Here is a 57,671-nt window from a genome sequence, read left to right as displayed (position 1 = left end):
CCTTAACAGAGTCTTACGCCATGTATCCCGGCGCGGCGGTGAGTGGTTTTTACTTTTCTCATCCCGAGTCGAAATACTTCGGCCTCGGCAAGATCGAGAAAGACCAGGTGACAGATTATGCGAAGCGCAAAGGTATGAGCGTTGAAGCGATAGAACGATGGCTGGCGCCGAACTTATCTTACGATATTTAAACCACAAAGGGATGACATCCTTCAAAAGGATGTCATCCCTGTAAAAGACCCAACTAAGCGAAACGGCAAATGAAAGTTACAGAGCATTTAAAGAACGCCAACGGAAAGACATTATTCACCATCGAGATCCTTCCCCCGCTGAAGGGTGAGAACATCAAAGTGCTTTTTGACAACATCGATCCCCTCATGGAGTTCAAACCGCCCTTCATTGATGTGACCTACCATCGTGAGGAGTATGTGTACAAGAAGAAAGAGAACGGGTTGCTGGAAAAGCGGTCTACACGCAAACGTCCCGGCACCGTAGGCATCTGCGCGGCCATCCAGAATAAATACAAGGTCGACACCGTTCCCCATATCATCTGCGGCGGATTTACGAGGGAAGAAACGGAGAATGCGCTGATCGATCTTCACTTCCTGGGCATCGATAATGTGCTGGTATTGCAGGGGGATGCGATCAAGAGCGAATCGAGGTTTGTGCCGGAGCCCGATGGCCACCGTTACGCTTCGGACCTGTTGCAGCAGGTGGTGAGCATGAACAAGGGACTCTACCTGGATGAAGACATGCAGAGCGCCACACCCACTAATTTTTGTGTGGGCGTTGCCGGCTATCCTGAAAAACACTTCTCAGCGCCTAACCTGAAGAACGACCTGAAATACCTCAAGCTGAAAGTTGACCTTGGCGCCGAATACATTGTGACGCAGATGTTCTTCAACAACGAGCGATACTTCGAGTTCGTGGACAAATGCCGTGAAGCGGGCATCAATGTACCGATCATTCCGGGCATCAAACCCGTTACAGCCAAAGCCCAGAACACCATCCTGCCAAAAACCTTCCACATCGATATTCCGGAAGAGCTTTCGGAAGCCGTGGAAAATTGTAAGGACAATGCCGCAGTGAAAGAGGTCGGCATCGAGTGGACCATCCAGCAATCCAAAGAGCTGATCAAACGGGGGGTGCCTACGCTGCACTTCTACTCCATGGGTAAATCCGATCCGATCTACCGCATCGCTAAAGAGCTGTTTTAACTTGAAATTGGCAAACCGCCCACAAGGCCCAAAGGCTTTTTTGGCACGTCTATCAAAGGTTAGAATTGTGCAGGCTAACCTTTGATTGGCGTAATCAAAGGTTAGAATGAAGCGATCGAACCTTTGATCGAAGTAATCAAACCCTTGAATGGAGCAATCGAACCTTTGAATGGGATGATCAAACCTTTGAATGAAGTAATCGAACCCTTGAATGGAGCAATCGAACCTTTGAATGGAATGATCAAACCTTTGAATGAAGTAATCGAACCTTATAATGAAGTAATCAAAGGTTAGAATTCTACTTCTGGTTCTTTTTAACTGTTCGCACGCGGACGTTGATGTTCATTCAGGTACATACGAATGCCCTTTTCACGCAGATTCTGAGGGATTTTACGGTCAATTGCACGTATTTTTTCGTGGCACTGTCATTGTAATCGGCTGTCCGGTTCGTCGTAAACCCGAATCTCTCGTCCCTTCAAACGCGTGAATGCCTATGTTTAAGAACTACCTCATCACCACTTTCAGGAACATTTCCAGGAGGAAAGGTTTTTCGATACTCAATGTGCTGGGCCTTTCCATCGGGCTGGCCGCCAGTATCCTCATTCTCCAGTACGTGAAGGATGAATTGAGCTTTGATGATTTTCATAAGAATGCAGCGCGGATCCACCGGGTGAGGTTCGATGCCTACCGCGGTGGTGAGCAGATCTTCAAGTGCGCTACGGCGTTCCCGAAAGTGGCACCCATGCTCAAGGCCGACTTCCCCGAAGTGGAGGATGCTACCAGGCTTTACCTGCGTTATGGCGGAGGCGTGGTGCGGTATGAGGATGTTGCCATCAAGGAAGACAACCTCTTCCAGGCCGAGCAGAATTTCTTTTCCATTTTTTCATATCCTCTCATCGAAGGAACAGCGCGGCTCAATGAACCGAACACCGCCATTGTAGAAAAAGAGACGGCGCGCAAATATTTCGGAGAGGCGAATCCCATCGGCAAACGTGTCAAGTTCGGCGACCGCGAGGAATACGAGATCACCGGTATCATGGAGTCGCCGGCAAACTCACACCTGAAGTTCACATTCCTGTTCTCTTATCCCACGTTGGTTACGCTCTGGGGCAAACAGTTTGACGAAGCCTGGGGATGGTATGATTTCTATAATTACGTTTTATTAAAACCGGGCGCCGACCCCCAGGCACTCGAGGCAAAGTTTCCTGCTTTTATCGACAAGTATGGCAACGGAGAGAAAGAAAGTGAGCGCACCAAATTTGTGCTGCAGCCCCTCGAAGACATTCATTTATATTCAGACCTCATCCAGGAGGCGAGCGTCAATGGCAACGGCGATGCGGTTTACTTTCTCATGGTGATCGCGCTGTTCATCCTGGTGATCGCCTGGGTGAACTATATCAACCTGGCTACCGCGCGCGCTATTGAACGCGCCAAGGAAGTGGGCATCCGCAAATCGATCGGCGCCCACAAGGGACAACTGATCTGGCAGTTCATCGCTGAAGCGGTGGTGATCAACTTTGCCGCGGCCGCTTTCGGACTGGCGATGGTCTACGCGGCCATCCCGCTCTTCAACGAGATGGCAGACAAACATCTTAGCCACAGCATCTTTTACGACAGCAACCTCTGGCTTTCGTTGGCAGTTCTGTTCATGATCGGGTCTTTCCTGTCTGGACTTTATCCCGCATTTGTACTGTCATCTTATCAGCCTGCCAAAGTGCTGAAGGGTGCCATGAAGGGTTCGCGTGAAGGAATGTTCTTACGCAAGGCGCTGGTGGTAGGGCAGTTTGCCGCATCGGTTTTGTTGATCACCGGCACCATCATTGTGTACCGCCAGCTGCAGTTCATGCAGAATCGCGACCTCGGTATCGACATCGATCAAACCCTGGTGATCAATGCCCCGGGTTTCCTCGCCATCGATTCACTTTACGGCAATTACCTGCAGGGCTACCGCAATTCCCTCGAGAACCATCCCGATATCAAAAACTTTACAGCAACCACCGAGGTTCCCGGTAACCTCGTCTTCTGGACCAACGGTGCAAAACGTGTGGGTGACGATGATTCACAGCGGAACATGATGTACCTGATCGGCATCGACCACGAATTCTTTGCCACCTTCGGCAATGAGTTCCTGGCGGGACGCGGATATTCAAAAGAATTCACGGGCGACAACAAGAGCGTGATCGTCAACCGTAAGGCGGTGGAGATCTTCAACCTCAAGTCTCCCGAGCAGGCTGTGGGCCAGCAGATACAGATCGGACGCGATACCCTGAACGTTGTGGGTGTGGTGGAGAATTATCACCAGGAAGGACTGAAGCAGGATTTCCGGCCAACGGCATTCCGGCTGCAAAGCGATGCGCGAAGTTATTTCTGCGTGAAGCTCAATACCAGGAACCTGCCGCAGACCATGGCGTTCCTGAAAGAGAAGTACGCCGCGGTGTTCCCCAACAACCCGTTCGATTATTTCTTCCTCGATACTTTCTTCAACCGCCAGTATAAGAACGAAAGACAGTTCGGAAGTGTGTTCGGCTTTTTTGCGGGGCTGGCTATTTTCGTGGCATGCCTGGGCTTGTTCGGGCTGGCCTCTTTCACGGCCGTGCAACGCACCAAAGAGATCGGCATCCGCAAAGTAATGGGCTCATCGGTGCCCAATATTTTCCTGCTGCTCTCGAAAGATTTCCTGAAGCTTGTGCTCATCGCCAACCTGATCGCCATCCCCCTCATCTGGCTGGTGATGGACCGCTGGTGGCTGAATGCATTTGTGTTCAGGATCGACATCGGCGTTTCGGTTTTTGTGATCGCGGCGCTGCTTACAACGCTGATAGCTTTGATCACCGTCAGTTATCAATCGCTCACGGCTGCAATGGCGAATCCGGTGAAATCATTGCGGTATGAATAGTTGCCAGTTGCCGGTTACCAGTTGCCAGTTTCGTTCGGTGTTATCAACCAAACTGATTAACGACTCGAGTGTACGAAGCTCGCAAATGATACGAACACGATCCCAACCGGGAACCGGCAACTGGCAACCGGCAAACAATTACACAGAACGTTTTGACCATACTTAAACTTCGCCAACCATGTTCAAAAACCATCTTCGTGTAGCTTTCCGGAACATTCTCCGGCAAAAAGTATACAACCTGCTGAATGCGGCGGGCCTTGCCACGGGCATCGCCTGCGGTCTTGTGATAGCACTGCACATCCGCGAGGAGCTGAGCTATGAAAAGGATTTCGACGATTACGAAAAGATCTACCGCGTGCATGAAGATGGCTGGGCGAAGAGCTCTCCCCCGATGGCGCTGGAGATGTCTGCAACCCTTCCGCAGATCCAGGCCATCACCCGGTTTGCCGCGCATGGCACACACGTTGTCAACACAGACGAAAACAATCCCGGTGAAGCGCACGGTTACTTTGCCGACTCCACGGTGTTCGATGTTTTCAGCTACCGGATCGTGGATGGTGACCGCAAGCAGGCCCTCCGAGGTGTCAATACAGTAGTGATCACTGAAAGTATGGCCAGGCGATATTTTGGCGACCAAAGTGCTGTTGGAAAGACCCTCAAGTTCGATAACCGTTCGGAGTTTCCCGTGATTGCAGTGATTCAGGATCCTCCCGTGAACTCTCACATCCGGTTCGACTATCTCATGTCCATGCCTACGTTCTACAAAGAAGTTTCTCCGGACTGGGTCAACAACCGTGGCTGGATGGTGACGTACACGTATGTGAAGTTCAGGAACGAAGCTGACCACAAGGCTGTGCTCGACCTGTGGCCGCAGTTCATCAGAAAATTTTATGAGGGCTACGACAACCTCGACCAAATGGTGGCCAACCAGGTACTGAAATTCACGCCGCTGGCAGACATTCACCTCCGCTCGAACCTCGAACAGGAGATGGGCGCCAACAGCAGCATCCTTTACATCTATATTTTCATCGCGGTGGAGATCCTGATCCTTGTTATAGCCTGCGCCAATTTCACCAGCCTCTTCACCACCCAGGCTATCAAACGTATGAAAGAGGTTGGCATGCGCAAGATCATGGGTGCGAAGCCGCGACAGCTTATGGCGCAGTTCTTCACTGAAGTACTGTTGCTGACCATGGTGGCGCTGGTGCTGGCGATCATCTTTTACCAGGTACTGCTTCCGTTTTACAACACACTGTCAGGAAAGTCGCTGAGCGAATGGCAGATCTTTGAGAAGAAAAACCTCGTGGTGATCGGCAGTATCCTTTTGTTCATTGTGATCGTGTCGGGCGTGTACCCCGCGTTTTTTATCGCCCGTTTCAGGGCCGGCTCATTCCTGAAAGACGACAAGCTTCCGAACTCGATGTCAAGCCGGGTACGTTCGGGGTTGGTGGTATTCCAGTTCATTGTATCCACTTCCCTGATCGCGGCTACCGTACTGGTACAACAGCAAATGGACCTGATGAAGAACAAGGACCTCGGCTTTGACAAAGACCAGGTGATCAATGTCAGGCTCAACGGCTCAACCTTTGCTGAAAGGACTGTTGTAAAGAATGAGCTGCTGAAGAGCGCCGGCATCCTGGCGGTGGGAAGAACGGGAAACATGATCGGCGATAATTTAAGTGTTGAGAGTGTTGTGCCTGAAGGAAAAGAGCAGGAACGGAACGACATTTCGTCGGTACGTGTGATGCGGATCGATGAAGACTACCTCGACGCGATGAACATCAAGCTGGCGGCAGGACGCAATTTCTCTACGGAGTTCAACGACTCGTCTTCGTATATCCTGAACGAAAATGCCGTGAAGGTGCTGGGTCTCACCAACCCTGTAGGACAACGCGTGAACAACGTGACCATGAATCGCCCGGGATATGTTGTCGGCGTGGTGAAAGATTATCACTTTGCTTCGCTTCATAATGTGATCGAGCCTCTGGTGCTGGAGTATAAACCCGAATGGACCGGACTGCTTACGGTGAAGCTGCGCGCCGGCACTACGGAAGAATCGATTGCGTACATGAAGGCAACCGTCGATCGCGTAGCACCGGATGCACTGTTTTCATATGAGTTCCTGGATGAAAGATTAAATATACTTTACAAGTCTGAAGACAATATGGGCAAAGTGTTCAGCTTCTTTTCGTTGCTGGCCATTGTCATTGCCTGCATGGGATTGCTCGGACTTTCGGCGTACACTGTAGAAAGCAGGACCAAAGAGATCGGTATCCGGAAAGTGCTGGGTGCCACGGTTTCGGGCATCATCGCCATGGTGTCATCACAATTCTTCAGGCTTGTGGCCATTGGCTTTATTGTGGCGGTGCCGTTAACGTGGTATGTCATGCATCAGTGGCTGCAGAACTTTGCTTACCACATGGAGATTCAATGGTGGGTGTTTGCCCTTACGGGATTGATGATCTTTATCATTACCCTGGGGGTGATCAGTTTCCATACCGTGGCTGCCGCGGTGAGAAACCCGGTGAAAGCGCTGAGATATGAATAGTCCACGGTCCACTGTCTGTAGACCATGGCCGGGCAGCGCTATGATCCATGCACGGTGCGTTGAGACAGCACAAGTATGCCATGGACCATCGACTATGGACCATGGACTTTAAAGAGAACAAGAATTTCAAATACTAATATGATTTCAAACTACATCAAAATCGCTATCCGTTCACTGCTGAAATTCAAGGGATACGCATCTATAAACCTGATAGGGCTTGCGTTGGGGCTTACGGCTGGCATTATGATCATGCTGTATGTGATGGACGAGCTGTCGTACGATGATTTTCACAGCAAAAGTGACCGCATCTACAGGGTTGAATCGCAATTCATCAGCAGCGATGCCGGGAGCGGCCCGGGAGGGATGGAGACCAACGCCTGGGGTGTGGGCAACGTGTTACGAAAAGATTATCCGGAAGTGGAGGCCGTGCTTTACACGCAGCGTGCAACATCTTTGCTGGTAAGTTATGAAGGAAGAAGGATCCGGGAACAGATCCACTTCGCCAGCCCTGAGTTCTTTGATATTTTCACTTTCCCCCTGAAGCGGGGCAATGCACAAAAAGCATTGAACGAGCCTTATTCCATCGTGATCACCGAGAACATGGAGAAGAAATATTTCAAGGGCGAGGATGCGCTGAACAAAACGCTGGTGCTGGGCGATACCATGCAGTTTGTGGTTACCGGGGTGATGGAGAACCTGCCATCGAACTCACATATTCAGATCGACATGCTCATTTCGTTTTCCACGTTCACCAACGTATTGGTTCCTCAATTCAATTATGAAGATGGGTGGGGAAACATCAACATGCGCAATTATGTATTGCTGAAAGAGGGCACTGATGCGGAAGCCTTTAAAGAGAAAGCGAAAGGCATCTATACAGAACGTGCCGCGGGCATGCTCAGAGATTGGGGCGTGCGTGCCAATGTTGTGTTCATGCCGCTGAACAAGCTTTACCTTACCGCTGCGTCGAATGGCCTCGGCCCCCTGGGAAGTATAGACAGGGTTTACCTGGTCTCGGGCATTGCCGTGTTCGTGATCCTGCTGGCCTGCATCAATTTCATCAACCTGACCACAGCCCGTTCGGTATACCGTGCCAAGGAGGTGGGGTTGCGCAAGGTGGTAGGCTCAACGCGCGAGAGCCTGATCAGGCAGTTCCTCAGCGAGTCGTTTGTGCTTACGCTGATGGCGCTGATCATTGCCATCGCTTTCGCCGGCTTGCTGCTGCCGTTGTTCAATCAGCTGCTGGCCAAGAATTATGTAGTGACGTCGCTGATGCAACCTTCCGTAGCGCTGGGTATTGTTGGGCTGATCCTGGTGGTAACGCTTCTTTCGGGTTATTATCCCGCGCTGGTGATGTCAGGCATGCGCCCTGCCGAAGTATTGAAAGGAAAAATGCAGGCAAGTGCCCGCGGTGGGCAGCTCCGCAGGGTACTCGTGATCTTCCAGTTTGTGATTTCGGTGAGTCTGGTGCTGGGCACACTGATCGTACTGGACCAGCTCAGCTACATGCAACAACAGGAGCTTGGTTTTGCCAAGGATGAGATCTTTGTGGTGAATGCCGCGCGTGCAAAAGCAGCGAACCCCGAGAGCCGGGAAACGTTCGAGGAACAGCTCAAGTCGCTCGCCGTCGTGGAGGATGTTACCTTCACCAACTCGGTGCCAGGCAACCCCGGCTGGGTAGGGCAGGTGGCGTACCCTGAAGGGCGCTCCGGGGAAGAAGCCGTCAGCGTGGAGTACATGGCCATTGACGATCATTATATGAAAACCCTGGGCCTGCAGCTTGTAGCCGGACGTGGCTTCGACGCGCAACGTGAAGCGGAGCTCAAAGACGGACTGGTGCTGAACGAGACTGCCGTATCGATGTTCGGCTGGGCTTCACCTGAAGAGGCGATCGGTAAAAAGATCACATCACCCTCGGGCTATCCGGAAGGAGAGGTGATCGGCGTGGTGAAAGATTATCACCAGCTGGGACTGCAGCAGAAGATCGGCCCCATGGCCATGGACTATGCGCCACGGAACAGCTACCTGTATGCTGTTCGTTATAAGGCGGCCAACACGCAGCAGCTCATTTCGCAGGTGAGCGACCTCTGGCAAAAACATTTCCCGGGCAACGACTTCAACTATTTTTTTCTTGACCAGGATTTCGAAAGGCAATATCAGTCCGAACAAAGGCTTGCGCGTGTATTCGGGCTCTTTGCCACCATTACCATCGTGATCGCAGTGATCGGTTTGCTGGGACTGGTGTCGTTCATGGTGTCATCGCGCACCAAAGAGATCGGTGTGCGGAAAGTTTTGGGTGCTGATGTATTACACATCACCTCCCTGCTCTCGAAGGAGTTTCTCATTTTGGTGGTGGTAGCGAACGTGATCGCTTTTCCGCTGGCCTGGTATTTCGCCGATCAGTGGCTGCAGCATTTTGCCAACAGGGTAGACGTTGACCCGCTGGTATTCGCTGTCACCCTGTTCATCGCTGTCACCATCACGCTGATCACCATCAGCTTCCAGACGGTAAAAGCCGCGATGGCTGATCCGGTGAAGTCGTTGCGGTATGAGTAGTCCACGGTCCACAGTCGACAGTCCACAGCCGGCGATCAACCCTTTGAGAGCTATTCAGGTGGCACGCAAGTCAACCTAGGATGCCACCTCATGAAAAACTCTCAAAGGGTTTTGTCGAGTCTGCTGCCGTCGACTGTGGACGGAACCGCAACCACTTCGTGAACTGAACTTATAATAAAAAACCCATACTGATTCCATGCTACTGAACTATCTCAACATCGCTGTCCGCAACCTGCTCAAGAGCAAGCTGCATACGGCAATCAACGTCCTGGGACTTTCGCTGGGTATTGCCAGTGTGTTCCTGATCACGCTTTATATACGGCATGAGCTGAGCTATGACCGGTTTCACGCGGGCGCGGAAAACCTGTACCGCATCGCGTGGGTCAATAACAATCCACAGACCCGCACACCACACCCGATGGCGCAGGCGCTGGTAAGCGATTTTCCCGAAGTAGAGAGCGCGGTGAGCCTTACACCGCTGTGGGCAGCTGGCCTTACCCGTGCAACGCATGCCTTCCGGAATCCACAACGGGCAGAACGTTACGATGAGCGCAATATCCTGGCCGTTGACACCACGTTCTTCGATGTATTTGATTTTCCACTCGTCAGGGGCGATGCGAAAACCGCCCTCAAGTCGATCAACGGGCTGCTGATCTCCGAATCGATGGCTAAAAAATATTTCGGTGATGAAGACCCCATGGGCAAGCAACTGATGGTGGATTCGGATACATACATGGTGGAAGTAGTGGGTGTCTTTAAGGATGTTCCTGAAAACGCTCATTTCCATTTCGACTTCCTCGTATCATACCTCCGGGAGAAGTCGCTCGACGAGGATAACGAATATTATTCGTGGGCCGATTTCGGTCATTTTAATTACCTGAAGCTCAGGCCAGGCACCGACGCCAAAGCGCTCGAGGCCCGGCTGATGGCGTGGAGTAAAAAATATATCGACTGGTCGGAAGAATCCCTCCGGTACTATGCCACCAACAACCTCGGCTTCAAGCTGCAGCCTGTTACTGACATACACCTGCACTCCCGGCTCAGGTGGGAGCTTGAACCAAACGGAAATATCGAGTATGTCTACATTCTGGCCATCGCTGCGCTGCTCACACTGGTGATTGCGTGCGTCAACTTTATGAACCTGAGCACAGCAAGGTCGGCCGAACGTGCAAAAGAGATCGGTGTGCGCAAGACACTGGGTGCATACAAGGGACAGCTCTCCGTGCAGTTCCTCGCCGAATCGGTTGTGCTGGCGCTGATCGCCATCGCTGTGTCTGTGTTATTCATTGAGGTGTCGCTTCCATTCTTCAACCACACTACGGGATTATCTTTTCAACTTCAATACGGAAAGCATCTCATCGTGCTTGTAGCTTTGGGCACTGGCATCGGTATAGTGGCGGGAGTTTATCCTGCCCTTTATTTATCCGGAATCAGACCTTCACTGGTGCTGAAAGGCAGACAGGCGCAGAGTCCCGCGGGCGCCGGCATGAGAAAGACCCTGGTTGTGTTCCAATTCTCCATTTCCATGGTGCTGATCTCGTCTGCCGTGATCATTTTTAACCAGCTCGAATTTCTCCGGAACAAGAATCTTGGATTCGGGAAGGAGGAAGCGATCGTCATCCCGCTGAAGAATGAGAACAACACCGGTGACTTTCAGACGCTGCAGACCGAGCTGCTGAAGATCAACGGAGTTTCAGCGGTCTCCGGAACTACCAACATTCCCGGCATGCAGTTCAACCAGAACAGCATCTCGGCGGTAGACAGGCCGGAGGATGACATCGATGTATCTGAGGCATATGTCGACTACGATTTTCTTCAGGCACTTGATATAAAACTTGCACAAGGGCGTTTCTTCCTGCGCGAAAATCCTTCTGACAAGTCGGGTGCTTTCGTTCTCAACGAGACGGCAGCACGTCAGCTTTACCCTGAAGGTTCGCCCCTCGGCAGAGAGCTGGTCTGGGACCGCGACGGACATGTCAGCAGGGGTACCATTATCGGCATTGTGCAGGACTTCCATTTTCAGTCACTCCATGAGCCGATCCGGCCATTGCTGCTGTCACTCGGCCGAAAGAATTTCAACTTTGTGGTGATCCGAACCAGCCTGCAAGACCTCGATGCGAAGCTGGCCGCCGTTGAAAAAGCTTACCGCCAATACGAGCCGATGTTTGCTTTCGAGTTCTCGTTCCTGGAAGATCACCTCAACAGGCAATATGCTTCCGAGATCAGAACCGGAAACATCATGGCTGCATTTTCGGTCATCGCCATCTTTATTGCATGCATCGGATTGTTCGGCATGTCTATGCTCACGTTCCAGCACAGGGTAAAAGAAGTGAGTGTGCGCAAGGTGCTGGGCGCTACAGCGCTCAACCTGCTGGTGCTGCTGCTGGGCAACTTTACGAGGCTGATCGTGATCGCCGTTGTTGTGGCCACACCTTTTGCCTGGTGGACGATGGACCGTTGGCTGGATAATTTCAGCTACCAGGTTAGCATCAGCCCCCTGGTATTTCTGATCGCTGGCCTTGCGCTGGTAGTCATTTCGTGGATCACCCTGAGCTATTTCACCGTGCGGGCTTCGAAACTGAATCCCGCGGAGACACTTAAGAATGAGTAAAAAGGAGTAAGGAGGGACGCCGTGAACCGTCATTCTGAACGATGCATGTGGGCCAGGCTGAGGGAGTGAAGAATCCCCTGATGACGGAGTGGTCACGGCAAGGCGTACGCTCGAATTAAATTCGCAGTAAGGTTCCGGGGGATCCTTCGCTCGCACAAAACCATCGCTCTTTCACCGCTCTGGATGACGGTCTCCGAATGGAATTGTCGACCTTGGACTGAACCTAAAACTTTAAACTTTAAACTTTAAACTTTAAACTGTAACCATTCACCTGATCCCAAGTACTACTTATCACCATACTTCCATCTATGATCAAGAACTATCTTACCTCAGTATTCCGTTACATTTCGCGGAACAAGGCGTTTACGGCGATCAATATTTCAGGACTCGCCATTGGCATGATGGCTTGCATGCTCATCACCCAGTTTGTGCTCCATGAGTTCAGCTATGACGACTATCATGAAAAGAAGGACCGCATTTTCAGGGTACAGCTGGACCGTTATAACAAAGGCGAGATAGAAACGCGGTGGGCCGCCGGATGCCTGGGCATCGGTCCTGACCTCAAAGCAAATTTCCCCGAGGTTGAGAAGATTGTGCGCATGTACAAAAGGAATACGGTGATGTCGTACGGAGATGTGTTCTTCAAGGAAGAGGGTGTATACTATGCTTCGGAAGATTTTTTCGAGGTGTTTACGGTTCCCCTGATAGAAGGACGTGATTCTTCGGCACTCCGCGGACCCAACAAGGCTGTGCTATCGAGATCGATGGCTAAAAAATATTTCGGTGCTGAAAATCCGGTGGGCAAAACCATCCGTGACAACGGCAGAAGAGAATACGAAGTGACGGGCATATTCGAAGACCTTCCTACCAACACCCACATGAAAGTGGATGCGCTCTTCTCGTTCGATACCTGGATCGCCAACCAGAATCCCCAGGGGCTTACCTCATGGCAGTGGGATGGCTTTTTTACCTACCTGCTGCTCACCGAGAACGCTGATGCCAAAGCACTGGAAGCCAAGTTACCTGCTTATGTCGAAAAACGGGAAGGTGAGAACCTGAAGCAATGGAACGCGGGTATGGTCTTTCATCTGCAGCCGCTCACAGACATCCACCTGGATTCGGATTTTATGGGCGAGTTCAAACCGAATGGCGACAGACGGTCAGCTTACTTTCTCTCCATCGTAGCAGTGCTCATCCTGGTGATCGCCTGGATCAACTATATCAACCTCTCCACCGCAAAATCGATCGAGCGCGCCAGGGAGGTAGGGGTCAGGAAAGTGATGGGCAGCTTCCGCACACAACTGGTGCAGCAGTTCCTGTTCGAGTCACTGCTGCTGAACACGGTGGCGGTGTTTGTGGCCATCGCGTTTGTTGTCATGCTCACGCCATGGTTCAGCGAGCTTACCGGCCGCGAGCTGGGCTACCTGCTTTTCAAACAAAAGATGTTCTGGGTCTGGATGGGCCTCCTGATCGCCGGCGGTGCCCTGCTCTCAGGATTGTACCCGGCATTTGTGCTTTCAGGATACAAGCCTGTGGAAGTGCTGAAGGGAAGATTCAAGAATACCGGCCAAGGTGTGCTGTTCCGCAAGGGAATGGTGGTGACACAGTTCGTGGCCTCCATCACATTGATCGTGGGTACGTTCACGGTTTACCGCCAGATCCGTTACATGCAGGAGCAGGCCCTGGGTGTGAACCTCGACCAGACGCTGGTGGTCTATTCCCCCAACGTTGTTGACTCAACGTATCAAAAGAAGTTTCTCATTCTCAAAGAGAAGATCAAACAGTATCCTGAAGTGGCGAACATGACCGCTTCATCGGCTATTCCCGGAGCACAACCAGGATGGAACGCGGGAGGCATCCGCAGGCTCAGCCAGCGCGAAGACGAAGCCAACCAGTACCGCGTGATCATGATGGATCATGACTTTGTTCCCTTGTTCGGATTGAACGTTCTGGCCGGCAGAGGTTTTTCAGACGAACCCAACGAGTATAAAAATGTTCTGCTGAACGAAGCTGCGTGCCGCCAGATGGGTTTTGAAAAAGCAGAGGATGCCATCAATGACGAGATCTTTTTCTGGGGCGATACCTTTCGCATCGTAGGTGTATTGAAGAATTACCACCAGGAGTCGCTGAAGAAATCACATGAGCCGCTCGTTTTCCGTTACTCCTCATCACCTGGCGGATATTATTCCATCCGGTTCAATACGGCTAATGTGAAGGAGTCCATGAGTCGTTTTGAAGAGCAATGGAAAGCCCTGTTCCCGGGCAATCCCTTTATTTCGTTCTTCCTCGACGATCACTACAACAAGCAGTACCAGGCCGATCAGCAGTTCGGAAAAGTGTTCGGCATATTTTCCACCATTGCCATCTTCATTGCCTGTCTCGGCTTGTTCGGACTTTCTTCGCTCACTGCCATCCAACGCACCAAAGAGATCGGCGTACGCAAGGTGCTCGGCGCCTCCATTACCAGCATCCTGACGCTGATCAGCCGCGATTACCTGGTGCTGATGCTGGCTGCCATCACGGTGGCGGTTCCGCTGGCATGGTGGGTGATGAGCGCGTGGCTCGAAGCTTTCGCAAACCGCATCCCGCTGTCGTGGTGGATCTTTGCCATCCCCAGCCTGCTGGTGATCACGATCGCGCTGCTCACGGTATCCGTCCATACCTTGAAAGCCGCGAGGACGAATCCGACGAAGTCGTTGAGATACGAATAGTTACCGGTTGCCAGTTGCCAGTTACCGGTTCGAGCGAGTTTCAGCTTTCAAGTACCGGGTACTGAAACTTTGTAAATAGACGAGACTCGAATGTCACACCAGTCTGAACCGGCAACTGGCAACCGATGACGTACAAGATTTCGAAATGAAACTCGTATCCGTATTCATACTCTGCATCGCGTTCATCGCTCCCGCCCAGGGACCGACCATTTCTGCGTTTACTCCCAAAAGACCAGACGCATCGCAGAAGTATCTGTTCTATCTGCATGGTGGCATTGTGCAGGAGCAGGGTATCAATGCAGTGAGCCCGCGGTTCGGTGCTTATGAATACCTGAAGATCCTGGATACGTTAAGGAGTCATGGCTTTCATGTGATCAGCGAAGCAAGGCCCAAAGGCACGGAAGATCTGGATTATGCCGTCAAGGTCTCGAAGCAGATCGATACGTTGATGAGCCGGGGAGTGTCACCCGAGAATATCATTGTTGTAGGAGCATCGCAGGGTGCCTATATCGCCATAGACGTGGCGCGCCGTATGAAGAACAGCCGCATCAGCTATGCCATCCTGGCGCTGTGCAGCGAATATGCGCTGGACTATTTTTTAAAAGACTCCGTTGCGCTGTGCGGCAATTTCCTTTCCATCTACGAAACCTCCGATTCCAAAGGCTCGTGCAACAAGCTTCTCAGCGACAAGCTTTGCAAGACAGGATACACGGAGATCGGCCTGCGCATGGGCAACGGCCATGGTTTCATTTATAAGCCTTACCGGGAGTGGGTGCTGCCATTGGTGCAATGGGCCGGAGGCAGTCTGCGCTGATTTTTTTTATACAGGATTAAATCCGATAATTGCAGATAAGCAATTAACGAAGTAATCCCATGATGCAAAAGATCTATCTCAGCGATGCCGGTCCGAAAGTTTCTCCCGCGGTGTATGGCTTTTACCGGTGGGAAGCGGAAAACAACGCTTCGGCAACGATGGAAAAGATCGTTAACCTGTGTATGGAGCTGGGCATCAATACCTTCGACCATGCAGACATCTATGGTAACTCCCAATGCGAGGAGCTGTTCGGTAAAGTGATCAGCAAACGGTCTTTCAAACGTGAAGACCTGGTGTTGTTCACCAAGTGCGGGCTGCGCATGCCGAACCAGGGTCAGCCCGACGTTCGCGTACAGCACTATGACACTTCCGCTGCGCACATCACCCGGAGCGTGGAGAGCTCGCTGAAAAAACTGAATACCGATTATATCGATATCTTTCTGCTCGACCACCTCGATCCGATCTCGAACCTGGAAGAAACTGCCATGGCGCTGGAGAAGCTGAAAAAATCAGGCAAGATCAACAACATCGGCGTGGCCAATTTCTCGGTGTTCCAGCATCAGCTGCTGGCTTCGTATCTGCAGACACCCATTGTAACACACCACCTCGAGCTCAACCTGCTCAATACGTCGGCGCTGGACAATGGCCAGATCGATTACATCAAGCAGCGATACATGCGGCCGCTTGTATCGGCCCCGGTAGCCAGCGGCAGAATTGCTTCAGGCAACGACGTCACCGCGTCGCGTGTACGCAAAAAGCTCCAGGAAATCAGTCCAAAATACAATGTTGATATTGAATCCGTTGCCGTAGCCTGGCTGATCAAGCTCGGTGCGCTTCCCCTCATCGGCACCAGAGACGAGCAACGTATCCGCAACATCGCCAATGCCTTCAACATCCAGCTCGATCACCAGGACTGGTATGAGCTGTATACGGCTTCGAAAGGGGAGATTTAGATCCGTTACCGGTTGCCAGTTGCAGGTTGCCGGTTTCGCGTGTGCACGCCTACACTTTTTGAACTTCGATTCACGCTGAGATTTTGCGTCACGATTGCCTTCAGTTTTGAGAGAAGCCTTGTTCCATAACCCGGTCTTCGTGTACACACCACATGAACAGGCAACCTGGCAACCGGGTAACCGGCAACGATAACCATTCACCCCCCAATCGGAAACATTTGATGACCATCGCCTTTTTGAAAGCGTTGTAGATTTCAGTGTTTAAAACGATTGCGCGAGGTGAAAATTAAAATTATGATTGCCAGGAGTTTACATTTTTTTGCAGCGTGGTGTATTTCGATACCCCTGTTTTCGCAGGTAGCCGTGGAGGTAGATGTTTCAGGGACCGCACATGCGGTATCGCCTTACCTGTATGGAAGGAATAATTCCTTGTCTGACGACCCTTCCAGGCCATTGAGCGCTGCAGAATGGCAGAAGCTGAAAGATGCCGGGGTCACATTCCTGCGCGAAAGCGGTGGCAACAATTGTACTAAATACAATTGGCGCCGCAAGCTGTCGAGCCACCCCGACTGGTACAACAATGTTTATCCACACGACTGGGATTTCGCAGCCACTTCGCTTCAGCAACACCTGCCGGCAGCGCAGGGAATGTGGTCGTTCCAGCTTGCCGGAAAAGCAGCACGCACTTCTGCCGCCAATTTCAACGACTGGGGCTACAATCAATCGAAGTGGTGGGATGGCGTGAACCAGAACCTCGCCGGTGGGGGCGTACCACAAACGTCGGGTGGCAGCAAGGCCCTGCAGGAAGGAGACCCAACGCAATACCTCGAAAACTGGACTCCCGACTCAACAGTGAACATCCTGGATCACTGGTTCGGCACGGGAGGCATCGGTCTCGATAAGAGCAAGGTGCGCTATTGGAACATGGACAACGAGATCGAGATCTGGTCAGGCACCCACGATGACATTTTACCTGCTCAGCCCGAGGCGGAAGCTTTTATGCAGCAGTACTTCGCTGTGGCAAAAAAAGCCAGGGCTGCATTTCCTGCGATCAGGCTTGTTGGCCCCGTTACAGCCAATGAGTGGCAATGGTACAACTGGTCTAACGGACCTGTTACGGAGAATGGCGTCAAGTATGCATGGCTGAAATTTTTTATCAAACGGGTTGCCGAAGAACAGCAGGCCAGCGGTGTGCGACTGCTCGATGTGCTCGATATTCATTTTTATCCTTCCAGCACGGTGGTGAGCAACGTGGTTCAGTATCATCGTGTGTTCTTCGACAAGCAGTACGTTTTCCCCGAAGCCAACGGCGTGAAGAATGTGAATGGCAATTGGGACAACAATCAGAACAAAGAATATATCCTTCAGCGATGCCGCGAATGGCTGGAGCAGTACATGGGGCCGGGGCATGGTGTGACATTCGGTGTTACTGAAGTGGGCATTCCCGATGTCGGCGCCAATGCTATCGCTGCGTGGTACGCGGGAACCCTGGGTGAGTTCATGCGGCAGCCCGATATGGAAGTGTTTTCGCCATGGCACTGGTACCCGGCCATGTGGGAAGTGCTGCACCTGTTCAGCAGGTACAACAAAACTCAATACGTTGGCTCCACGTCATCGGAGGAAGAGCTTGTGTCCGCATATCCTACCATCAATGCAGCAGGAGATTCCGTTACCGTGGCGCTCGTGAACCGCGCAACAATATCCAAGACCGTGAATCTGCACCTGAAAGGTTTTGTGCTGGCAGATGGAGATTTTAGTGTATTGAAGCTGGCCAATCTGCCATCGACTGAGACGTTTGTGTCCCATCAGGTGAATGCGTTACAAAAAACCACTGTGCAAAAAAATGGCAATGGAATCAGCGTATCGCTTCCGGCAATGTCAGTAGCCTCCGTGCAGCTGAAGGGTTCCAAAGGCGAGGTAGTTACATCGCTCGGCGACGAGAGGAGTGAAAAACCTTTGCTGGAAGTGTATCCCACACCTTCAACCAGTGGCTCATCCCTGAAGGTGAGCGTAAACAAAAGTGGCCATGCCGAGATCAGCCTGCTCGATGTGAACGGCAAGCTGCTCTTCACACTTCATAAAGGAGTGATCAAATCAGCACCTTTTGTGAAAGATGTCGATACATCGGCGCTGACTAAAGGAATCTATTTCATCCGCCTGAAGCTCGAGGATCAGGTGGTGGTGCGGAAGGTTGTTTTCTGATAGCGCCTGAGGGTTACGGAAGTAACTTCCGTATCAAGGTTGCGTCTTCGAAAATGACTCTTCGGGAAGGGGCGGAAGAAACTTCCGCCCCAGTGGGTCCTGGCTTGGAAACTCTCCCTCGCGCGGAAGTTACTTCCGTGCGCAATTTTCTCCTTTGATCGTAGCACGATCCCTGACGGTGGAACTTAGTTCCACCAACCGAAAGAATTTTCGGGATAAAATAAACTATCTTCGTTCTTTAAAAGAACGTCCATGAACTCTACTTCTTCGCCTGAAATGGTCAGGATCAGTGCCCGCGAGATGACCGCGACCTATCAGCGTATTCTGCAGAAGTATGGCTTTTCTCCTGAGAAGGCCATGACCACTGCGCAGCTTTTTACAGACAATGCGCTGGATGGCATCTACACCCATAGTGTGAACCGGTTCCCGAAGTTCATACAATATGTCAGGGAAGGGCATGTTAAACCGGGGATGGAGTCTGTTCGAAAGAGCAGTAGTGGCTGCGTTGAGCAGTGGGACGGACAATCGGGTGTGGGCGTGCTCAATGCGTTGCAGTGTACAGACCGGGCGCTGGCACTGGCGCAACAACACGGAATGGGATGCGTGGCGCTGGCCCGCACCAATCACTGGATGAGGGGTGGCGCTTATGGCTGGAAGGCGGCTAAAGCGGGCTTCGCTTTTATCGGCTGGACCAATACCATTGCCAACACGCCGGCATGGGGCGCCGTTGACGGTAAGCTGGGCAACAACCCGTTGGTGATGGCGGTGCCGCACGAGGGGGAAGCGATTGTGCTCGACATGGCCATGTCACAATATTCCTATGGCTCCATGGAACTGTACAAGCTGAAAGGTGAGCGCTTGCCTGTGGCCGGTGGATACGACAGCAACGGAAAACTGTCTGACGATCCGGAGGCTATCATGAAGTCGCGCAGAACGTTGCCCGTTGGATACTGGAAGGGCTCGGGTCTTTCGCTGCTGCTGGATATTTTTGCGACGATCTTATCGGGCGGGCTATCTGTTTCCGAGATCACCAAACTTCCGGCGGAGTGCAACCTGTCGCAGGTGTTCATTGCTGTAAATCTTTCGGCGCTCAGCCATCATCAGACCATACCCGCGCTCATTCACCAGATCATCGATGATTACCATCAGTCTGTTCCTGAACCTCCTTTAAAAAAGGTACGCTTTCCAGGTGAGAAGATCCTGCAGACAAGAGCGGAGAATAATGAGAAAGGTGTTCCCGTGCTGAAGCAAGTTTGGGAAGAGACGCTGGCACTGTGAATGCAGAGTCCACGGTCGACAGTCCACGGTCCACAGCAAGACCCCGTTGTGAAGGTGGTACCTCGGTGTGCAAGCCAGCTTCAATAGATAAAAAGGACTAGTCGAGCACGGGATTCTGGACCAGGAGCGCTGCATTTTTTGCATAAATACTACATGAGAGCCCGGGTTCGGGGTAAATCATTTATCTTAAAAATGCTTTAACCCCTTTCAAAATGAAAAAGTCTTTCATTGGACTCTTTTGTGCGCTCATGGCCTTTCATGCAAATGCCCAGGACAAACCATTCATGTTCGGATTCAACGCCTCTCTCGACTGGAATTCATATGCACTGATCGATGATTTGGGCGTTACAGACTTCCAGGGAACCTTGAATTATTCATCTGGTATTACGGTGAGGAAGTACCTGTCACCGCGGTTGACCGTGTCGGGTGCGCTTAATTATGCTACACGGAATTTCCGCGAGTATCTTGATTACAGCAAATTCAGATTTTTAGAGCCGATCGATCCGAGCCTGATCGAAGGGCCCACCTATACCTATAAAAATGGTTTTATTGATATCCCGGTGACTGTGGCTTACAGCATTGTCAGCAACGACAAGCTGGAGATCTTTCCGTCGGCGGGCATCGTGAATTCAGTTCTCATCCATGAGAAAATGGAAAGAGCAGGAGAAGAATCGCCAGAGCATCGTCCGTTGAAATATAACCGTTACCTGATCGCTACACAGATCGGCTTTGGCCTGTTATTCAAACAGGAAACGTTCGGTATACTGATCGAGCCACAAGCCAGGGTTTACGCCACCCAGGCTCACAACCGTGGTCCGGAACAGAATCCTTTCCAGCTGGGCCTCTCAGCTTCCTTCCTCTGGTGGAAACAGAAATAAATATGAGATGTGAGATAGAACCACCTGATCGCGATGGTACCGGGTCTCAAATCTCATATCTCAACTCTCATGTCTAATTAATACCCTGCTACACCACCATCGGCACTGCGCGAGTCGGCTGCGCCGGAACGTAATCCGCTTTGAGGGATCACGATAATGCCCATGGCGTTACCCTGCATGTTATGGTTGAGCTCGTTGATGTTGTGTCCTTTTATCTTGAGCTTCTCCTGGGTGTCGGGAGAAAGTCCGTAAAGCTCGAAGTTGAGTCGGTCGGGTAACCACTGGTGGTGGATACGCGGCGCTTCAATGGCTTGCGCGATGTTCATGTCGTGGTCGACCACGTTGAGAATTACCTGCAGCACTGTGTTGATGATGGTGCGGCCTCCGGGAGCGCCGATCACCATGAAGAGCTTGCCATCTTTTTCCAGTATGGTGGGCGTCATGCTGGAGAGCATGCGTTTTCCCGGTTTGATCTGGTTGGGTTCGGAGCCGATCAATCCGTCGGTCCTTGTTACACCGGGAACAGGGTTGAAGTCGCCCATCTCGTCGTTGAGGAAGAAGCCCAGTCCTTCAGCCACCACTTGTGATCCGTAGCTGCGTTCCAACGTATAGGTCAGCGATACTGCACCACCTTGTTCATCTACCACCGAAAGATGGGTGGTTGAAGTGCCTTCATACAATTGACCGTACCGTGAAGAGTCGCTGGCGGAGGCCAGGTCCATGGTGATGGTCTTGCGCAGCCTGGCGGCATATTCCTTCGACGTTAGTTTTGCGATGGGAAGATCGGGATTGAAATCGGGGTCACCCATGTGCTCGGCGCGGTCGGCAAAAGCGCGGCGCATCGTCTCCGACAAAACATGGATATAGTCTGCAGATTTGTAACCCAATGCTTTCAGGTCGTATCCTTCAAGAATGTTGAGCATCTCTACCAGCGCGGTACCACCACTGCTGGGTGGCGGCATAGTGAAGACCTTAACATTACGATACGTACCTTCCACCGGTTTTCTTTCAACAGCCTGGTATTGCTCCAGATCTTGTGTAGTAATGATACCGTTGTTAGCCTTCATGAAGGCCGCCAGCTTCTCGGCGGTCTCACCTTTATAAAATCCGTCGCGTCCGTTTTTCTTGATACGTTTCAGGGTTTTTGCAAGCTCAGGCTGCTTCCAGGTTTCGCCCGGCTCATAGTATGACTTGTCACCTTTGTACATCACGGCCATGGTGGAAGGAAATTGCTCCCACGTTTTGCGCATGTTCTTCGCCTGTTGATTGAGCGCATAGCTGATGGGAATTCCTTTGTCGGCAAGCTCCACAGCAGGCTGAACCAGTTTTGCCCACGGCAGCTTGCCATACTTGGCGTGCGCCTGATAAAGTCCTGCAACGGTGCCGGGAACACCGACGGAAAGCAATCCCGTATGATTAAGCTCGTCGATGAGCTCACCTTTTTCATTCAGGTACATTTTGGCGTTGGCAGCCAGCGGTGCTTTTTCACGGAAGTCGAAAGTAGTTACCTTGCCCTGGTGATCGCGGTAAACAATAAATCCACCACCGCCGATGTTGCCGGCAGCGGGCCAGGTAACGGCGAGTGCAAACGCTGTAGCCACAGCAGCGTCGATGGCATTGCCACCTTTCTTCAGGATATCGCGCCCCACTTCAGAGGCGATGGTGGAAGCAGAGACCACCATACCATGTTGTGCATATGACGGGATCCTGCCTCCTGTGGGAGTCAATGCTACGAGCGGGAGTAATAAAACGAGCAGAAGTATACTTGCAATTCTATGCTTCATATTCAGGTTTAGCTTAAAGCATTAAAGTAACGAATACAGCCGGTGAAATAAAAAAGAATTGTGTGAGCGGATGCGAAAGAATTCGAGCTGCGCCTCCCATGACAGTCACTGTTTCTGGTGACGGCAAAAAAAAACAGGGATCGAAGCGAGCCCTGTTTGATCAATCATTCATTTTCAAGACCGGTTACTTTCGTGAGTATTCCTTTGCACGTAAGCCATATTCGTCGAAGATCATGTTAACAGCTTCGCGGATCTTGCCTTCATCCTTGATGAACTGGTTGTTATCGATCAGCCCCGAGGCGAAACCCTGCCAGACGATGGCACCTTCTTTCCGGTCAACAAGCGAGATCAGCAACGTACCGGCTTCCACGGCATAGGAAGTGGTATCGGAGATCGACCTGTACTGGTCGTTTCCCCAGTAGCTGGTGCCATAACCTTCCGTGCCCCTCAGCCGCACCGGTTTATCGAACACCCGGAAGTTCACCAGCAGATCAGGCGAATCGGGATTCAACTTATATCCCAATCCCATTAGTTCGGCTTTTACGGCGTCCCTGACCTGAGCTTTCAGGATCAGATCATTTAAAAAATTATATCCTTCATCCAGTTGGTTGTCCACCTGTGATGTCCAGTAAAACGTTTTGAACTTGCTGAAGTCTGTGTCCGCTGCCTTGTCAGAAGCAACCGTAATGCGCTGCGCATTAACCACCACCACGCTGACCATGACCAGCAATCCTGTCACTAACCCTTTCTTTCTCATCCTTCCTAAACTTTAAATCTTAAACCTTAAACTTTAAACTAATCAGCTTACGCATGAATTCCCTCTGCCAGCTCTTCGAGCAGCTTTTTGTTGAAGGGACCGAGATCTTTTGGCGAGCGGCTCGTCACCAGGCCGTGGTCAACCACTACTTCCTTATCAACCCAGTTTACGCCGGCGTTGATCAGATCGGTTTTTACCGACGGGTATGAGGTCATGACTCTGTCTTTCAACATCCCGGTTTCTATCATGGTTTGCGGGCCATGACAAATGGCAGCCAACGGCTTCCCTGACTCCAGAAAGTGTTTTACAAAATCCACAGCCTTTGTATTGGCTCTCAGCTTATCAGGATTCAATACACCGCCCGGCAGCATCAGTCCGTCATAGTCTTCAGGATTCGCTTCGTCCAGGGTAACATCCACCGGCAAGGTGATGCCCCACTTGTCCACATCCCACGCCTTCACCTCCTTCTTCTGCGGCGATACGATATGTACGGTCACACCAGCTTTTTCCATCGCCTCCTTTGGACTTGTCAGCTCCACCTGCTCAAAACCATTCTCTGTAAGAATAGCCACTTTAAGATCTTTCAGTTGTGCCATAGGTATTTTATTTAGTTTTTCAGTATTGGGAAATGTTAAGCATTTAAAAAAATATGCCTTTAGCTTCTCCGCGCCCTCCTTACTATTTACTTCTTGCTCCTTTACTCCTTCCCAAGAGCTGGCAAGCCATTTTTATCCTCGATACACCAAATAACAGATGAGCTTATGGCCCAAGCGTCTTTTTCAGAACTGGTGAACAGTGAGAAGCCAACGCTGGTCGACTTCTATGCCGAGTGGTGTGGCCCATGTAAAATGATGAAACCTATTCTGGAGCAGTTGAAAGGTTCAGTGGGGGAGAAGGCCCGGATCATCAAGATCGACATCGACAAAAATCCCGCGCTGGCCAACCTGTTCCAGATCCGCGGCGTACCCACGCTCGCGCTGTTTAAAAAGGGAGAGTTGAAGTGGCTGCAGGCAGGCGTAGTGCAGGCGAGTCAGCTGGAGCGGGTGATTGACGAATATGCGAATTAGTCCACAGTCGACTGTCCACGGCAGAATGTGTATGATTACCCCATTCGTACTTCGAAAAATCGCGCCTTATAGCTTGTCGAGCATAGCCTAGCCGTGATACATACACCGGGCGTCCGTGGACCGTCGACCGTGGTCTATGGACTCTTCATCTAAGATGGTAATTATCAGAAGGATACCACACATCAATTTCCCGGATAGAAAAAACGCCTTCCCAAATTGAGTAAAAAATGCTCCAGGCCTTGCCACGCCCGGGCGTGAATGCAAACCATTGAAATCTGTTTAAACACGCTTTTTTACGTCATTTAACGGCATTTACTACCGTTCGACCCCTGTATTAAGCGTTCTGCCGGCAACGTTTGTCAGCCTATTTGTCGAGGCTGTTGCGCCCGCTTAAGCCCGGGAGAACATGAAAATCAAATTTTACAGGATCATTTGTTTGCTTTTAACCAGCACCAGTGTGGCGTGGGGACAACAGCAGGACTCTGTTGACTACCATGACCTCACCCTTGAAGAATTAATGAACATCGAAATTGTTTCTGCATCCAAAAAATCGGAAAGCCTTTTCGATGCGTCGCTCTCTGCCTCGGTGATCACACGCGAGGAGATCAGAAACGCAGGCGCTACTTCCATCATGGAAGCGTTGCGCCTGGTACCCGGCGTTATTGTTCGTGAACAGACCAACGGGAACTATGACATCCACGTGCGCGGCCTTGACAACGTGCCGCCTAACTCACTGACGCTCTCATCAACCAACACCACCACGCTGGTGATGATCAACAACAGGCCGGTGTACAACTACCTGCAGGGCGGAACCTTCTGGGAAACACTTCCCATCGACCTCAATGACGTGGAGCGGATCGAAGTTGTGCGCGGACCGTCGTCAACGCTGTACGGACCCAACGCGGTGTCTGGTGTGATCAACATCATCACCCGCGAGGCCGGCAAAGACGGATTGAACGTGAACGGAAGCGCGCAGATGGGATCGCTCAATACCTCCATCGTCAACGCCTCGGGCATGTACAGGTTCAATGACAAATTCAACCTCGGTGTTTCCGGCAACTACCAGCATCGCGACAGGAGTGAAACACGTTATATGGATTATGCCACCAACCAGTGGGTGAACACACCGAACGAGCTTTCAACTTCCAACCCTACGGAGCGTTACCCGCATCCCGAACGATCGATGGCCAAATATGGCTTGAACTCCTTCCTTCAGTATACACCGTCTGAGAGAGTAAAACTGAACCTCGCCGGCGGATGGCAGGACTCACAGGTGCAGAGCATCATGTTCGATAACTCGGTGAGCAACCTGAGCACAACTTCTACCAACTCGCGTTATGCAGACCTTCGTGCCACTACCTATGGTGTAACCACGCAACTGTCATACACCAATGCAACACAGGCGCCTGCGCAAGGCCTGGGTGGATCACGGTACGAGTACAGCGTGATCGATGCCAACATCGAATATGAGTTTGTGGTGAACAAGCTCTCGATCAAGCCGGGCATCACGTACAGGGACGCGGTATATGACGACAGCAAGTACTGGGACATCGCCAACTACAAGGGTTCCATCAACGGCAAAGAAAGTATGGAGACCCTGGGCGCCGGTGTGCGGCTGGACTACCTGCTGCTCAATGAAAAACTGAGACTGGCAGGCGGTATCCGTTTCGACAAGTTTACGTATCCCGACAAGGTATTTACCTCTTACCAGGCTGCTGCCAGCTATAAGCTGAACGATGCAAACCTGATCCGCGTAGTATATTCCAAAGCATACCGGTCACCCTTCATCTTTGATACCTTCATCGATTACAGGTCGATCCGGCCTACCGCTACGCCGGGCGTATCGACGGTGAGCATTGTTTCGGGTAACAAAGACCTCGCGCTTCTGAATTCAGGCATGATCGAACTGGGATTCCGCAGCAAGCTGAGAAGCAACATCTCGCTTGACATCGAGGGATATTATACACGCACGAAGAACTACACCGCCATTATCCAGGGCGCTACCCAGCTGACGCCGGCCAATTATCCCATTGTGGCGCAGACCGACATCAAGGTAGGGAACCTTCCTTTTGAAGTTGCTCAATTGGGAACCAGCATTTCACTAAACGTGGTGATCGACAAGCTCCAGCTGAAGCCGTTCATCACGCTGCAGAAAACAACACTGGAAGACTATGCGCCGTACTTCTCTACCAGCGCGGCCGCACCCAACTCGCTTAACAACTTCGATCCGGCAACCTACAACCTCAATTCCGGCATCGGCACCGAAACCGAGCATCAGTTTACGCCGAAAGCCTATGGCGGAGCGTTCATCAATTACAGCATCAGCCAGAAGTTCAACATCAACGTGAACACCTACTGGTTTTCGAAGCAGACCTTTCTGCACCGGCAGAACATCGAGTTCAAGGATGGCGTGCGGGGCATAGAGCACATCGAAGGCAAAGCCATCGTCAATGCCAGGGTATCGTATGTACCGGTAAAGGCAGTGAGCATCTTTGTCACCGGCAAAAACCTGCTGGGTAAAAAATCAATTGAATATTTCGACGGCGACGCCACACCCTCCATGGTGCTGGGTGGCGTGACGTTCGATTTTTAGAATATTGGGTTAGGTTAGGTTTAATGAAGAAAGCTCTGCGGCGAAAGCTGCGGAGTTTTTTTTGTTTCTAGCATGTTGAGCTTGGCTGAAAACACTTTTCGACTGCCAGTGCAGCCGTGGACCGTGGACTACTCACCTTTCGTACATATACCGCTTCAATATGAACTCCACCTCTTTATAGAAGAGCTGCTCATCCGTATCTGTGAGGGTGGGGTTATCGGTGCTGCGGATATGGCGGATCAGGGGCTCATAGTGGTTGATATTGACGGGTGAGATCAGCAGCTCCTTAAGGTCTTTGCGGATGAGCTCGATCACAACGTTTGAGAGTCCATGAACCCTGAACTTGGTGTCTATATATTCTTTCAGGTAACGTTCATCCAGAAAATCCTTGATGAGGTCGTTCCTTTGCTTGCGTACGAGATCGATGATCCGTTCGTCTGTCCATTGCGTATTGACGGCGCCTAATTCCATGACGGCGAGTTGAGAGATAGTATATCAACTTTTTACAGCGATTAATATTATGCCAGCTTGCCGCAAAAATCGGCGGGTATTGCAGCCAGGCGTCCCTGAAACTTTTTCTCGAGGCATCCGTGTTATACCTAAGTAGCTGATTGAGTTTCTGTTGTACCCCATCCCGCTGGATTTTGATGTTAAACTTTGTTAATTTGTTGACCCTTCCCGGTAAAACTTCTAAATAGAGTTATGGACAAAGCTTTTCTGGCGAAACTTTTTCGCACCCACCAGGCATGCCCCATTTGCCCCTCACCGGCAGAAGTTTCATCCTTTTTTTCGGATCTGCTGGGAACATTGTTCGCGGACTTTTCACAGACGAAATTTCCATCGCCCGAAGACTTCGAGCGCCACATCGAAACGCTAAAGGCAGACCTGATCCGGATCCTCCAATACAATCCTGAAAGAGAGAACGGTGACGCTGCCCGCATTGCAGCGCAGTTCTTCGACAATATTCCTGCGCTGTATGATACGATCAATGACGATGTGACGGCCATGTACGAAGGTGATCCGGCCGCCAGGAGCAGGAACGAGGTGATCCGCACCTATCCCGGGTTCTACGCCATTGCCGCCTACCGCATCGCCCATGCCTTGCTGACCCTGCGCATACACGAGATCCCCCGCATCATTACAGAGCACGCCCACAGCAGAACGGGTATCGACATCCATCCCGGCGCCACCATCGGCAAACACTTTTGCATCGATCATGGTACCGGCGTGGTGATCGGAGAGACGACCGTGATCGGCGATAACGTCAAAATATACCAGGGCGTTACCCTCGGAGCGCTGAGTGTGAGCAAGGAAGACGCCGAAAAGAAACGCCATCCTACGCTCGAAGACGGTGTTGTGGTCTATGCCGGCGCAACCATTCTCGGGGGAGAGACCGTGATCGGCCATGACAGCGTGATCGGCGGAAATGTGTGGCTCACGAAGAGCGTTCCCCCTTATTCAAAGATCTACTACCAGGCAAAAATGTATAACCACGACTCGGGGCATACAGACGTTGTAGTATTCAGATCGGATGGTACCGGTCCCCGTTATTGACCTTCCCGTTCCAGCATCAGCATCCACCAAAAAATCACACACTAATTTAGATCATCCTTTTAACATGAAACTCGAAGAGCTCATCGGTAATACACGTTTGGTAGAACTTCAGCACATCCCTGAAAACAAGGCCGTCAGGATCTACGGCAAGCTTGAAGGCGATAACCCTGGTGGCAGTGTCAAGGACCGCGCCGCTTACGGCATGATCAAGGGCGCGCTTGACCGGGGCGACATCAAAACCGGTGACAGGCTGGTGGAGGCAACGAGTGGTAATACAGGCATTGCGCTCGCCATGATAGCCCGCATCATGAATGTTCAGATGACCCTCATCATGCCCGATAACTCAACCCGTGAACGCGTGCTGGCGATGGAGGCTTACGGCGCCAAAGTGATCCTGACCCCGGCCTCTAAAACCATTGAATATTCACGCGAGCTGGCAGAATCCATGGCGGCCAAAGAAGGCTATTACATGCTCAACCAATTCGGCAATGCCGATAACTACAAGATGCACTACCGCACCACCGGGCCGGAGATCTGGCGCGATACCGAGGGAAAAGTAACACATTTTGTATCAGCCATGGGAACAACAGGAACGATCATGGGCGTGTCGCGATACCTGAAAGAGCAGAATGCGGCGGTTCAGATCGTGGGCACACAACCCACCGATGGCTCCTGCATTCCTGGCATCCGGAGATGGTCGCCGGAGTTCCTGCCCAAGATCTTCGAGCGCGACCGGGTAGACCGTATCGTGGATGTGCGTGAAGCCGATGCCAGGGTATTTACAAAACGGCTCGCCAAAGAAGAAGGAATACTGGCAGGCATGAGCAGCGGTGGTGCATTGAGCGCGGCCATGCAAATTGCCAGCGAGATCACCAGCGGCGTGATCGTCTTTATTATCTGCGACCGCGGCGATCGTTACCTGAGCTCCGATCTGTTTACATAGTGGAATAATATCTACAGGGCAGGCAGGCTACGGCATTGCGATCAGTATTTAATCCTGTTCATCATGTGAATCCTGTAATCCTGGTCAGGATTGAGATTTTTATGTCTTCATGGAAAATTACTTCATGAAGGAGATTTTTACACGCGCCAACCAATACCTGTTGTTCATTGTTCTGTTGGTGCTGATCTTTTACTTTGGTCGCACCTTTATCATTCCCATTATTTCTGCAGCGTTGCTGGCGATGCTCATGGCGCCGTTATGCCGCCGTCTTGACCGGTGGGGCTTTCACCGTGCGCTGTCTTCGTTTGTCTGTGTTTTTATCCTCTTGCTGGTGGTGCTTGGCATCCTGGCCATCATCACTGCGCAGTTCGCAGCGTTTGCCGAAGATGTAAGCCTTATCGAAAAAAAATCCAAGGAGATGATCCTGCAGGGCCAGACCTTTATTGAAGAACAGTTTGGGATTTCATCGGAGAAACAGGAAGCGGCAGTAAAGGAACAGGTGAAAGGTGCCGGCAAGTCGGTGGGGAATTTTGTTGCTGCTTTCTTCGGAGGTCTCACATCTGCCATCGCCGGAATTGTGATCACACTGGTGTTCACCTTCCTGTTCATTTTCAGCAAGGAGAAATACAATGCTTTTTTTTTGAAGCTTTTCAAAGACAAAGATCCTGATAAGGTAAAAGAGGTAGTGGAGAAGGTCAGTGATGTTTCGCAGAAATACCTGACCGGTCGCGCAATGTCCATTACCATTATCGCTGTGCTGTACGCGATAGGTCTTTCCATTGTTGGTATCAAGAACGGTATCCTGCTGGCCGGCATCGCTGCCATCCTTACGCTGATCCCGTACGTGGGCACAGTGCTTGGCGGATTGTTTCCCGTGACGATGGCCCTGGTAACAGAAGATTCCATGCAGCCGGCATTGCTCGCCATTGTAGTAATGTTCAGCATCCAGACCATCGACAATTATTTTATTGAACCCAACATCGTAGGAGGGGAGGTGAATCTCAGCGCGCTCGCTTCCATCATCAGCATTATTGCCGGCGGCCTGATCTGGGGGGTTGCCGGCATGGTCCTTTTTCTTCCGATGACAGGCATCGCCAAGATCATCTGCGATCATGTGGAGAGTCTTAAACCTATCGGCTATGTGATCGGCGATCCTGGTGGAAATAAATCGTCGCGACTGAGAGAATGGATCAGGGAGAAGTTTTCAAATAAAGCCGGTTCACGTCATAAAGGATGATGGATTGCACCAAGCCACGCAGTGTAAAGTATGAAGTACGATAGCCCGATCTGCGTTCATCGTACTTCGTACCTCGTAAATCGTACTTCGCATTTTCCATACGTATTTCTGCGTACATCATATAAGAAGCGTCTGTGAATTGGCTGTTCGCCAATTTATTTTGAAACATTGTTGCTAAAAATTACATCTTCTTTTTTTAGCTGCTGTAGAATATTGACAACAAGTGTTGCCGGTTGATCTTTAACGAAGCAGCTATATGCTTTAGCACCGCTGGTGTCTTCAGCGATCGTGTGACACAGCGCTATTTTTTTCACCGGCTTTTTCGTGACGGTCCACGTTCCATACAGTCGTTTAACTTTCGAAAAAAACATCAGCGGACAGCCCGCAGCACGTGACCTGAAGTTGAACGCGGGTTAAAATTATTCTTACATCTATATAAACTGCCGCTTCATACGTTTTGAAGTGAGAAGCATTTTCTTACGCAAGAGACCATTCTATTTATTATCACAGAATTAAGTTCCCGGCGACCTGCATTTTTGTAACGTGATCATTAAAACAAATTGCCTATGCCGAAGTAACCAGTCTCTACCGCCGAACCCCACGCGTCTGTTGTTAGCCGAAATCATTTCAAAAATAAATTACCAACCTGAACGATCCGGTCCCTGCTGAGATCACGATCGTTCCCCAATACCTGGAAGAGCATGAGAAAACGAATTAATGTATGCATCCTGTGTCTGTTCTTATGTCTGGCTATTTCATCCGGATATGCACAACAGGTTTTCAAGACCACTTCAGCTTCTGTCATCGGATACCTGGAATATGTTCCCCAGGGCTACAACAACAACTCCGACAAATACCCCATCGTTATTTTTTTACACGGCATTGGTGAGCGCGGCGTCAACTCTACAGACCCTGCCACGCTGAGCACCACCATTCAGAGCGTGGCTAAGCTCGGCCCGCCCAGTTACGTTAAGAACGGTACACAGTTCCCGTTCATACTGATCTCCCCCCAGCTTAAAAGCAATTATGGCAAATGGCCTGCTTCCTATGTGATGGAAGTGATCAATCACGTGAAGACCTATCTGCGCGTTGATGAAAAAAGAATTTATTTAACCGGATTAAGCCTCGGAGGCGGGGGCGTATGGATGACTGCTCAGGATTTTCCTGAACTTTTTGCAGCCATTGCTCCGGTTTGCGGCGGCTACAACACACTGTCGCTGGCGTGTAACATCGCGAACGAGAACCTTCCGGTGTGGGCTTTCCATGGTGATGCAGATACCACGGTCCCGTTGTCAAGATCCGTTAACATGGTAAATGCAATCAACGCCTGTACACCCAAGCCCAATCCGCTGGCCAAGATGACCATTTACCCCGGCGTTGGCCACAGTGCATGGAACAATGCGTATAAGAATGACAACACCATCCACAACCCCAACGTCTATCAATGGATGATGTCGTATACCAATACTCTGAACAATGGCAACAAGATCCCTGTGGCCAATGCGGGAGCCGACCTGAACATTACTGTTCCGAGCATCATCATCAACGGATCAGGAACCGACAGCGATGGATCTATCGCCTCTTACACATGGACTCAGATCAGCGGCCCCTCTACTGCCACGCTGGTGAACAAACTGACCAAGGCACTCACAGCTTCGACCCTGCTGACGGGCACCTACGTTTTCCGCCTCACGGTAAAAGATAACAGCGGTAACACCGACTCTGATTATGTGAAAGTAGTTGTAGGCACCGGCACCAATACGCTGCCCGTTGCCAGCGCTGGCGCGGACAAAACCATCACACTTCCCACCAACAGTGTTTCTATTTCCGGTAGCGGTACCGATGGCGATGGCACGATCGCTTCGTATGCCTGGAGCAAGGTTTCAGGTCCCGCAGCAACATTAGCCGGTGCTTCCACACAAACCCTGCAATCATCAGCTATGGTTGAAGGTGCGTATGTATTCAGGCTCACGGTAACCGATAACAAAGGTGGAAAGGATACCGACGACGTAACGGTTACGGTGAAGGCCGCCGCCACATCAGGACTTACCGCGAATGCCGGTGCAGATAAAACGATCTCGCTTCCTACCAACGCTACTTATATCAATGGCAGTGGCACCGCCACCTCGGGACGTGTGATCCGGTACTATAAGTGGTCAAAAATAAGTGGCCCCGCCGCCAGCCTCAACTATGTGAGCAAACCTGCATTGTATGTTTACAATATGAACGCAGGCACGTATACCTTCAAGCTCACGGTTACAGATGACCTGGGGGCTACGGCTTCAGACAATGTGCAGGTGGTAGTAGGTACGGGCTCAACCACGACCAACGACCAAACACCTCCCCCGGTAGAAACCGGAACGCTGGCAGCGAACGCCGGTGCTGACAAAACGATCACACTCCCCACCAGCTCATTGAACGTCACTGGCAGTGGCACTGCCGCCGCTGGAAATGTGATCCGGTACTACAAATGGACAAAAGTAAGTGGCCCGGGATGCAACCTGAACTACGTGAGCAAGCCGACGTTGTATGTGTACAATATGAATGCGGGTACCTACGTTTTCAAACTCGTGGTAACCGACAACGAAGGCGCCACTGCTTCTGACCAGGTTACGGTGACGGTGAAAGATGGTGTGGCATCGGCTGCGTCATTTACCGAGCCTGAGATGGCAAGGATCGCTGCGGCGGAAACCGCTACCACGGAAGATCAAACCGCAGTGCTTGGGAACATGACCCGCGCTGACCTCGAAAATTCAACGGTAGTGATCTACAACGATTCAGGCGAAACGCTCTACAGCGGAGTCTGGAACGACAATACTTATAAGGATGTAATGAACAAAAGCGGACTATATATATATAATGTCATCAGGGATGGAAGGAGAATGGATGCAGGGAAGATTTACATCCGTGGTTAGTTAAAGTATAGTAGTTTTGGTTTGCAGAAGCCCATCGCGCAGGTCTCAAGGGGAGGCAGGCCGGTGGGTTTTCTTTTTTGGTTGCTAGCTGGTTGCCAGTTGCCGGTTACCAGTTGCCAGTTTTGAGTGAGTTTCAACTCTCTTAACGTGGAGTGCTGAACTAGTGTAAGTAAACGAGTGGTGAAGCTTACACCGTCCTGAACCGGCCACCCGGCAACTGGCAACCGGCAACTATTCAGCAACCGCCAACTTTAAACTTGAAACTTTAAACTTTAAACCTTAAACCTTAAACAACTCCCTGGCTCTTTCCAAGAGCGGAATCTGCGCAGGATTGATGTACTTAATTGCCTGCTCATAACTCATCCACGCAGCTTTGTCTTGTTCGGGAAATTCCTGGAATTTGCCTGAGCGTGGAGGCCACTCGAGTTTGAAGGTGTTGCACGTGATGCCGGTGGCGGGATCCCACTCGCCCAGGAACCCCCAGGCGTGAACGATCTTTCCTGCTTTTTGCTGTACGGATCCCAGCGGCTCAAACGGTGGGTGTGCCCTCAGTCCGGTTTCTTCATGGAACTCGCGTTGGGCTGTCTGGAGAAGCTCTTCATCATCGTTGGGCAAACCTTTCGGGATACTCCAGGTGCCAAGGTCCTTGTTTTTAAAGAACGGGCCTCCGGGGTGAACCAGGAAGAACTCGAGCTCATGGGTTTTCCGGCACATGAGTAAACCGGCAGAAATATGTGCAGCCATGGTGCTGTGATAGTATACGGTAATTTATATATTCGCTTCCGTTATTCAATACTTAAACTATGCCCCATATTGCGATCATTTCTGCCAGCGTGCGTACCGGCAGGGTTAGCCACCGCGTGGCGTTGTACTTCAGCAACTTTCTCAAGGAAAAAAACCTGGCGACGTCAGAGATACTGGACCTGAATGCCTATCAATTTCCGCTTTTTGAAGAGCGACTCAAATATCAGCCTAATCCTTCGCCAGGGGTGATCGACTTTGCCACCCGCATCAAAAAAGCGGACGGCGTGATCATCGTTACGCCGGAATACAACGGAGGTTATCCTGCCGCGCTTAAAAATGTGATCGACCTGTTGTATGACGAATGGCACCGGAAGCCGATCGCAATATCCACGGTGTCTGATGGTTCTTTCGGTGGCACGCAGGTGATCACTTCCCTGCAGTTCACCTTGTGGAAGATCCGCGCCTGGACAGTTCCCGCCATGTTCCCTGTGCCTCACGGCCCGAAAACTTTCGAAGCGGATGGACGCCTGGTAGAGACCTCGATGGAAAAACGCGCGGTCAACTTCGTCAATGAGCTGCTGTGGTGTATTGCCGCTAAGCAGAAGATGGAGAATCCGTAGCTTGCTTCGAAGCGAGCTTAGTGTCACTGTGTCGCTTCGATTTGAAAAAATTGACAATTGACAATTGACAATTGAGCAATTGAAGTTCAGAAGCGTGTTGTTGGTTCAGATGTTGTCAATTGCCGCTTTGTCAACTGTCAATTGATTAAATTTTGTCCAATATTCACCCCGTTGTAACGGCTGTATCCCGAAAAAGAAATCGTTTGCGTTATTTTTCGTGAAAGCTCCTCCCCAAACAGTAATCGCTGTTATCGTCCGGTCTTCGAAGCATACTGGAGTTTATCTTTTTTTCAGATGGATAGTTGAGATTAATCTGCTTCTTGCCTGCGCAAAAAAAAGAAGCATGCGGCGGTTATCCATGGCGGGATAACATTCAGTTGAGCAGATCAATCAATCTTCATTTTTTTAAAAACCTTTGACATGAGATAAAATATCATGCCCGAAAATCTATTTGTCTATCCGTTAGCATCGATCAATTTAATTATTTACCACCTAACACGTGGGGGCAGAACCCGCGGTTGAAATGAGAAGAAGAATGAGAAGAAATTTCTGTTACCTCTTGGCGGTTATAGCAACCATTATGGTCACGCAAGCAAACGCCCAACAGACAGCCAAAGTTACCTCCAACGGCATCGGGTATCTTGAGTACTTACCTCAGGGTTACAACAACAACACCAACAAATATCCGGTAGTGATCTCGTTGCACGGCATCAAGGAACGCGGCACCACCTCCACAGATCCAGCAGCGATCAAGGAGAGCGTTCTGAGAGTAGCGAACGTTGGTCTCCCGAAATATGTCAAGTACGGACAACAATATCCGTTCATACTGATCTCTCCTCAGTTAAAAAGCTCTTATGGCACATGGCCTGCAGACTATGTGATGCAGGTGGTGAACCATGTGAAGAAAACACTGCGCATCGATGAAAGCAGGATCTATCTGACAGGGCTTAGCCTTGGTGGCTATGGCGTTTGGAAGACGGCCGTTGCTTATCCCACCGTATTTGCGGCCATTGCGCCGGTCTGCAGCGGCGGAAATGCTGTAAGCCAGGCGTGCAATATCGCAGCAGAAGACCTGCCTACATGGGCTTTTCATGGCGACAAGGACGGAACCGTTTCTTACCAGGTGAGTGTGAAAATGGTCAACGCAGTGAATGCCTGCACACCCAAGCCGAACCCGCTTGCCAAGCTTACCATCTATCCGGGCATGGGTCACTCCATCTGGGATAAAGCCTACAAGGAAAGCAACGTGCTCAACTGGCTGCAGAGCTACAGAAAAGGTACTGTCACCCCAAGCCCAGAGCCGACCCCTGACAATCAACTGCCGGTGGTAAGCGCAGGTGCCGATAAAACCCTCACGCTTCCTACCAATTCGGTGGCGATCCAGGGTACTGCTTCAGATCCCGATGGAACGATCGCTACTTACGCATGGTCAAAGGTTGCCGGTGGCTCCGCTTCGCTGAGTGGAACAACAAGCTCGAAGCTGAATGTGTCAAGCCTCGCTTCAGGCTCCTATACCTTCCGTCTGACGGTGAAAGACAACAAGGGCGCATCGAAGTCTGATGACGTGGCTGTGGTTGTGAAATCTTCCACGACCACTACTGCGCCCGTTGCCAACGCCGGTGCTGACAAAAGCATCAGTACACGCTCTACTTATCTCTATGGATCGGCTACGGCAGCCACAGGACGTACCATCCGTTATTATAAATGGACCAAGGTATCAGGCCCCGGTAACAGCATGAACTATGTAAGCACGCCCAAGCTGTATGCCTATAACATGAATCCGGGTACTTATGTATTCAAGCTCACGGTTACCGACGATAAAGGTGTGACCGCGTCAGATCAGGTGACAGTGAAAGTTACCACCAGCACCGCGCAGATCATTCGTGAAGATCTGAAGCCAGCCAACCAACTGCTTACTGATCCACACGGCGCTCCGAACATCAGGCGCGCAACGGCATCGCTGGAAACATTTGAGTTACCGAATGGCCGTTCAGCCTCTGCACAAGGAGCCGTTGTATCGGAGATGATCCAGGAAAGAAGGCGTTTCAACGCTGGATAGATACTCGATCAAGAAATATAGACCAATCCCGATCCAAACCCACTGTGCTTTCGTTGCAGTGGGTTTTTTCGTTATAACCCCACCCTTCAAAAGTTCTTCAGGTGAAAGTGCCTGATGAATTAAATTGCAGCCCCCTGAAAAGCTTTTGAATAGTTTACTTCGCGGCACGATAGTTTTCGCCTGTCCTCACTATCCCGTCGGATATGCTGTTCACTTCCACAACAGCGATGTTTCATTTAACCCGTGTAAACTTATGATGCTGAAAATGGACCGGCTACCCATTGAGTTGCCAACCCCCACCAACCCTTCACCCAACGATGCAGCTGCCGTGCAGGAATTGCTCGGTGGAAAATTCGGAGAAATGTCAACCCTGATGAACTACACTTACCAGTCGTTCAACTTCCGCGGCCGCACGCGCCTTAGACCTTACTATGATGTTATTTCAAGCATCGCAGGCGAGGAGTATGGTCATATCGAAGCAGTGTCCTACGCTATTAACCTGTTGCTCACAGGCACAACCAAACGCGGTTTCGATCCGGAGCCGGGACCGTTAAGAAAAGTAGTGGACGCACGCAACACCAGGCATTTTATTGCCAGTGGACAGGCCGCGCTGCCGATGGACTCCATGGGCGATTTCTGGACGGGGCAAAATGTATTCAGTAGCGGAAACCTGAGGCTCGACCTGCTTCATAATTTCTTTCTCGAATGCGGCGCCCGCGGAAACAAGATGAGGGTTTACGAAATGGTGACAGACCCTACTGCGCGGGAGATGGTCGGCTACCTGCTCGTGCGGGGTGGCGTGCACATTGTAGCGTATGCCCGCGCCCTCGAGCACCTCACCGGTGTGCAGGTGACGAAGCTTGTTCCCGTTCCTGACCTGAGCAACAAGGCATTCCCCGAAACACGCAAGTACGAGCAGATCGGATTGCACCGCAGACTGTACACCTTCAGCCTTGAAGACTATCGTCAGGCAGGGATCATTTTCAACGGACCACATCCCGAAGACAATTTGCCGCTGGAAGTAGTGTTCGGCTCACCCGAAGGTGTTCCCGCTCCGGACCTTGAAGAAGAACCTCAGGTGAACGCCGCCGGAGCCATGGACATCGATCCGGATATGTTTAAAGATATCGCGAAGAAGATGGGTGTAGAGGTGTAGAATAGTCCACAGTCGATGGTCCATAGTCCATGGTAATCGGTGTGTTTGAGCGTACTCTCCGGCGATTATCTTGATATTTAATCAAAGTGATAAAATGTGAGCAGCAGGCTCTGCTATGGACCATGGACTATGGACCATGGACTTATGCACGTTCCCAGTTCTTAATCAGTGGACCGTCCATTCCGTAGACAGGATCTGCTTCGGGTAGGGGTAGGTTCCTGATGTTTTCATCGGCACGGGGTCGTTCACCTTCTTTTCCGTAGTTCATGTCGTATTGCTGACCGTCAGGGTATGCGCCGATGCATTCAAAGTCAGTATTGTCTCCGATGTTTTTATGCGCCACGCCGGCAGGAATGATCACGACATCGCCTCGCTCCAGCAGCAGCGAGATCCCTGATGGACCACCGAACTGGATCCTGGCGCTTCCGCGGATCACACACAATACCTCATGCGCTGTGCTGTGGTAGTGATGGTAGTCGTAAACACCATCCCGCCATGCATTTGTCCATCCATTGCTTTCCAGGATCTCTTCCACCGTTTTGGCAGTGTCGCCGGAGAGGTGAAACACATTCCTGTATACGAGAAGCGGCAGCAGCGCATTGTTCGGAAACGTTCCGTCGTCCGGCAACAGATGCCTGATAATATTGATATGCTGTACAGCACCGATCACATCCGCGAGCGCTTTCATCCTGTCAGTATTTTATGGCTGATTCAGTACACTATAAAAAGCATTCCGCCGGGATCCCGGAAACCTTCGCTATCGGCATAAACTGCATTGCTGCCGTGAAATGTATTTTTACAATTGTAAAGGCAGGGAAATATGTTCTACAGTTTTTTCGCTTTTTGTACGAACGCCATTTTCCAGGGCATTAAATTTGGACCTGACCCTTTCAAATGACAGGACTGAAAACAGAGATCTGGACCATTGGCCACTCCACCCGCACACTGGAGGAGTTTATCGCCCTGCTGAAGTCTTTCGGCATCCAGCACCTTGTGGATATCCGCACATTTCCCGGATCAAGACGGTACCCACATTTCAACAAAGAATTTCTTTCAAAGGCGCTTCAGGAAGAAGGGATCCATTATACGCACATGGTGGAGCTGGGTGGCAGGAGGAAGCCGTTGCCTGAATCGACAAACACCGCCTGGCGACATGCCTCTTTCCGTGGATATGCGGACTACATGGAAACTCCGGCCTTTGCGGGAGCTATTGAAAGGCTCGAAGCGCTTGCTTCCGCCGAAGCAGTAGCCTATATGTGCTCTGAAGCCGTGTGGTGGAAATGTCACCGCGCCCTTGTTTCGGACTACCTGAAAGCCCACGGCTGGACCGTTTGTCACATTATGGATGAAGGCAAAAGCCAGGAGCACCCTTATACCAAACCTGCCCGTGAAGCGCAAGGGCGGCTGTTTTAATTAGTCCACAGTCGACAGACCACGGTCCACAGCCGCGAGGTGTTATTTTCTAAAAATAGGCAAGGGATCTAAGCACAATAGGCAAGTTGAGTCGCACTACACTGCCGTCGACTGTCGACCGTGGTCCGGCGCCTACCAGCATCTTTGATCAATAACCGGTTTGAGTCGGCCACCGTGCGCTACGATGTAAAGTCGGGCGCCGTATATTGCAGGAACATGGCGTTGGAAGAAAACGAATGACTCCAGACAAAGCAGCGCGATGAGAACGTAACACCGAAGCCATAACCCCGGATATGCGTTGTTTTTGTTGGCGTTCTGTTTTCAAGCAAAAACTGATGATTGCCGGTTTTTGCTTTCCAGGGTGTCAGCAAGTATTTCATAGTGGATTTCGATTAAAAAAATTATGCCGATTCTGGGGCAATTGACAGTTGACAAAAAGGCAATTGACAATAGCTATCAATACTGGCAAGTGTTATTGGTTAGGAGGGCCACTTGCCAGTATTGCCTGGTCGTTGTCAACTGCTTCATTGTCAACTGTCAACTATCTACCTCACGTCCCAAAACAGCTTCGTTGTTACTTCGTCGCCGCCGATGGCAGTGGAGGCAGCGTCGTAGTTACGGGTGTTCAGATTCTGTTCGTTGACGGGATAAGTATACCGCAATGGAAAATCGGCGATAGGATTGGCTACCGTATTGAACGTAGGAGCGTCCAGTCTCCGGTATTCTGTCCATGCCTCGTGTCCCCGGTTGTACAAGGCGAGCCATTTTTGTGTTCCGATCTTCTGCCTGAAATCGCCGGCCGCCGTACCGTATGCAACCTTCGGATTGGCAAGGTAGAGCTGCGCATCTTCTTCTGTGCCACCCCAGTCCAGAATAGAGGCCGTGATGGCATTGTTGTAATGCTCTTCGACTGTACCTGGCACGTTGAAGCCACGGGCGGCAGCTTCCGCCAGCAGGAATTCAACTTCGGCATAATCGAGCAGCACACCGGGAAATTCCGGGTCGGTGATCGTTGTTGAAGGTTTCGAGAATGCCGAGTAGCTGTTGCTGGATCCGTAGATGCCTCCTGTGTATCCGCCGTTCCTGTCGGTAGTGAAATACAACGGCACGCGTGGATCATCCAGCCCGAGCATCATGTTCACGATGGTGTTGGCCGCTACAAAATCCCTTCTGCCGCTCTGCACGAGGTCTACCCAGATCGGGTTTGTGTTTGGCGCGGCACTCAGGTAGGGAAGTTTGGCGTTGTCGTCGTTGCTTTCAAAGACGCCTGCCGCCGCTGCTTCTTCCGCTACACGCCCCGCGGTAGTGGCATCCACATCCGCCAGTATGATGCCCAGCCTGAGCTTGAGAGAATTGGCGAACTTCATCCACTGGGCAACATCGCCTTCATAGATCAGGTCAGCGCTGCCATAGCTTTCTGCGTCCGGATCGAGCTTGGCCATGGCTGCATCCAGGCGGCTGATGAGGTCCTTGTGAATGGCCTGGTCATCTTCGTATTCCGGAAAAACATTATCAACGTCGAGCGCTTTGGAATACGGGATGTCGCCATAGGTGGTCTCGAGCACTGAAAATGCATACACTTCGAGGATCTCTGCGATCTGCCACTGGTTCTGATCCACTGGCGGATTGACAAAGGCAGGCTCGAGGTTTTCAATGATGCTCTTGGCTTCGCGCAGATCGCGGAGCACGTCCCTGTAGAGAACGTTCCAGAAATTCTGCGTGATGTTGCGCGTGCTCAGGTCGTACCGGCTTTCGTCGGTATACGTGGTCTCTGTCCACTGCTGTGCCAGCAGCCTGAAGATATTGGTGTTCACGTTGGCCGAGCTCATATGGTCAACGAGGTTGCGCTGCGCGTTGGAGAACAACGTGCTGGCTGGTGCTTCTGTCGACCGTTTCTTGTCGTCATTAAGGCTTGTCAGGTCATCGGTGCACGACGTGATGACGCTGAGGCCGGCGATCAGTAAAAGTATCTTTTTCATAGTGATCTCTTTGTTTAAAATCTGGCCCTGATATTAAATCCCATCGTACGGAAAAGCGGGTAGGCGCCAACCTGGTACCCCTGGATGTTGCCGGAGCTTAAATTGTCTTCCGGATCAGCGTAAGGAAGATTCTTGTGAATGATCCAGAGGTTTCTTCCGATCAGTGAGATGTCGATGCCCGTCAGGGGCCTGATGTTCTCCATGATCCTTGCCGGCAGCGAGAAGGTAATGTTGGCTTCGCGCAGTTTCACGAAGCTGGCATCGTACACAAATGCCTTCGCCGGATTATACACATAACCAAAGAGGCCGTAGTCTTCGGCGCTTACCGCGATGTCATTGGGTGTTCCGTCTTCTTTGACTCCGTCAAGCACCACGCCACCGCCTTCATCCACGGGGCTCCGCACCGGGTTTCCCTGCGCGTTGACGCCGGCGGTCTCAGGATACAAGCCAGTAGCCAGTCCGTAATACATATCGAGCGAGAACACATCGCCACCGTGTTTCATGTCTATCAGGAATCCCACGCTGAAATTCCTGAACTTGAAGGTGTTGTTGATACCGCCGATCCAGTCGGGGTTCACATTGCCGATGATGGCGTTTGAGGTCGACGAGATCTGGTAGTAGCCGTCTTCGTCCACGAGCTTCCTTCCCTGGGCATCGTACACGAAGTCGTTGCCGCGGATGGTGCCGAAAGGTTGTTTCAGCGCAGCGTTGATGGATACGCCACCCTGGAAGGAACCGAGCTGCAGGTTTTCAATATCGAACAGCTCTTTTACAAGGTTCCGGTTGCGCGTCCAGTTCACGTTCACCGTCCACGTGAAATTGGGGGTTTTCACCGGCGAGCCGAACACCGAAAGCTCGATGCCCTGGTTCTGCACGTTGCCGGCGTTGATGTATTTGTCATTGTATCCCGTGGCCCGCGAAATGCTTACCGGGATGATCTGGTCTACCGTGTTCTGCCGGTAGAACGTAAGGTCAAAACCGGCGCGGTTGTCGAAGAAGTTCATCTCCAGGCCGGCTTCGTAGCTCTTGGTCCGCTCGGGCTTCAGGTTGGGATTGTTCCGCGTAGGGGTCACTGAGAACAACGCCTCCTGGCCGAAAGGTGCGGGCTTATCGAAGTAGTTCAGCAGGCTGCTGGTGGGCGCTGTATTTCCCACCTCGGCATAGTTCAGGCGCAGCTTGGCGCCCGTCAGCACATCGTTGTCGCCGATCAGCTCCGAGAATACAAAACTTGCCGATGCCGAAGGATAGTAGAATACATTGTGCGCCTCCGGTAAAGAAGAAGCCTGGTCGCGCCTCAGGGCAAGATCTACAAAAAGCATGTTGAGCAGCCCTATCGTTGCGTTGGCATAGATCCCGTTTACCTGCAGGTCTGAAAATGTTTCCTTGGGCGGTGTCAGCGCGCTCTTCGAATTGGTCAGCGCGTAGTACCGGGGCACCACGAGGCCGCCGTTGGTCTCCGCGAGCACCGATTCAATGGTTGTTCTCCTGATATTCGTTCCCAGCACGGCGCGTAACATGAAGGCGTCGCTTAGCTTGCGATCGATGTTCAGCATCAGGTCGTAATTGTATTCGCGGAAGGAACGGTTGAAACGACGATACCTTGAAACACCGATGCTTCCCACGGCAACTCTTTCTTCCTGTCTTTCATCATACGAGTCGAGCGAGACACGCCCCATGAGGTTGATCCAGTCTGCGATCTTGTAATCGAGCCTGATGTTGCCAAAGTAGCGCGACCGTCCGTCTGTCTCGTAATTCTCGTGACGGGTCCAGTAGGGGTTGTCCCAGTAAATAGGAACGAGATCTGAAGGATCGGCCCAGTTCCAGGTAACATTTTTCCGGTTCCTGAAATAAGCGTCTTTCTGTTCCTGAACGTCCACGTTGGTTTGCCACCATTGTCTGAAGTTGGTCATCACGTTCTTGTCATCGTAACCCGAGCCGTAACGTCCTTTGCCTGCCTGGCGGGTGAAGTTCATGCCGACGGATACCTTGACTTTTTCAACCACGTCGTACGAGGCGCCGAAGTTCACAAAGTCTTTCGTCAGCTTGCTGTTCGGCAGAAAGCCTTTGTCTTCGGAGCGCGAGTAACCGATCTTGAAATACCCTTTATCTCCGCCACCATCCAACAGCACGCTGTGAGAAGTGGAGACGGGCGTTTCGAGAAATGATTCAGGGCCGTCCTTGGCGGCAACCCATGGCTTGCGCTGGTTGAAGAAAGGCGATTCAGGATCGAACGCGTCCCAGTGGTATACCATCAGGTTGGGATCGAACGGTGCGCCATACGATGCATCTTCTGAAGTGGGCACTACCTTGTCGGGCTGGCCGTCACCGTCGATATCCGGGTTCAGGAAGAACGGATCGAATGCATCGGATTCCGGCTGGCTCTCGTAATAAATGGGCTTACCATTGGCGTCGGTGCCGATCTGGTCCACATAATAAGCGCCATACCCGGCACCGTAGCGGTTCTGATATTCCGGAAAGGTGTTTTTGTCAAGCACACCTACGTTCATACCTGTGTTCACCGTGATGCCGAGACCTTTGCGGGTTCCTTTCTTCGTGGTGATCATCACTACACCGTTGGCAGCGCGTGACCCATACAACGCTGTGGCTGCTGCGCCTTTCAGCACGTTGATGGATTCGATGTCGTCAGGATTGATGTCTGCACCGTAGTTTCCGTAGTCGTACCCGCCACGTCCTGTCACCTGGTCAGCGTCGTTGGTATTGGAGTTGTCGATCGGAACGCCGTCAACAACGAACAGGGCCTGGTTGTTGCCAGTCAACGATTTGAAGCCGCGGATGACCACGTTGGTGGATCCACCCAGCCCATTGTTACGTTGGATCTGAACACCCGAGACCTTTCCGGAAAGCGAGTTCAGGAAGTTCGCATCCCGTGTCTTGTTGAGCTCATCGCCCGTTACTTTTTGAGCAGCATAAGGAAGCTCGTTCTTGGTACGTTCAATTCCCTGTGCTGTCACAACAACTTCGGTCAGCTGCTGCACGTCTGCAAGCATCGATACGTCTACCATCGTCCGGTCGTTGACAGCAACTTCCTGCGATTCGAGACCGATAAATGTAAACACCAGAATGGCATTCGGCCCTGGCACACTCAGCGTGTACCGCCCCTCTATATCGGTCACTGTTCCTGCTGTTGTTCCCTTCACCAGTACATTTACACCCGGAAGTGAAGCTCCTTCACTGTCTGTTACTTTACCGGTGACCTGTCTTTCCTGCGCCCAGACCTGCAATGAGATCAGCATCCAGACGCATAATAATCCAGATAGAATTCTCTTCATACACTAAAGGTTTGTGAATAAGAACGGGTGCCAAAAAAGCATACCTCCCGTTTACAGGAGTAATTTTTTCTGTTTTAAGTAACGTTAAATTGGTTAGTTGTACTCATGTTCAGCAAAGGGCTGGCCGTTGGCTTAGTACGACGCATGAAATGCTCACTACAGTTTTTTAACCGTTCAGTACACCTTTTATATCGGTGACGTACGCGGGCTTTTAATGCTGTCATGTAAAATGCATTTTATGAGAGCGTCAACAATCAAACTTCAAAGCCATGATCAGAAACTACCTGAAGATCGCGTTCCGTTCGCTCTGGCGGAGCAAAGGACATTCGTTCATCAACATCACAGGGCTGAGCCTGGGCATCGCCTGCTGCATTCTCATCATTCTATTCGTTACAGATGAATGGACGTTCGACAGGTTCCATTCAAAAGCCGACCGCATCTACCGTGTGTTTGCGCGGGAGAACTGGGGTGAGAACCAGGAGTTCTTCTATACCAATACGCCCTTCCCCATGGGGCCGACGCTGAAAGACAACATTCCTGAGATCGAAAGCCAGATACGCATCGACAAGATGGGCACACTGGTAAAGGTGGGTGACAGCCAGTTCAGCGAAACACTCACCATTGCAGGGCAGGACTTTTTCAACGTTTTCGATTTTCCGATCATCACCGGTAGCAGCGAAGCGCTGGAGCAGCAGAATCATGTCGTGATCAGCAACGAGCTTGCGAAGAAATATTTCGGAGACGCCGACCCCGTCAATAAAACGGTATCCATTCAATTGGGAGAAGTGTTTGAAGATTTCACGGTGGCTGCGGTGGTGGCCCCTACGCCTACCAATTCGAGCATCCAGTTCAATCTGATGATCTCCGAGCTTAATTTTCCGAAGCTGTACAGCGAGCAGCGACTGACCTCGTCATGGTTCTCCATCTCACCGGAGACTTATATTCTGCTGCGCGAAGGTGTTGTACGCGAAAAGGTCACTGCTAAATTTCCGTCTGTGTTCAGGGCTGTACTCGGGGAAGAGCGATTTACCAAGAGCAAGTACTCCGCCGGGCTTCAACCGCTCACGTCCATTCACCTGGATACAAGTTACCCTGTTGGTCTTGCACCCGTGAGCGACCCGAAATACGCGCGCATTCTCGGCGCCATCGCCATCCTCATTTTGACGGTTGCCTGTATTAATTTTGTAACCTTATCTATTGGCCGTTCCATGAAACGTGCGAAGGAGGTGGGGGTGAGAAAAGTTGTTGGAGCAGCTCGGCGGCAACTGATCCTGCAATTCATCGGCGAAGCGGTGATCGTTACCCTGATCGCAATGACGCTGGGCCTTGCGTTAGCTGTTTTAAACCTGCCTGTCTTCAACGCGCTCGCCGGCAAACAACTGGTGTTCCCCTGGAACGGGTTCATCGTTATGATCGTGCTTTCATTATTGGCAGTGATCGGACTCATTGCTGGCAGTTACCCGGCTTTTGTGCTTTCAGGTTTCCGGCCCGTCACCATCCTGAAAGGAAATATCCAGCGCAACAGCAGCAAGCAAAACCTGCGGAAGGTTCTCGTAGGCGTGCAGCTTGTTCTCTCCATATTTTTGATCTCCAGCACATTGCTGATGAGAAACCAGCTCGAGTTTCTGCAAAATAAAAACCTGGGATTCAGCAAGGAACAACTGGTGGTTATTCAGCTCAACGTGCCGCGTGGCGGAAGAATGGCAGAACGTGTGAACAAAGGTTTCGAGAAGGCGGAACAATTCAAGCCCGGACTCACCAGGCTTCCCGGTGTGTCTGCGGTATGTGCATCGTCTCATGATTTTGCCAATGGCAACTGGGTCAATGCAGGTTTTACGGATGATAAAGGCACTTACCGGACTTTCAATATGAATGTTGTGGACGAAGATTATATCCCTACACTGGGTATGAAGCTCGTTCAGGGGCGTAATTTTTCAGGAGACAATGTCGCAGACCGGAAGCGTTCGGTGATCGTGAACGAAGCATTTGCAAAGGCTTACGGGTGGACTGATGCCATTGGTAAGAAGATCCCCGGCAAGGAATTTCCTGACCATGAGGTGATCGGTGTCGTGAGCGATTTCAACTACGCATCGTTGTATACAAAGGTAGAGCCGTTGGTGCTGGTTTACGAACCCTCCATTATACTGAACGGCATTGAGAACATCAACGTAGACAACTCACCGGTGCCAAAGCTGATGATCAGGCTGCGGCCCGGCAACATGCAGACTACCATTGATGAGATCCGTTCGGTGTGGGAGAAAATTACGGGAGGAGAGGAGTTCGTGTTCACTTTCGTGGATGAAGCGATCAACACGCAATATCGCGCAGATCAGAACCTCGGCAAGATCGTGAGCATTGCCACGGTGCTCGCCATCATTATCGGCAGCCTCGGCTTGTATGGCCTCGCTTCACTGGCGATGCAGAACCGCACCAAGGAGATCAGCATCCGCAAGGTGTTGGGCGCCACAGAGCGGTCGTTGCTGGTGCTGTTGTCGAAGGATTACATTTACCTGATCTTGGTCTCGCTGGCGCTCTCGGTGCCCGTGACCGTTTACCTGATGAATAATTGGCTGTCGACCTTCGAGTACCGGATCTCCATCGGAGCAGAAGTGTTCCTGATCGCGGGCGGAATTTCATTGCTCATCGCATTGATCACCATCAGCTACCAGGCCGTGAGAACAGCATGGAGTCAGCCTGCGGAGACCTTGAAATACGAGTAAAAGGAAGCCAGGATCCATACCGCCCTGAGACCGATATCCTGAGTGGTGATTGTGTGAAGGCATGTGGGAACGAAGGATCCCCTTAAAGCAAAGTGCGCTGGTAAAGGCATGCGTTCGAACTAAGTACGCAGTAAGATTCCGGGGATCCTTCGCTCGCACAAAACCATCACGCATCCATCGCTCTGGATGACGGTCTTCAAACGAGGGGGCCATCGACGAAGGGCCAACTGCCGTGGACCGTGGCCCGTCGACCGTGGACTAAAACAAAAAACCTGACTATTCAAGCCAGGTTTTCTTTTTTCAGGTAGGTAGGTACGAATTAATATTCGCTTGCGCCGATGTCGTAGGCTGAACCTTTGAGGCGCTGTTGCTTATAGAAGTCTTGCAGAATGCTTTGGGTCGTGTAGGTTGAAAAGCTTTTGCCTTTGTTGATCACAGGCGAGCCGCTGGCCAGGCGATAGTTGTAAGCGCCCGCATTCACAAACTTAAGTGCCGTAATGCTTCTTGTGAAGTAGTTGTTCGACATCTGTACCCTCACATCCTTGCTCAGCTTGTACACATAAGCGTCGTTTCCGGTGCGGGGCGCCTTGTAAGTTGAGTAGCTGCCCGGGTTCACAATGATGTTGTTGATGATAACATTCATGGGAACGAGCTCGGCATAAAGCCTGATACCGTCAACTTTAGGATTGATAATGGTATTGTTGATGAACTTGAAGCCGGGGCCCGGAGTATAACGCTCATCACAGAAGATCCCTGAGCCACCTGCGCCAACGATGATGTTGTTGTGAATGACGTTGTCACCAAGGCCCATCACGATGAGACCATTTCCGGGGCCGTTCTTGATAAAATTGTTGTAGCACAGTCCGCCGGTTCCGGCACCGATCTGCATGCCGTTGTTCTGGGCTTCGCGGTTTGCCGTGCCATAGTTTTCAATGCTGTTGTTGTAAACCTGTGCGCCCTGGGTGGCACATCCAAGCTGAATGCCTTCCCATCCCGAGTTCTTCACAATGTTGTTATAGATCTTTACACCATGGATCTCGTGCGGGAGCCGCGAGCCGCAGCTTGTTTTTGCACCGTCTTCATAGAACGAATTGCCAACATAGAAGCCCTCACCACCGGTATCGAAAACGTAATTGTCGTGAAGGGAGATATCGTTCATCACGAAGTTGCCGCGAATGGTAGCATTGTCGCAGGAAGGATCGGTCTTCGCCATGATGCCGGCGAATCCAACGTTGCTCACCTGCACGTGGTCTACTTCAAAGTTCGTGCTGAGCTTGTCGAGCGTTATGCCGATGTGACTGCCGTTCACTTTGATGCCATATGATTTGCTCACATCGCCGCCGGTAATGCGGAAGTACTTGCTGTTCTCCGTTTTGATGCCGTAAGACAATCCGGTGGCAGTGATATAAGCGGTTCCGCCGCAGTTCTTGATGATGATGGGCTGCGAAGCCGTGCCCACGATGTTGCGGAACAAAAGATTTTTGTATTTGTAAGCTGCATTCAGGCCGATGATGGCTCCGGGTTTCAATCCGAGTGCCTTGCCGTCGATCACGTTGGCAGTGGCAGGCACGATGTACGTGCACGAAGAGCAGGTGGCCGTGGCGGCGGCAGTAGTAGCGGGGTCTGTTTCAGCTTCAGGAACAGCGGTGACGGTGTCGTCGAGGATCTGTTCATCCGAACATTGAGCTAAAACGAAAATGATGGAAAGTGTCAGCGTCAGTCTTTTGAGTACGGTGAAAAAATTTTGAGTTTTTATCATGCGTGACATTGAGTTTAACACCGGAAGCTTTACCCGTAAAGTGCTCCGGCAATGGGTTAAAAAATTTTTTAAAAGATTATGCAACAGCAGACGAGCGGTTATTCGACGAATGATCTCTTATGACATGTGGCATAGCGTTAGGTGAATGTTTGATTTCGGTTACAAAAAAACCGGAATGGATCTTCACCAGGAGTTTACATTGCCATGGTGAGTCAGGCATGTAAGAAATCGGCGGTATTGAAAAATAAAGGAGGAAAAACGGAGAATTGTTAATCCGGGTTAGAGTTTAATAATCGACTCAACCGATGAGTGGTGACACATCCCGCCATCCGGCGGCGTGCTTTGCACAAGTGAAGGAGTACTTTCTGTTTTTTTTTGGAATTGGTACGTAAGCCGGTTAAAAATAAGTCAGGAGCCAGGAGTCGAAAGCCAGAAGAGCGTAGTGCAGATTCGAAGCTACACCTCCGCTCGGCTGCTAATTTTAAAGGATGACATCCTTTAAAAGGATGTCATCCTTGAAGATCAATACTCCACGGCACCGATATCGTACGCAAGGCCTTTGAGCCTTGCCTTCTTATAAAAGTCGGTGAGGATGCTGTAAACAGAGATGTCTCTCCCCATATCGATTACGGGTGACGTGCTTTGCAGCCGGTAGTTCGGTACGCTCAGATTTACAAAAAGTACCGGGTCGGCGGTGGTTGAGAAATAGTTGTTAGACATGTCGATCTTCACATCCTTGCTCAGCTTGTACACGAAGGCGTCATTAGGAATGCGTGGATAAACGTATGTTGAATACGTTGCAGGATTGACGATGATGTTGTTGATGATCACATTCATTGGCACACGCTCTGCATAGATCCTGATGCCATCAGACGCTGTGTTAACGATGGTATTGTTGATGAACTTGAAGCCCGGACCGGGTGTATAACGCTCATCGCAGAAGATACCGGCGCCACCCGCGCTTTCGATCACGTTGTTATAAATGATATTGTCGCCGAGGCCCAGCACATTCATGCCGTTGCCTGTGCCATTCCTGATCAGGTTGCCATAACAGATGCCGCCCGTACCCTCTCCAAGCTGGATTCCATTGCGCTGGTTGGCCACGTTGGCGGTGCCGTAGTTCTCAACGGTATTGGCGTAGATGCGCGCACCCTTGGTAGCGGATCCTACCTGGATGCCATCCCAGCCGGCGTTCTTCACGATGTTGTTATTCACTTTGAGATAATGGATCTCATGCGGAAACCGCTGGCCGCAGGTTGTGCTTCTGCCCTCAGCATAGAATGAGTTGCCGATGTAGAATGCCTCGCCGCCGGTGTCGTGAACATAGTTGTCGTTGAAGTAAACATTGGTCATCACGAAGTTCCCGCGGATGGTGGCATCGTCGCAGGTTGGGTCTGTTTTGGCCATGATGCCGGCAAAACCAGTGTTGGCGATCTCCACATGATCAACCTGAAAGTTGGTGCTGAGCTTGTCAAGTGTGATGCCCAGGCTGCCGCCGTTGATCATGATGCCATAAGTACCCGAGGTGTTACCTCCTGTGATGCGAAAGTATTTGCTGTTTTCGGTCTTCAGCGCGAACGACAGCCCCGTGCCGTTGATGTGGGCTGTGCCACCGCAGTTCTTGATGATGATGGGATTATCGGCCGTACCAACGATGTTTCTGAACAACAGGTTGCCGTAGTTGATCGTTGCGCTGAGCCCGATGACACTGCCAGGCTGAAGTCCCAACGCCGCGCCGTCGATCACGTGAGTCTTGTCGGGAACAATATACGTGCATGCGGAGCAGTCCGTAACATCCGATACAGCGGCCGTTGTCAGTTTGGCATCCGTTGCCGGGATCACCGTTTCATTCAGCAGCGCTTCATCAGCGCACCGGATGAATGTGGAAAGCAATACAAGAAGCAGGGCGCCGCTTTTAAGCGGGCTTGAAAAATGAAATTTGCTCATGGGTAAAAGAACTAGTGGGATTTTCTTAACAGGATCAATGGGCAACTACAGACAGACGGACGGGCGTTGTGTAACTATGTGATCATCTTTTGCCAGGGTTAGGTGAAATACAAAGGACGCTTAATCGCCAATGACAAAAGTATGTTACTGCCGGTCGGAAGCAGCTGTGTAAGGATTAAAAAGTTTTTGGCTTAAGACAGGTTAACGATGAGCAGAGAGAATTGCCGGTTGAATTGCCACTGAATGGCTGGTTGTCCGCTAGTCATCGAACCACTACGCGTAGTCGTCGGAGCACTTCCTCGCGCGAGAGCCGGCGCGCAGTGGTCTGACGACTATGGGCATAAAAAAAGGCCTGCGTGTGCAGGCCTTTTTAATCGTTAATAAAATTTGTACTCAATATTCATACGCCCCGATATCGTAAGCAGCACCTTTGAGCCGTGGCTGCTGGCGATAATCAACAGTAATGTTATAAGAAGCAATGTTGAATCCTTTATCGATCAACGGCGATCCGGCGCGTACACTGTAGTCGCCCGCCGGGGCATTGGTAAATTTCACCGAAGCGATGTCTCTGGTAAAATAATTGTTTTCGATCTTGGCCTTTACCGTTTTGCTCAGCAGGTACACATAGGCGTCGTTACCGGTTCGCGGATACTTGTACGTGCTGTAGCTGCCCGGGTTCACAATGACGTTGTTGAGCACAACGTTCATGGATACAAGGTCGGCGTAGATCCTGATGCCGTTCGTTCCGGGATTGATGATGGTGTTGTTGATGAACCTGAAGCCGCTGCCGGTAGCGGTGCGCTCATCACAGAACATGGCATCCTGTCCTGCGTTTACGATCACATTGTTATAAACGAAGTTTTCGCCATTACCCAGGATGAACAATGCGATGCCTTTTCCACCTTTGATGTAGTTATTGTAGAACTTTCCCGGCGCACCTTCGCCGAACTGAACGCCGTTGTTTTGGAACTTCACATTCTTTACACCGTAGTTCTCGATCCGGTTGTTGAACACCTGGGCGCCCTGCGGTGTCGAGCCAACCTGGATGGCTTCCCAGCCCGTGTTCCTGATCACATTATTGTAGATCTTCACACCTTCAATAATGTGCGGCAGCTTGATGCCGCAGCTGGTGCTCATGCCAGACAGGTAGAATGTATTGCCCACGTAGAATCCTTCGCCACCGGTATCGTGAACATAATTGTCGTGAAGCACAACGTTCCGCATCACGAAGTTGCCCCGGAGGGTTGCATCATCGCACGTGGGATCGGTTTTGGCCATGATGCCTGCAAAACCAGGATTGGAAATCTCCAGGTGGTCTACTTCAACATCTGAGCTGAGCTTGTCCAGCATCAGGCCCTGTGATCCGGCATTGAGCCTGATGCCGTAGGTAGTGCCTGTACCGCCGGTGATCCTGAAATACCGGCTGAGCTCTGTCTTCATGGCGTATGGTTTCCCCGTTGCATTCAGGGTTACGGTGCCTCCGCAGTTCCTGATGATCACGGGACTTGCCGCGGTACCCCTGATATTCCTGAACAGGAGGTTGGCATACGCGGCGCCGGCTTTCAGGCAGATCACGTTGCCTGGCTTGATCGCCAGTGCCTGCCCGTCTACAAGGTGCGTTCCTGCGGGAACAGTATAGGTGCAGCCGCAGTCGGTCGTTGCTGAAGCTGAAGTTGCCGGGTCATCGGCACGCTGCAATACCTCGTCTTCCGAACATTGCAGCAGCGCAGACAACGCAACAACAGCACACAGCCTGCCGGTAATAGAGGTTACCTTGTTCATTGATTTTTTTAAACGTGAAAATCCGGTCACAGCAGCGTCACCTTATTGGCAGGTGCCGATGGTGATCGGTGCTTCTTCAGTACCTTCCAGGTTCACAAAAGTGAGATCGCCGTATTTCAGCGCGGCCTTCAGGCAGATCACGCTTCCGGGTTTCAGACCCAGCTTGGCGCCGTCTACTACTTCACTGTTTTCATCCACTACAAAAGTGCAGGTGCTACATTCAACCTTTTCTGCCAGCTGCGTATAAGAACCCGAAAAAGTAAGACTCGATATGTTGGGTTCAGCAACGCTGGCCGCCGCAGTTTCAACATCTTCAGAAACAGCTAACATCTCATCTTCCTGGCAGCTTGCCAGCAGGCAAACAGCTACGAGTGCAGAAAACACTTTTTTTGCGATTGAAAAAGTTCTTTGGTTGGTCATGCTTACTTTGTTTAGGCCTTGGTCAGGCGGTGATTAAAAAATTAAACTGATTAAAAGAAAAAAGTCGCTACAGACGGGTCAGTGGTGTTCATTCATCTCATACTTACAGCCGTTTAAGTTCAACCTTCATCATTTCGGCCGGCAACCTAACGACAAGTGTTTACATTTCGCATATCGTGGACAGATTTAGACGATTGTTGGCGTTTATCCCCGATAAGCGAAAAAATTTTCACAAAATTCAGTGATCTAAATAGCTGGTTAACAGACAGATACCAGGCGAACAGCCATTGCGTTGTGCGATTACTTTAACAAAGTATAGACTAATGCTGTATATTAGTCTTACAATTTATATACAAATGAGCAAAGAATATCTGGGCGAATTCGAAGAGCTGGTGCTGACAATGGTCGGCATTCTGCAGAACGATGCCTACGGAAACGCTATCGTAACGGAGATCAAAGAGCGGGTGGGAAGAACAGTGAACCTGAGTGCTGTGCACGTTACGCTGTACAGACTCGAAGACAAAGGATATGTGAAGTCGCACATGGGTGGCGCCACCAACGCCAGGGGTGGACGGAGGAAAAGGATCTTCACCGTGACCAACGCGGGCCTGGCCATGCTGCGCGCCATGAAGGAAGCGCGGATGGACCTCTGGAAACTGATCCCTCAGCTGAAGTTCGGTTAATAACGACAGGACTAATGTTCAGTTATCAAACCCAGCGTAGCGAATCATGATGATCCATCATCCGCAAAAAAATAACCTTGCACTCCGGTTCCTTTCGTGGTTCTGTCCACCGGCGTTGTACGAAGGCATCGAGGGCGACCTGCTCGAGCAGTACGATCAGGATGCGCACGAGATAGGAACCAAAGCGGCACGCCGGCGGCTTGTGCTGAACGTGCTGCGGTTTTTCAGACCCGGCATCCTCTTACGAAACAGATTTTCATTACAGCTTATCAACAGTGTTATGATCGGAAATTACTTCAAGGTAGCCTCGCGCAACATCCTCCGGCGCAAATTGTATTCTTTCATCAATGCGTCCGGCCTGAGCATCGGCATTGCTTTCTGTGTGCTGATCTATCTTTTCATTCAGGACGAAAAAAGCTTCGACCAGTTTCACGCCAGCAAGGAACGGCTCTATATGATGCACGGGTTCGAGTACAACAGCAAGGCTTCCGGACCCGAAGACCAGTTCCACAAGATCGCACCCATGCAAATGGCGCTGCCACAGGTAATGAAGTCGGAATTGCCGGAAGTGGAGTATGCCACGCACTTCGCCGGGAATTCAGGCCTGATGAAATATGACGACAAGGTATTCCGGGAAAATGTTACTTACGTCGACGCTGATTTTTTCAGGATGTTCTCGTTCCGGCTTATCAATGGGAATGCTGAAAAACTTTTCGTCACCAACGATGAAGTGGTGCTGACAGATGCGATCGCCCGTAAGTATTTCGGAGACAAGGATCCCATGGGTGAACTGGTGATGATCGGAGAGCGCACCTTGAAAGTGACCGGCATCATCGAATCGCCACCGGCCAACTCAAGCCTGGACTTCCAGATCCTTACGCCGATCCAGGGATCGCGTGGTTACAATCAGCACAACCTCAACAGCTGGCTCAACATGGGATGGAGCGCCCTGGTTCAGCTCCACCCGGGAACCGATCTTGCCAACCTGGAGACCAAGCTCGATAAGCTCGCGGAAAAGTACATGGGCGAGCACCTCCAGCAATGGAAGCAGGAGCGGAAAGTACCTGACGGGATCATGCCTTACACGTTCCGTTTCACAAACCTGGCCGATATCCATTTCGACAAATCACTGGGCGGACGCAGGGTCAGTGACCGTAAATATTCCTGGATCCTGGGCGGTGTTGCCGTATTGATCCTGCTCATTGCCTGTATCAATTACATCACGCTTGCGCTCACCACGTCGGCACGACGCCGTATGGAAGTGGGCGTACGCAAAGTGGCGGGCGCGTATAAACGCCAGCTGGTGTATCAGTTCAGTGTTGAGTCGGTGCTGCTGGCTTTCATTTCAATGGTCATCGGCATCGGACTGACCGTGCTGTTCCTGCCTGCGTTCAATTCCTTCACGGGAAAGGGTATCACATTGGATCTTATGGAGATCCCTTCGCTGGCGGTGGCGTGCCTGGGCATTGCCCTGCTCGTGGGCCTGCTGGCGGGAAGTTATCCTGCGTTCTTCCTCTCAGGCTACCGGCCGGTTGACGTATTGAAAGGTGGATTCACGACCCGGCTGCAGGCTGGTTTTACAAAACCCCTGGTGGTGTTGCAGTTCGCATTCTCCGCTTTTCTCATCATCAGCTCTGTAACCATGTACAGGCAGATGGAGTATGTCTCTACAAAAGACCTTGGCTACGATCAGCATCAGCTGGTGGTGATCCGTACCAATGCCATGCGGGGTGAAGATTCGCTGAAGATCGGTGAACGGCTCCAGCACCGGGCCATGCTGAACCCCGCCGTGGTATCGGTAAGCGCAACAAACTTTCCTTTCGCAGGAGGTGATGGCATGATCTACAATATCATGAACAATCGCGATGGAAAGAGTGTGAGCGGTTATGTGGTCGATGCCAACTTTATCAAAACCATGAACATGAAATTGGCGCTGGGAAGGGATTTCGACATCAACAACGCTGCCGACGGGATCAATACGATCATCGTGAACGAGGCACTGGTGAAGGAGCTGAAATGGAACGACCCGTTGCAGGAGCGTTTGAAATTCAGCCACTCCGATACCCTTGGCTCGCGGATCATCGGTGTGGTCAGGGATTTTCATTTTAACTCCTTGCTGTCGGATGTGGGGCCTGCGTTTCTCTCGATCGATACGCATTACGGACGACTCGACCATATCCTGGTCAAGATCGCTCCTGATAATATTCCCGAAACCCTGGCACGTCTTCAGAAAGATTATACCATGGTAGCACCAGGCAAGCCGTTCGAATACAGTTTCCTCGATGAAAATGTTGCTCAGCAGTATGGCAAATTTAATCGCTGGATGTCGATCATGGGGCTTGCCACGGTGTTTGCTATTCTCATCTCGTGCCTTGGACTGTTCGGTCTTGCCGGCATCAACGCCGTGAACCGTACGAAGGAGATCGGCATCCGCAAAGTGCTGGGCGCGGATCTCGGAGCGATATTCGTGATGCTCAATAAACAGTTTGTATGGCTTTCCGTGATCGCATTCCTGATTGCTGCACCGTTGTCATGGTATGCCATGGACCAGTGGCTTTCCAGTTTCCATTTCCGGATCGAGATGGGTTGGCCGCTGTTTGTGACGGGTATGGTGATCGGGCTGTTCATAGCATTGTTGTCCGTGAGCTATCATGGCATCAAGGCAGCGCTGATCAATCCTGCAGAGACATTGAAGTATGAATAATGTAAAGATACCGGCCTGGCCTTTCCATTTGCTTGCGTGGTTCTGTCCGCCCGCCTTGTATGAAGGCATCGAGGGTGACCTGATCCAGCAGTTTGAGTGCGACGTGGAAGAGGCGGGGGAGAAGATCGCGCGCAGGCGACTCTTCCTGAACACGCTGCGCTTTTTCCGGCCGGAGATCATTTTCAGGAACAAGTTTTCAACTCAACTAATCGATACGGTTATGTTCACCAATTACCTCATCATCGCTTACAGAAATGTGCTGAAGAACAAAACATTCTCGGCCATCAACATCATAGGGCTCTCCATCGGCCTGGCGTCATGCCTGCTGATCTTCCAGTTCGTGAGCTTTGAGCTCAGCTATGACAAATTCAACGATAAGTTCGAGCGCACCTATCGCATCACCAACGACCGGTTCCAGAACGGCAAGCTGATCCAGCACGGCACCATCATGTATCCCACCATCGGGGGAACCATGCACAAAGACTATGAAGAGATCGAGGAGCATACGCGATTGATGCCGGGTGGTGAAATGAATGTCAAGATCAACGACAAGCTGTTCAGGGGCGATGTCTGTCATTTTGTGGACGAACATTTTTTGTCGGTCTTTTCGTTTCCGCTGCTGGCAGGTCAGCGGGCAACCGCACTGAAAGACCGTTACAGTGTTGTGCTCACGGAAAAGGTGGCAAAAAAATACTTTGAAGTGAACGATGGCGATTACGCGTCACTCATTGGAAAGACCATCTACTGGGGCCTCGATCCGCAGCCTTACACGGTAACAGGCATTTGTGGTGATGTGCCTGCGAACTCGCACATCCAGTTCAACGTGCTGGTGTCATACGCCACGCTGATCCGTCCCGATAACACAGGCGCCGACGACAGCT

40 protein-coding genes (2 of these 40 cut by a window edge) are annotated in these 57,671 nt (G+C 51.2%); 27 read left to right on the top strand and 13 right to left on the bottom strand.

The window, feature by feature from the left end; genetic code table 11:
• From KK083_RS13390 to KK083_RS13330, 13 genes are all read left to right on the top strand, one after another.
• Window positions 1-191, top strand: part of the annotated coding region (locus tag KK083_RS13390; RefSeq protein ID WP_254163750.1) for a vitamin B12 dependent-methionine synthase activation domain-containing protein (this coding region is incomplete at its 5' end). Its footprint begins 1,474 nt before the window's first position; 191 of its 1,665 annotated nt are in view.
• Window positions 192-260: 69 nt separating this feature from the next.
• Window positions 261-1,217, top strand: a complete 957-nt coding sequence (gene metF, locus KK083_RS13385) for a methylenetetrahydrofolate reductase [NAD(P)H] (protein WP_254163749.1) — start codon at window positions 261-263, stop codon at window positions 1,215-1,217.
• Between the two features lie 123 nt (window positions 1,218-1,340).
• Entirely contained in the window at window positions 1,341-1,511 is a 171-nt protein-coding gene (locus KK083_RS13380; RefSeq protein ID WP_254163748.1) for a hypothetical protein, read from the top strand.
• Between the two features lie 199 nt (window positions 1,512-1,710).
• Window positions 1,711-4,113 (top strand): ABC transporter permease, encoded by a 2,403-nt coding sequence (locus tag KK083_RS13375; protein ID WP_254163747.1) that lies wholly within the window; start codon window positions 1,711-1,713, stop codon window positions 4,111-4,113.
• 178 nt (window positions 4,114-4,291) lie between these two features.
• On the top strand, window positions 4,292-6,661 hold the full coding sequence (locus KK083_RS13370) for an ABC transporter permease (RefSeq protein ID WP_254163746.1): 2,370 nt from the start codon (window positions 4,292-4,294) through the stop codon (window positions 6,659-6,661).
• A 138-nt stretch (window positions 6,662-6,799) separates the two neighbouring features.
• On the top strand, window positions 6,800-9,217 hold the full coding sequence (locus KK083_RS13365) for an ABC transporter permease (protein WP_254163745.1): 2,418 nt from the start codon (window positions 6,800-6,802) through the stop codon (window positions 9,215-9,217).
• Between the two features lie 196 nt (window positions 9,218-9,413).
• Entirely contained in the window at window positions 9,414-11,828 is a 2,415-nt protein-coding gene (locus tag KK083_RS13360; protein ID WP_254163744.1) for an ABC transporter permease, read from the top strand.
• Between the two features lie 308 nt (window positions 11,829-12,136).
• Window positions 12,137-14,539, top strand: coding sequence for an ABC transporter permease (locus KK083_RS13355; RefSeq protein ID WP_254163743.1), 2,403 nt, complete (start codon window positions 12,137-12,139; stop codon window positions 14,537-14,539).
• A gap of 145 nt (window positions 14,540-14,684) precedes the next feature.
• Entirely contained in the window at window positions 14,685-15,353 is a 669-nt protein-coding gene (locus KK083_RS13350) for an alpha/beta hydrolase family protein (RefSeq protein WP_254163742.1), read from the top strand.
• A 59-nt stretch (window positions 15,354-15,412) separates the two neighbouring features.
• Window positions 15,413-16,306, top strand: coding sequence for an aldo/keto reductase (locus KK083_RS13345; RefSeq protein WP_254163741.1), 894 nt, complete (start codon window positions 15,413-15,415; stop codon window positions 16,304-16,306).
• A 279-nt stretch (window positions 16,307-16,585) separates the two neighbouring features.
• A complete protein-coding gene (locus tag KK083_RS13340) occupies window positions 16,586-18,508 on the top strand; it encodes a T9SS type A sorting domain-containing protein (protein ID WP_254163740.1) in 1,923 nt (640 codons plus the stop codon).
• A 252-nt stretch (window positions 18,509-18,760) separates the two neighbouring features.
• On the top strand, window positions 18,761-19,786 hold the full coding sequence (yiaK, locus tag KK083_RS13335; RefSeq protein WP_254163739.1) for a 3-dehydro-L-gulonate 2-dehydrogenase: 1,026 nt from the start codon (window positions 18,761-18,763) through the stop codon (window positions 19,784-19,786).
• 212 nt (window positions 19,787-19,998) lie between these two features.
• Entirely contained in the window at window positions 19,999-20,664 is a 666-nt protein-coding gene (locus KK083_RS13330; protein ID WP_254163738.1) for an outer membrane beta-barrel protein, read from the top strand.
• 77 nt (window positions 20,665-20,741) lie between these two features.
• On the opposite strand, the gene ggt is transcribed toward KK083_RS13330, so the two are convergent.
• From ggt to KK083_RS13315, 3 genes are all read right to left on the bottom strand, one after another.
• Entirely contained in the window at window positions 20,742-22,448 is a 1,707-nt protein-coding gene (gene ggt / locus KK083_RS13325) for a gamma-glutamyltransferase (protein ID WP_254163737.1), read from the bottom strand.
• 184 nt (window positions 22,449-22,632) lie between these two features.
• Entirely contained in the window at window positions 22,633-23,205 is a 573-nt protein-coding gene (locus KK083_RS13320) for a DUF4136 domain-containing protein (RefSeq protein ID WP_254163736.1), read from the bottom strand.
• Between the two features lie 47 nt (window positions 23,206-23,252).
• A complete protein-coding gene (locus KK083_RS13315; RefSeq protein ID WP_254163735.1) occupies window positions 23,253-23,801 on the bottom strand; it encodes a type 1 glutamine amidotransferase domain-containing protein in 549 nt (182 codons plus the stop codon).
• 165 nt (window positions 23,802-23,966) lie between these two features.
• Between KK083_RS13315 and trxA the strand changes: the two genes are divergently transcribed.
• Together trxA and KK083_RS13305 are read left to right on the top strand one after the other, a co-directional pair.
• The gene (gene trxA / locus KK083_RS13310) at window positions 23,967-24,272 is read left to right on the top strand and encodes a thioredoxin (RefSeq protein ID WP_254163734.1); all 306 of its coding nucleotides are present in this window, start codon (window positions 23,967-23,969) and stop codon (window positions 24,270-24,272) included.
• Between the two features lie 406 nt (window positions 24,273-24,678).
• Window positions 24,679-26,865 carry a TonB-dependent receptor plug domain-containing protein gene (locus KK083_RS13305; RefSeq protein ID WP_254163733.1) on the top strand — a complete coding sequence of 729 codons (2,187 nt, stop codon included), beginning with the start codon at window positions 24,679-24,681 and terminating at the stop codon, window positions 26,863-26,865.
• Between the two features lie 132 nt (window positions 26,866-26,997).
• Here the strand turns inward: KK083_RS13305 and KK083_RS13300 are convergent, their stop codons facing one another.
• A complete protein-coding gene (locus KK083_RS13300; protein ID WP_254163732.1) occupies window positions 26,998-27,336 on the bottom strand; it encodes a hypothetical protein in 339 nt (112 codons plus the stop codon).
• Between the two features lie 231 nt (window positions 27,337-27,567).
• Here KK083_RS13300 and epsC point away from each other — a divergent pair, with 231 nt between their 5' ends.
• The 4 genes from epsC (at window position 27,568) to KK083_RS13280 (ending at window position 33,514) form a co-directional block, all read left to right on the top strand.
• A complete protein-coding gene (epsC, locus tag KK083_RS13295; protein WP_254163731.1) occupies window positions 27,568-28,419 on the top strand; it encodes a serine O-acetyltransferase EpsC in 852 nt (283 codons plus the stop codon).
• 64 nt (window positions 28,420-28,483) lie between these two features.
• Entirely contained in the window at window positions 28,484-29,362 is an 879-nt protein-coding gene (gene cysM, locus KK083_RS13290) for a cysteine synthase CysM (RefSeq protein ID WP_254163730.1), read from the top strand.
• Between the two features lie 124 nt (window positions 29,363-29,486).
• Entirely contained in the window at window positions 29,487-30,599 is a 1,113-nt protein-coding gene (locus tag KK083_RS13285; protein WP_254163729.1) for an AI-2E family transporter, read from the top strand.
• A 701-nt stretch (window positions 30,600-31,300) separates the two neighbouring features.
• Window positions 31,301-33,514: a PKD domain-containing protein gene (locus tag KK083_RS13280; protein ID WP_254163728.1), complete on the top strand. Its 2,214-nt coding sequence runs from the start codon at window positions 31,301-31,303 to the stop codon at window positions 33,512-33,514.
• A gap of 279 nt (window positions 33,515-33,793) precedes the next feature.
• Here the strand turns inward: KK083_RS13280 and KK083_RS13275 are convergent, their stop codons facing one another.
• Window positions 33,794-34,258 (bottom strand): NUDIX hydrolase, encoded by a 465-nt coding sequence (locus KK083_RS13275; protein ID WP_254163727.1) that lies wholly within the window; start codon window positions 34,256-34,258, stop codon window positions 33,794-33,796.
• Window positions 34,259-34,317: 59 nt separating this feature from the next.
• Between KK083_RS13275 and KK083_RS13270 the strand changes: the two genes are divergently transcribed.
• The 3 genes from KK083_RS13270 (at window position 34,318) to KK083_RS13260 (ending at window position 38,093) form a co-directional block, all read left to right on the top strand.
• On the top strand, window positions 34,318-34,878 hold the full coding sequence (locus KK083_RS13270) for an NADPH-dependent FMN reductase (RefSeq protein WP_254163726.1): 561 nt from the start codon (window positions 34,318-34,320) through the stop codon (window positions 34,876-34,878).
• A 580-nt stretch (window positions 34,879-35,458) separates the two neighbouring features.
• Window positions 35,459-36,937 (top strand): carboxylesterase family protein, encoded by a 1,479-nt coding sequence (locus KK083_RS13265; protein ID WP_254163725.1) that lies wholly within the window; start codon window positions 35,459-35,461, stop codon window positions 36,935-36,937.
• Window positions 36,938-37,190: 253 nt separating this feature from the next.
• Window positions 37,191-38,093, top strand: a complete 903-nt coding sequence (locus KK083_RS13260) for a manganese catalase family protein (protein ID WP_254163724.1) — start codon at window positions 37,191-37,193, stop codon at window positions 38,091-38,093.
• 142 nt (window positions 38,094-38,235) lie between these two features.
• Here KK083_RS13260 and KK083_RS13255 read toward each other — a convergent pair whose 3' ends face one another.
• Window positions 38,236-38,781, bottom strand: a complete 546-nt coding sequence (locus tag KK083_RS13255) for a cupin domain-containing protein (protein ID WP_254163723.1) — start codon at window positions 38,779-38,781, stop codon at window positions 38,236-38,238.
• A 206-nt stretch (window positions 38,782-38,987) separates the two neighbouring features.
• Between KK083_RS13255 and KK083_RS13250 the strand changes: the two genes are divergently transcribed.
• The gene (locus KK083_RS13250; RefSeq protein WP_254163722.1) at window positions 38,988-39,506 is read left to right on the top strand and encodes a DUF488 domain-containing protein; all 519 of its coding nucleotides are present in this window, start codon (window positions 38,988-38,990) and stop codon (window positions 39,504-39,506) included.
• A gap of 179 nt (window positions 39,507-39,685) precedes the next feature.
• On the opposite strand, the gene KK083_RS13245 is transcribed toward KK083_RS13250, so the two are convergent.
• From KK083_RS13245 to KK083_RS13235, 3 genes are all read right to left on the bottom strand, one after another.
• Complete coding sequence (locus tag KK083_RS13245; RefSeq protein WP_254163721.1) at window positions 39,686-39,886, bottom strand: hypothetical protein; 201 nt, start codon at window positions 39,884-39,886, stop codon at window positions 39,686-39,688.
• Between the two features lie 165 nt (window positions 39,887-40,051).
• Window positions 40,052-41,485, bottom strand: a complete 1,434-nt coding sequence (locus KK083_RS13240; RefSeq protein WP_254163720.1) for a SusD/RagB family nutrient-binding outer membrane lipoprotein — start codon at window positions 41,483-41,485, stop codon at window positions 40,052-40,054.
• A gap of 14 nt (window positions 41,486-41,499) precedes the next feature.
• Complete coding sequence (locus tag KK083_RS13235; protein WP_254163719.1) at window positions 41,500-44,775, bottom strand: SusC/RagA family TonB-linked outer membrane protein; 3,276 nt, start codon at window positions 44,773-44,775, stop codon at window positions 41,500-41,502.
• Window positions 44,776-45,044: 269 nt separating this feature from the next.
• Here KK083_RS13235 and KK083_RS13230 point away from each other — a divergent pair, with 269 nt between their 5' ends.
• Window positions 45,045-47,495, top strand: coding sequence for an ABC transporter permease (locus KK083_RS13230; RefSeq protein WP_254163718.1), 2,451 nt, complete (start codon window positions 45,045-45,047; stop codon window positions 47,493-47,495).
• Window positions 47,496-47,814: 319 nt separating this feature from the next.
• Here KK083_RS13230 and KK083_RS13225 read toward each other — a convergent pair whose 3' ends face one another.
• The 4 genes from KK083_RS13225 to KK083_RS13210 all read right to left on the bottom strand — a co-directional run bounded on the left by KK083_RS13225 (window position 47,815) and on the right by KK083_RS13210 (window position 53,403).
• The gene (locus KK083_RS13225) at window positions 47,815-49,254 is read right to left on the bottom strand and encodes a right-handed parallel beta-helix repeat-containing protein (protein WP_254163717.1); all 1,440 of its coding nucleotides are present in this window, start codon (window positions 49,252-49,254) and stop codon (window positions 47,815-47,817) included.
• Window positions 49,255-49,776: 522 nt separating this feature from the next.
• Window positions 49,777-51,201: a right-handed parallel beta-helix repeat-containing protein gene (locus KK083_RS13220; RefSeq protein ID WP_254163716.1), complete on the bottom strand. Its 1,425-nt coding sequence runs from the start codon at window positions 51,199-51,201 to the stop codon at window positions 49,777-49,779.
• A gap of 393 nt (window positions 51,202-51,594) precedes the next feature.
• Window positions 51,595-52,983: a right-handed parallel beta-helix repeat-containing protein gene (locus KK083_RS13215; protein ID WP_254163715.1), complete on the bottom strand. Its 1,389-nt coding sequence runs from the start codon at window positions 52,981-52,983 to the stop codon at window positions 51,595-51,597.
• A 42-nt stretch (window positions 52,984-53,025) separates the two neighbouring features.
• Window positions 53,026-53,403, bottom strand: coding sequence for a hypothetical protein (locus KK083_RS13210; RefSeq protein WP_254163714.1), 378 nt, complete (start codon window positions 53,401-53,403; stop codon window positions 53,026-53,028).
• Between the two features lie 356 nt (window positions 53,404-53,759).
• Here KK083_RS13210 and KK083_RS13205 point away from each other — a divergent pair, with 356 nt between their 5' ends.
• The 3 genes in view from KK083_RS13205 to KK083_RS13195 are tightly spaced (at most 46 nt apart) and all read left to right on the top strand, a layout consistent with a single transcriptional unit that may run on beyond the window.
• A complete protein-coding gene (locus tag KK083_RS13205) occupies window positions 53,760-54,086 on the top strand; it encodes a PadR family transcriptional regulator (protein ID WP_254163713.1) in 327 nt (108 codons plus the stop codon).
• Window positions 54,087-54,132: 46 nt separating this feature from the next.
• Window positions 54,133-56,790: an ABC transporter permease gene (locus KK083_RS13200; RefSeq protein WP_254163712.1), complete on the top strand. Its 2,658-nt coding sequence runs from the start codon at window positions 54,133-54,135 to the stop codon at window positions 56,788-56,790.
• Window positions 56,783-57,671, top strand: partial view of an ABC transporter permease gene (locus KK083_RS13195; RefSeq protein ID WP_254163711.1) — the 5' end (the start) only. It continues 1,784 nt past the right edge of the window; the window shows 889 of its 2,673 coding nt (coding positions 1-889); the start codon lies at window positions 56,783-56,785; its stop codon lies beyond the right edge, outside the window. Before KK083_RS13200 ends, KK083_RS13195 begins: the two co-directional genes overlap by 8 nt.

The sequence above is a fragment of the Chryseosolibacter histidinae genome (assembly GCF_018598225.1).
In the GTDB taxonomy this organism is placed as follows: domain Bacteria; phylum Bacteroidota; class Bacteroidia; order Cytophagales; family Cyclobacteriaceae; genus Chryseosolibacter; species Chryseosolibacter histidini.
Note: the sequence above shows the minus strand (reverse complement) of the source record. Positions and strands in the feature narration are given on the sequence as shown.

Coding starts and splice junctions, on each gene's coding strand:
- KK083_RS13230 (WP_254163718.1), top strand. CDS start 45,045: ATGATCAGAAACTACCTGAAGATCGCGTTCCGTTCGCTCTGGCGGAGC.
- KK083_RS13305 (WP_254163733.1), top strand. CDS start 24,679: ATGAAAATCAAATTTTACAGGATCATTTGTTTGCTTTTAACCAGCACC.
- yiaK (WP_254163739.1), top strand. CDS start 18,761: ATGAACTCTACTTCTTCGCCTGAAATGGTCAGGATCAGTGCCCGCGAG.
- KK083_RS13245 (WP_254163721.1), bottom strand. CDS start 39,886: ATGAAATACTTGCTGACACCCTGGAAAGCAAAAACCGGCAATCATCAG.
- KK083_RS13255 (WP_254163723.1), bottom strand. CDS start 38,781: ATGAAAGCGCTCGCGGATGTGATCGGTGCTGTACAGCATATCAATATT.
- KK083_RS13350 (WP_254163742.1), top strand. CDS start 14,685: ATGAAACTCGTATCCGTATTCATACTCTGCATCGCGTTCATCGCTCCC.
- trxA (WP_254163734.1), top strand. CDS start 23,967: ATGGCCCAAGCGTCTTTTTCAGAACTGGTGAACAGTGAGAAGCCAACG.
- KK083_RS13315 (WP_254163735.1), bottom strand. CDS start 23,801: ATGGCACAACTGAAAGATCTTAAAGTGGCTATTCTTACAGAGAATGGT.
- KK083_RS13225 (WP_254163717.1), bottom strand. CDS start 49,254: ATGATAAAAACTCAAAATTTTTTCACCGTACTCAAAAGACTGACGCTG.
- KK083_RS13215 (WP_254163715.1), bottom strand. CDS start 52,983: ATGAACAAGGTAACCTCTATTACCGGCAGGCTGTGTGCTGTTGTTGCG.
- KK083_RS13240 (WP_254163720.1), bottom strand. CDS start 41,485: ATGAAAAAGATACTTTTACTGATCGCCGGCCTCAGCGTCATCACGTCG.
- KK083_RS13285 (WP_254163729.1), top strand. CDS start 29,487: ATGAAGGAGATTTTTACACGCGCCAACCAATACCTGTTGTTCATTGTT.
- KK083_RS13275 (WP_254163727.1), bottom strand. CDS start 34,258: ATGGCTGCACATATTTCTGCCGGTTTACTCATGTGCCGGAAAACCCAT.
- KK083_RS13200 (WP_254163712.1), top strand. CDS start 54,133: ATGATGATCCATCATCCGCAAAAAAATAACCTTGCACTCCGGTTCCTT.
- KK083_RS13370 (WP_254163746.1), top strand. CDS start 4,292: ATGTTCAAAAACCATCTTCGTGTAGCTTTCCGGAACATTCTCCGGCAA.
- KK083_RS13280 (WP_254163728.1), top strand. CDS start 31,301: ATGAGAAAACGAATTAATGTATGCATCCTGTGTCTGTTCTTATGTCTG.
- KK083_RS13330 (WP_254163738.1), top strand. CDS start 19,999: ATGAAAAAGTCTTTCATTGGACTCTTTTGTGCGCTCATGGCCTTTCAT.
- KK083_RS13365 (WP_254163745.1), top strand. CDS start 6,800: ATGATTTCAAACTACATCAAAATCGCTATCCGTTCACTGCTGAAATTC.
- KK083_RS13320 (WP_254163736.1), bottom strand. CDS start 23,205: ATGAGAAAGAAAGGGTTAGTGACAGGATTGCTGGTCATGGTCAGCGTG.
- KK083_RS13260 (WP_254163724.1), top strand. CDS start 37,191: ATGATGCTGAAAATGGACCGGCTACCCATTGAGTTGCCAACCCCCACC.
- cysM (WP_254163730.1), top strand. CDS start 28,484: ATGAAACTCGAAGAGCTCATCGGTAATACACGTTTGGTAGAACTTCAG.
- KK083_RS13205 (WP_254163713.1), top strand. CDS start 53,760: ATGAGCAAAGAATATCTGGGCGAATTCGAAGAGCTGGTGCTGACAATG.
- KK083_RS13270 (WP_254163726.1), top strand. CDS start 34,318: ATGCCCCATATTGCGATCATTTCTGCCAGCGTGCGTACCGGCAGGGTT.
- KK083_RS13375 (WP_254163747.1), top strand. CDS start 1,711: ATGTTTAAGAACTACCTCATCACCACTTTCAGGAACATTTCCAGGAGG.
- ggt (WP_254163737.1), bottom strand. CDS start 22,448: ATGAAGCATAGAATTGCAAGTATACTTCTGCTCGTTTTATTACTCCCG.
- KK083_RS13265 (WP_254163725.1), top strand. CDS start 35,459: ATGGTCACGCAAGCAAACGCCCAACAGACAGCCAAAGTTACCTCCAAC.
- KK083_RS13355 (WP_254163743.1), top strand. CDS start 12,137: ATGATCAAGAACTATCTTACCTCAGTATTCCGTTACATTTCGCGGAAC.
- KK083_RS13235 (WP_254163719.1), bottom strand. CDS start 44,775: ATGAAGAGAATTCTATCTGGATTATTATGCGTCTGGATGCTGATCTCA.
- KK083_RS13210 (WP_254163714.1), bottom strand. CDS start 53,403: ATGACCAACCAAAGAACTTTTTCAATCGCAAAAAAAGTGTTTTCTGCA.
- KK083_RS13300 (WP_254163732.1), bottom strand. CDS start 27,336: ATGGAATTAGGCGCCGTCAATACGCAATGGACAGACGAACGGATCATC.
- KK083_RS13220 (WP_254163716.1), bottom strand. CDS start 51,201: ATGAGCAAATTTCATTTTTCAAGCCCGCTTAAAAGCGGCGCCCTGCTT.
- KK083_RS13360 (WP_254163744.1), top strand. CDS start 9,414: ATGCTACTGAACTATCTCAACATCGCTGTCCGCAACCTGCTCAAGAGC.
- KK083_RS13345 (WP_254163741.1), top strand. CDS start 15,413: ATGATGCAAAAGATCTATCTCAGCGATGCCGGTCCGAAAGTTTCTCCC.
- KK083_RS13250 (WP_254163722.1), top strand. CDS start 38,988: ATGACAGGACTGAAAACAGAGATCTGGACCATTGGCCACTCCACCCGC.
- epsC (WP_254163731.1), top strand. CDS start 27,568: ATGGACAAAGCTTTTCTGGCGAAACTTTTTCGCACCCACCAGGCATGC.
- metF (WP_254163749.1), top strand. CDS start 261: ATGAAAGTTACAGAGCATTTAAAGAACGCCAACGGAAAGACATTATTC.